Below are 57,247 nucleotides of genomic sequence, written 5' to 3'. Positions count from 1 at the left end.
CCTGCGTCACGTCCTCTGACAGTTCGAAATAAGCGCCATCGCCATAGTTTGTGAGCAGCAGGGCGGACCATAGAACCAGAGGTAGAGTGCAGAAATAGATCATCAGAGGGCGGTTTTCCCACCATGACATCACCACAAAGGGCAGCCCGATAAAGGTCAGCAGGAACATCGAGAGGTTGCTGTTGGGTGGTAGGAAGAAACTGCCGACAAAGATCGCCAAATTGAGCGTAGTCAGCATCACAAAGCGCGCCGGGATATAGCGTTTTGCACGGTGCAGCAGGAGCGCCAGCATCAGGCCTGCAAAGGCCAGCAGCGCCGTGATCACCATTTTTGTGGCGTTGTAAAACAGGTTCGCAGTGATCGAGTAGACGGTAAGCCCCAGCAGCAGCAACAGAATACTGTCCGTGGTGCGCGCTACCTGACGACGATACTGACCCGAAGTGCCAGCTGGTTGCGCAGCCGGTGTTGCAGCCAGTCCGTCCCCGTTTGTTTTCGGGTGCTCCTTCACGGCGTATCTAGTCCACTTGTACGTCCGGCATGGCGTTATGCTGGTGCCGGGTTTAACCACTTTACCAATGACAGAACCTTAGCACAGGGCCGGCGGCATGGGGTCGGCTTACCCACCAAATAACAAAAAACAGGCCCGGAGGGTAGGTCCGGGCCTGTCAAAGGGATAGGTCTGTTCGCTGGATGCGATCAGTGCACATCCTTATAGTTGATTTCCTTTGTATCCCCACCCGGCGCAACCTTCTCTCGGCGCACAATCAGGCGGTTCAAGGCGCTGATGTAGGCCTTCACACTGGCGACCACGGTGTCTGTATCGGCTGATGAGCCGGTGGCGATACGCCCGTCTTCTTCCAGACGGACCGAAACGGTGGCCTGCGCATCGGTGCCTTCGGTCACAGCGTGCACTTGGTACAATTGCAGGCGGCCACTGTGGGGGTAGATCATCTTCACCGCGTTAAAAGCCGCATCAACGGGGCCGTCTCCGGTGGCATCAATGCTCTTTTCCTCACCATCAATGGTCAGCGTCAACTCCGCCTCCTGCGGGCCGTCTGTGCCACAGATCACGCGCAGACGCTTCAGCTGAAGGGTGTCAGCATCGGCCTGACCAGCCTCGACCTGCACCAGCGCGATGATGTCGTCGTCAAACACTTCTTTCTTGCGGTCCGCCAGCTCTTTGAAGCGCACGAAAAGATCGTTCAACTGGTTGTCCGCCAGATCAAAGCCCAGCTCGGTCATTTTCGACCGCAGCGCTGCACGGCCCGAGTGTTTGCCAAGCGGCAGCGAGGTGCCCGCGATGCCCACGTCCTCTGGGCGCATGATCTCAAAGGTTTCGGCGTTTTTCAGCATGCCGTCCTGATGGATGCCGCTTTCATGCGCAAAGGCGTTTTTACCGACGATTGCCTTGTTGAACTGCACGTTAAAGCCAGACACAGCCGCCACGCGGCGCGACAGGCCCATGATCTTCGTCGTGTCGATACCAGTGCGGTAGGGCATGGTGTCGTTGCGCACCTTCAACGCCATAACCACCTCTTCCAGTGCGGTGTTGCCTGCGCGTTCGCCCAGACCGTTGATGGTGCATTCGATTTGGCGCGCACCTGCCTCCACGGCGGCCAGCGAGTTGGCAGTCGCCATGCCCAGATCGTTGTGGCAATGGGTGGCAAAGATCACCTCATCTGCGCCGGGCACGTTTTCGCGGATCTTGGCAATCAGATCAGCGCTTTCGCGGGGGATGGTGTAGCCCACGGTATCGGGGATGTTGATTGTGGTGGCGCCAGCCTTGATCGCGATCTCGATCACCCGGAACAGGTAGTCATGTTCGGTGCGCAGCGCATCCATCGGCGACCATTGCACGTTGTCGCAGAGGTTGCGCGCGTGGGTCACCGTTTCATGGATCTTCTCGGCCATCTCATCCTTGGACAGGTTGGGGATGGCGCGGTGCAGCGGCGAGGTGCCGATAAAGGTATGAATGCGCGGCTGGGCGGCGTGTTTCACGGCCTCATAGCAGCGGTCAATGTCTTTGAAGTTCGCGCGCGACAGACCACAAATGACCGAGTTCTTCGAACGTTCAGCGATTTCTTTCACCGCGTTGAAGTCACCTTCAGAAGCGATGGGGAAGCCTGCTTCGATAATGTCGACGCCCATATCGTCGAGCATTTCAGCGATTTCCAGCTTCTCATCATGGGTCATGGTGGCGCCGGGGCTTTGTTCCCCGTCACGAAGCGTGGTGTCGAAAATCAAAACGTGGTCTTGCGCGGGGGCGGTAGTGGCTGAATCGGTCATGTCAGGTCTCTTGGTAAATTACGTGCGTAAGCCGGAGGGGTGTCCGTTTGGGATATCTTGGCGCGAAAAAGGCACATCCTCTGAGCGGTCGCGCCAAAACGGCACGCTCAGAGGCGGCTTAGCAGTAGGATGAGGCCAGCCGAAGCCGCCGCGCTGGGCGCACGGGCTTGGGTCGAAAGGATATGGGCCATCATCATCATGAGACGAAGTTATAAACCTCTTGTTCGAAATGAAAAGCGTGAATTTCGCCTTGGCACTGTCGAAAATGCCGCTAGGTCGTCTGAAATGAAACAGGCATTGGTTATCGGATCCTCGGGCGGCATTGGCGCTGCGATTGTTGAAAATTTGCGTGGGCAGGGTGTTCGGGTCACTGGCCTGTCACGGCGCCAGCACGGATTGGACATCACGGATGAAGCATCGGTTGCGATGCATCTGGGCGCGTTGTCCGGGCCATTCGATCTGATCTTTGTGGCCACTGGCGCGTTGCACGGTGCTGGTCAGCCGCCGGAAAAGTCGATCAAGGCGCTGACTGCAACGGCAATGGCGGATCAGTTTGCGGTCAATTGCATTGGTCCGGCGCTGGTGATGAAACATGCGCTGCCGCTATTGCCGCGTCAGGGGCGGGCGGTGTTTGTGGCGCTGTCCGCGCGGGTGGGGTCCATCGGTGACAACGCTTTGGGTGGCTGGATCAGCTACCGCAGCGCCAAGGCGGCGCTGAACCAAGTGATCCACACCGGTGCGATAGAAATGGGCCGCAGCCACAAGGGCGTGATCTGCGCGGCACTGCATCCGGGCACGGTGGCGACGTCCTTTACCGAGAACTACGCCGCACGGCACAAGACGGTTCCGGCCGCCGAGGCGGCACAGAACCTGTTGCGGGTGGTCGAGGGGTTAAGTCGCGAGGACAGCGGCGGGTTCTTTGACTGGCAGGGGAAACGCGTGGTTTGGTGACGCGCGCGAACCTTTATCGGACCGCGAAGCGGTTCGGTTCGCGCCCGACCCCGCCCTCGGGATCGGGCGCAAACCTTTTGTTTCTCTCCTCCAGAACCGACAGGCCCCGGCGCGGGGCCGGGGCGGCGGGGGGTTATTCTGTCGGCGTCTCTGTTGCAGATTCAGCTGACGTTTCAGCCTCAGTTTCCGTCGCCTCAGTCTCAGTCTCAGTCTCAGCCTCCGCGGCCGCAGGCTGCACACCCGGCACGTTTGTCAGCGCACCGTTTTCCCAATCGCCACTGGCCTCTTGGCCCGTTGTGTAGCGCAGAGTGCCCTGACCGGACCGTTTGCCTTTGACAAATTCACCCTCATAGACGTCACCATTGGCATAGGTCGCGATACCTTTGCCGGTCAGGTCACCAGCATTCCACTGACCGATATAGCGAAAGCCGTCAGGCATGATCAGTTCGCCTACGCCATCGCGCAGACCGGCGGTGAAATCGCCCTTGTAGATGGTGCCATCAGCATAGGTGGCCTGCCCCTTGCCCTGCCGCTGGCCCTTTTGCCATTCGCCTTCATAGCGGTAGCCATCGGGGTAGGTCATGATGCCAAACCCGTGGTTTTGCGCATTGGCAAAACCGCCTTCATAGATCAGGCCATTGGGATAGGTGGCCTTGCCTTGCCCATCTATCACGCCTGACTTCCAGTCGCCTGCATAGGTGGCGCCATCAGGGTAGGTAATTTCGCCCACGCCATCGGCCAGGCCGGTGCGGAATTGGCCTTTGTAGATTGACCCATCAGGGTAGGTGACGCTGCCCTCACCTTCGATCACGCCCGCGACCCAGTTGCCGACGTAGCGATAGCCATCCGCGCCGCTGAATGTGCCCTGACCGCTGCGCTGATCCTCGGCAAAGTTGCCTTCATAGCTGTCGCCATTGGCATAAACGACTTTACCTGCGCCCTCGCGGCGACCGCCAACCAGCATGCCCTCATAGACGTCGCCGTTGGGTTGGGTCAGTTTGCCCTTGCCGTTGATCTGGCCGTCTTTCCACAGACCCGTGTAGACCAGACCGTCGGGCATGGTAAGCGTGCCCTGACCTTCGCGGGTGCCGCGCAGCACCGCGCCCTCATAGACCGCGCCATCAGGGTAGGTGATTTTGCCAAAACCCTCTTTGACGCCCTGTACCCAGTCACCGGCGTAGATGTAGCCACCCGGGCTTTGCAGGCGGCCGCGGCCGTGGTGTTTGGTGTTTTCAAACCCGCCTTCATAGCGGATGCCGTTGGCATAAACCGCAACGCCCTGACCAGTGATCGCACCTTCGACCCAGTCGCCTTCATAGGTGCCGCCATCGCTGAACACTATCTTGCCCAGCCCATGCGGCTTGCCCTTATCAAAGGCGCCTTCATAGACAGATCCGTTGGGGAAGCGCGCGACACCCTGACCTTTGATCTCACCATCGACCCAGTCGCCAGTGTATTCATAGCCATTGGGCAACCGGTAGGTGCCGGTGCCATGCTGCACCCCCCCGCGGAAGCTGCCCTCATAGACGCCGCCATCATCATACTGCTTGGTCAGAACGTCACCGTCCTGTGCCTGGCCTGCACTTGCCGCAAAGCTGACGCTCAGCGCCAGTCCCGAGAGTATTGCAGCCTGTTTCATGTGCTTATTCGCCATTTTTTGTCCTGTCCTTCAGAGTGCCTTTGCGAAGGCGCCCGTGTTTCGCCCTGAAACAGGCAAAAACTAAGCGAGGGGCGCAGATCAGGCAACGGCTTTCGTTCAAATCGGCTTTCCCTTGCCGGATGATCTGCTACACCATCCCCAAGCCGCCTAAGAGGAGCGCAGGATATGGCCGACATTTTCCGACTGACCATGGCACAGTTGAACCCCGTGATGGGTGATCTGGACGGCAACGCCGCCAAGGCCAAAGAGGCTTGGCGTGCGGCCAAAGAGGCAGGTAGTGATCTGGTTGCGCTGCCGGAAATGTTCCTATTGGGTTATAACGCGCAGGATCTGGTGATGAAACCGGCGCTGCAGGTCCGCGCCTATCAGGTGATGGAGGCGCTGGCCGCGGATTGCGCGGATGGACCTGCGCTGGCGATCGGCGGACCGCTGGGCGAAAATGGCCAGTTGTTCAACGCGTACTACATTTTGGATGGTGGTAAGATTGCCCACATCCGCCGTAAGCATCACCTGCCCAATTATACCGTCTTTGATGAAGAGCGCCTGTTTGATCACGGCCCGTTGACGGGGCCCTATGACGTCGCTGGCGTGCGCATCGGATCCCCCATCTGCGAAGATGCTTGGTTTGAGGATGTATCGGAGACGCTGGAGGAAACAGGAGCGGAGTTTCTACTGGTTCCCAACGGGTCCCCTTACTATCGCGGCAAGTTTGAGCGCCGGATGAACCACATGGTCGCGCGCGTGGTCGAAACCGGCCTGCCGCTGATTTATCTCAATATGGTGGGTGGTCAGGACGATCAGGTCTTTGATGGCGGCTCTTTCATCCTAAATCCCGGAGGATCGCTGGCGCTGCAGCTGCCGCTGTTTGATGAGGCGCTGGCTCATGTCACCCTGCGTCGCGTTGATGACGGCTGGCGCGCCGAAGAGGGCGACAAGGCCACGCTGCCGGATGAGATGGAGCAGGACTACCGCTGTATGGTGCAATCCCTGCGCGACTATTGCGGAAAATCTGGCTTCGGCAAGGTTCTGCTTGGCCTCTCTGGCGGGATCGACAGCGCGATTGTTGCAACGATTGCAGCAGATGCGCTGGGCGCAGAAAACGTGCGCTGTGTGATGCTGCCGTCTGAATACACCTCGCAAGGTTCGCTGGACGATGCCGAAGCCTTGGCAAATAACCTCGGCTGTCCCTACGACTATGTGCCCATCGTCGAAAGCCGCGCTGCGGTGACCCATACCCTGGCGCCTTTGTTTCAGGGCCGGGATGAGGATCTGACAGAGGAAAATATTCAGTCCCGTCTGCGGGGTCTGTTGTTGATGGCGATGTCCAACAAGTTCGGGGAAATGCTGCTGACCACCGGTAACAAATCAGAGGTTGCAGTGGGCTACGCCACCATCTACGGCGACATGAACGGTGGCTATAATCCGATCAAAGACATGTATAAAACCCGCGTCTTTGACGTCTGTCGCTGGCGCAATGCCAACCACCGTGCGTGGATGAACGGCCCTGAGGGGACGGTTATTCCCGTGACGATCATCGACAAACCGCCAAGCGCAGAGCTGCGTCCTGACCAAAAAGACGACGATAGCCTGCCGCCCTATGACATCCTTGATGGTATCCTGACTATGTTGGTGGATGAAGAGGCCTCCGTCGCCGATTGCGTCGCTGCGGGATATGAGCGGGACACGGTGAAGCAAGTAGAGCACCTGGTGTTCATCAGCGAATACAAACGCTTCCAATCCGCACCCGGCACCCGTCTATCGCGCAAGGCTTTCTGGCTGGATCGCCGCTATCCGATTGTGAACCGCTGGCGCGATCCCAGTGGTGCCTAAATGAGCGGCGCGTAAGTAAAATGCGCGCCCCGATCGGGGCGCGCCTTATGTCTCGGGCTCAAAGGCCCTCGGGGTGCCTGCAGAGCGGATATTCGCAGGCCGGGAAACCCTTCTCAACGGTCTTCGAACACTCAAACCCCGCCGCTCAGGCTCAGAGCGACAGCTGATAGCTGGCCGCATGATAGTGGAAGCCATCGCCCTGTTTTTCCACATAACCGAGGCCCGGGAAGGGCATGTGGTAGCCGATAAACGGCACGCGGTCGGCGGCCAGCATCGACAGGATCTTGCGTCGGGTGGCAGCAGCAGCTGATTTATCCATATCAAAGCGCACCTCCCAGTCGGGATGGGCCAGGGACCAGACATAGTGGTTGGCAAAATCGGCTGCGATCAACAGCTGTTGTCCACCACTGTCCAGCATATAGGTCATATGGCCCGGCGTGTGGCCAAAGGCCGCCATGGCGGTCACGCCGGACACCGGACTGTCGCCATCATTTAACATGGTCATCTGTTCAGCCAGCGGACGCGCCTTCGTGGCGAAACGTTCGTTGTCGGTCGTTGCCCAGTAGTCAAACTCTTTCGCGCCAGCGACATAGCGGGCATTCGGGAAGGTCGCCGTGCCATTGCCGATCAACCCGCCGATGTGGTCGCCGTGCATATGGGTGATCACCACCACATCCACCTGTTCGGGCGTGTAACCTGCCGCCGTCACGGCGGCGGTGATGCCTTCGGCGTTGAGGCCTGTGTCAAACAGCACCAGCTCTGAGCCAGTGTTCACGATTGTGGGGGTAAAGAAGAACTGCGCCTTGTCGACGGGAATATTGGCCTCTGCGGAAGCGGCAGCAAATTCCTCAGCGCTGACGTTCATGCCGAAGATGGTCTGCGGGTCGCCCACGGTGCGTGTGCCAGCCAGCAGGGTTGTCACCTCTATTTCTCCCAGCTTGAAGCGGTGAAATTCGGGCGTTGCGGGGCCCAGCATCGGCGCAGCGGCGCGGGCGATACCGGACCCAAGCGCGGCCGTCAGCGGTACGGCGGCGCCAGCGGTCAGCATGTGGCGGCGGGTGATCATCGGGGCGGTCAGCAGGGACTTGCGGGGCATAGGGCTTCCTCCTCTGTGCATTCGGTGTCCAATTAGTTGCACGTACGACCCTGTCCTGTCTTCTCACGCAGTCGTGAAAATTGTGTTATACCCCGCCAGATCGCCTGCGCGTTCGGGGCGAAACTGGACAAAGGGATCAAGCTGTGACATCAGCCCCTGCAACAGGAGATCGAGATGACCACCACCCGTTTTGCCCCTTCGCCGACAGGCTATATTCACGTTGGCAACCTGCGCACTGCGCTGATGAACTACCTGATCGCCAAAAAGGCGGGCGGTACGTTTATTCTGCGGATCGACGACACCGATCCTGAGCGGTCGAAAGAGGAATACGTTGACCAGATCCAGCGCGATCTGGAATGGCTGGGCCTGGAATGGGATGTGATGGAACGTCAGTCGCTGCGGCTGGACCGCTATGCCGAGGCTGCCGATAAATTGCGCGACATGGGCCGGTTCTATGAGGCGTTTGAAACCCCGACAGAGCTGGACCTGAAGCGGAAGAAACAGCTGAACATGGGCAAGCCTCCGGTCTATGACCGTGCCGCGCTGGCGCTGTCTGATGCTGAGAAGGACGCACTGCGTGCAGAACGCGGTGATGGTGTCTGGCGTTTCAAACTGGATCACGCCCGGATCGAATGGGCTGATGGCGTCTTGGGCGATATCTCGATCGATGCGGCCTCGGTATCGGATCCGGTGCTGATCCGTGCCGATGGTCAGGTTCTTTACACCATTGCGTCGGTTGTGGATGACACCGACATGGGCGTGACGAACGTCGTGCGCGGATCTGACCACGTGACCAACACCGCCACCCAGATCCAGATGATCAACGCGCTGGGCCATGAAGCGCCGGCCTTTGCCCACCACTCATTGCTGACCGGCCCGCAGGGGGAAGCGCTGTCCAAACGTCTGGGCACTTTGGCGATCAAGGATCTGCGCGAACAGGGTGTGGAGCCGCTGGCGCTGCTCAGCCAGATGGCGCGCCTTGGCTCGTCCGATCCGGTGGAGCTGCGCGCCTCGATGGAGGAGCTGGCAGAAGGGTTCGACATCAACCGTTTCGGCTCGGCCCCGACTAAGTTTGACGTGCAGGATCTGTTCCCGCTGACAGGCCATTATCTGCAAACCCTGCCGTTTGACGCGGTAAAGGATGAGATTGCAGCGCTGGGCGTGCCTGCTGATCTGGCCGAACAGTTCTGGACCGTGACCCGCGACAACATCACAGTGCGCGGCGATCTTGCTGGCTGGTGGACCCTGTTTAGCGAAGGCGCAGAGCCTGAAATCGCGGATGAAGATGCGGAGTTCATCAAAGAGGCGATGGCGATGTTGCCAGAAGGTCCGTTTGATAACACCACCTGGAAAACCTGGACCGCTGCGGTGAAAGAGGCCACTGGCCGCAAGGGCAAAGGCCTGTTCATGCCGCTGCGCAAGGCGCTGACCGGTCAGGGTCATGGTCCCGACATGGGCGATGTGATGCCGCTGTTGCAGGTGGTCAAGGCGCGCGGCTAATACCCGCCTGATCCTAGAAACGCCAAACCCCCGCGATGGTGACATCGCGGGGGTTTTCTATGCCTGCTCGGGAAGAGCGATAGGGCGGCCTCAGGGGCGGGAAGGGGGACAGGTTAACGCCGCCCCGGGGGTCGCTGTCAGGCGCGGTGGGCGGCTGCGTTAGATGGTCACGCGTTCAGCAAAGCGCAGTTCGGTTTCTGACGTCAGGCCAGCCATGCCGAAGTTCTTTACCGCCATGGTAGACAGTTCGGTGATTACTTCGCGGATGCAGATCATGCCAGTGACGACGCCGTTTTCGACGATCGGCAGGTGGCGGATGTTGTTTTGCATCATCACGGCGATGGCGACGACGATGGTGTCATCGGATTTGGCCACGATGGGGTCCGGGGTCATTACCTCGCGGATCGGGGTGCGCACAGTGTTGCGTTTGCCGCCGATGCAGCGGCGTACGATGTCACGTTCAGAAATCACGCCGACCAATGTGCCATTGTCATCGATCACCGGCAGAGCGCCGACCTTACGGTTGGTCATTACCTTACAGGCCTGACGTGCCATGTCATCAGGCGACACGCAAAACAGGCGACGTTTACGGATAATCTGCGAAACGGTTTTCAGTTTGGTATTCATAGTTCCCCCTTCAAGAGCTCTCTCAATGTGTCCGATCTGAGTCATGGTTCAAAAGCCCTCGTGAAACGTTACAAACTAAACAATCCTGAGCGGCAGCGTTGGATCGTTTTACTCAGTATGTAGAACGGCGGGGGAGCGCGCTGTTTAACCCCGTTAAAAGGGATGGTTGGCACTCTCTTTAGGAGGGGTCTGGTGCGAAAATCGCCGATAATCTGGGTGAAATCGCCGGATTGTTTACGGTTTTGGTGACAAAAATCGGATCTCGCGCCTAAGATGAGCGAAAAATTTAGGTTATTTTAATAAATTCATCAGAGACTGCAGGGCGTGCAGTAACCAGTTTCACCCGCGCGGGTATTGGTTTCTCTATAGAATGAGCCCAGTTGGGTGATCGGCCGCATGGTCCTGTGGTTCGCGCGCTTAGGGGCGTTTGGCGGGCTGCTTCATCTGCGCCTCGAAGCTGGCCTTCTCGGCGGCACTGTGCTGTGTGCGTTCTGCGCCTGCGTCGTCCAGCAGGCGGTCCACCAGTGCACGCTCCTGCTGGCTGAGGATCCGGTGGCGTGGATAATAGGGCGCAGCGCGGTCATCCAGAATGGGAGCGTCCCAACCATCAGTGCTGGCAAAAAATGCCTGCGCGCCTTCTTCGCCGAATTCATTCAGATAGCCCTGTATGACAACATCCAGATAACTCAGCAGTACCGGATGTAAACGATCAGGCGTGCCGTGCTTATCGGCGGGGATGGTGTAGATTGCGGTGTCCGGCGTTGTCGTCAGTGCGTGATCCAGCTGATCGTTCAGCGCTACGCGGTCATAGGCGTATTCGCGCGCGTCCAGTGCGTCCCAGTCATTGCCGGGGACACCTGCGATCAGGCCGTCAATTACGCTTTGCGAATCCGGCACCACAGTCAGAAAGGCAATCGGACGCAGTGCCGTGTGCCGCCATAACCGCCGCCAACCACGGACGCGGGCGTGGTGGGCATTGTCGTAAATATGGGTCGCGCGGTTCACCAAAGAGCCGTAGCCAAAGAAAAATGCATCTTTCATGCAGGAAATCCCTCGTTAAGACCCAAGTCTTGATCCACATCAATCCCTCATCCCGCCGTGACAGGCAAGGTATAGCCCACAATATTGTGAGGACAGGACCCATGCGCGTTACCAAACGAACCAACATCGCGATCCGCATTCTGATGTTTTGCGCGGCCAATGATGACCGTCTGGTGACCAAATCGGAAATCGCCGAAAGGTGCAATGCCTCGGAAAACCATTTGGCGCAGGTGATCAATAAATTGGGCCAATTGGGGTATCTGCGCACCCAGCGTGGGCGCAATGGTGGCATTGAACTGGGCCGTCCTGCACCGGATATCCGTATCGGCGATGTATTCCGTTCGTTGGAGGCGTCGGTGCCGCTGGCGGAATGCTTTGCCGACATCGATAACACCTGTCCCCTGACAGAGGCCTGCCGTCTGCGACTAGCGCTGGCGGATGCGGCTGAGGCGTTTTTTGCCCACCTTGATGAGGTGACGCTGGATGCGCTTGTCTGCGGCAATGATCGCTTGCTGGAGATCCTAAGTCCGGCAATGTGTCGCTCTTAAATCTAAAATAGTCGCATTAAGTGGCTTGTTCTGCGGTATGCGGTCGGATACTGGTTTAGTCAACTGATCGGGAGAACTGGTTTAACCAGTGCCGAAGGAGCAACCGCCCCGGAAACTCTCAGGCCAAAAGGACCGATCAGGGCTGACAACTCTGGAGAGTGGCGCCAAATGCGCCCGCCGAAGGGATAACGATCTCAGGCACCGTGACAGAGGGGGCATCAAGGCGCAGCGACCTGCGCCATTATGGTGCCGGCCGGGGATTTTCAAAACACCTGCCGGATTTGAACAGAACCGGAGGGCGGAATGTCTGAACTGAAATCCCTGACGCTGGACGCACTGCATCGCGAACTGGGCGGCAAGATGGTGCCATTTGCTGGCTATGACATGCCGGTGCAATATCCCGCCGGCGTGATGAAGGAACACCAGCACACCCGTACGGCTGCTGGCCTGTTTGATGTATCGCACATGGGACAAGTGATCCTGCGCGGTGACAGCTATGAGGCGGCAGCCCTCGCGCTGGAAGCGCTGATGCCCGTGAACGTCGCAGACCTGACGGAGGGACGACAGCGCTACGGATTTTTCACCAACGAACAGGGCGGCATTCTGGATGACCTGATGTTCGCCAATCGCGGCGACCACATCTTTGTGGTGGTCAACGCTGCCTGCAAGGATCAGGACATCGCGCTGTTGCAAAACGGGCTGCCTGATGGCGTCGCGGTTGAGGTGATTGAGGATCGCGCTTTGCTGGCGTTGCAGGGACCTGAGGCAGAGGCGGTGCTTGCCACGCTCAACCCCGTGGTGGCGGATATGAAATTCATGGATGTGGCGATCCTTGACCTGAACGGTGCGGAATGCTGGATTTCACGGTCGGGCTATACGGGTGAGGACGGCTATGAAATTTCCGTTCCCGATTATGCTGCGGATGCTTTGGCGCGGGCGCTGCTCGCAGATGAGCGCGTGTTGCCCATCGGCCTTGGTGCCCGTGACAGTCTGCGGCTGGAGGCGGGGCTGTGCCTTTATGGCAATGACATTGATGCAGGCACCAGCCCGGTAGAGGCCGCGCTGACCTGGGGTATTCAAAAGGTGCGCCGCACAGGCGGCGCCCGCGCCGGTGGTTTTCCTGGTGCAGACCGTATCTTGGCTGAGCTGGAAGGCGGCGCGGACCGTGTGCGCGTTGGCCTCAAACCCCAGACACGCGCGCCGATGCGTGATGGCGTGGCGCTTTATGCCAGTGACGATGCCAGTGACGATGGCGGCGATCAGATCGGCCATGTCACCTCCGGCGGGTTTGGTCCCACGGTGGGTGGACCCGTTGCGATGGGCTATGTGCCGACGGCGCATGCCGCCAATGGGACAGTTCTTTACGGCGATGTGCGCGGCAAGCGACTGGCCGTCGAAGTTGTCGCGCTGCCCTTCGTGGCCGCGACTTTCAAACGTTAATCAACACAATCCAGATCGACGCAGGGAAGGATCCAGAGATGAAATTTACCGAAGACCACGAATGGCTGACCGCAGATGGCAACATCATCACCGTTGGCATCACCGAACACGCCTCCACCTCGCTGGGGGATGTTGTGTTTGTGGAACTGCCCGAAGTGGGTACCGAAGTTGAAAAAGGCGATGAAGTCGTGGTGATCGAATCCGTCAAAGCGGCGTCCGACATCGAGGCGCCGGTGGACGGCGAGATTGTCGAAGTGAACAGCGCCCTTGAGGATGAGCCGGGCAAGGTGAACGAGGATCCGCTGGGTGCGGCGTGGTTCTTCAAGGTGAAAGTCGCTGATCCATCGGTGATCGACGGTTACATGGACGAAGCCGCCTATAAGGCACTGGTTGAGTAAGGCCAGAATGACCTGAGAAGCGGCGCATTGTTTTGAAGTTCCGCCCAACAGGTACTGTTGGGCCGCGCCGTTCCGCCCCGTCAAACCGCAGGTTTGCCTACGGCAAAATGGGGCGGCGCGTATGCGCCTCCCCTCGGAACGGCGCTTAAATGCCGACGGCGAGCCATTTCAGGTCACACCATACGCTCCACCCACGCGGTTTGCCCGCCGCAGAAGACAGATAAACTCAAGAGAGGTTGATATGCCCTTCCAGCCAACCGACTATTTACCCTACGATTTTGCCAACCGTCGCCACATCGGCCCGTCGCCGGATGAAATGGCGGACATGCTGCAAACCGTTGGTGCCGACAGCCTAGAGGCGCTGATTGATGACACCATGCCTGCCCTGATCCGTCAGGCGGAACCTCTTGGCTTCGGCAAGGCGCTGTCTGAGCGTCAGATGCTGGCGCGGATGAAAGAGGTGGCGGGCAAGAACAAGGTTCTGACCAGCCTCATCGGCATGGGCTATCATGGCACCGTGACTCCGCCCGCGATACAGCGCAACATTCTGGAAAATCCCGCGTGGTACACTGCCTACACTCCCTATCAGCCAGAGATTTCGCAGGGCCGTCTTGAGGCGCTGTTGAACTACCAGACGATGATTTCGGACCTGACAGGCCTGGAGATTGCCAACGCCTCCCTCCTTGATGAGGCGACCGCGGCGGCAGAGGCGATGACCATGGCCGAACGGGTGTCGAAAGCAAAATCCAAGGCTTTCTTCGTTGATGAAAACTGCCATCCGCAAAACATTGCGGTGATGAAAACCCGTGCCGCGCCTCTTGGGATTGAGGTGATCGTTGGTGCGCCCGAGGATCTGGATGCCACCGCTGTCTTTGGCGCGATTTTTCAATATCCGGGCACCTATGGCCATGTGCGTGACTTCACCGCCGAAATGACCGCGCTGCATGAAAACAGGGGCGTGGGCATTGTGATTGCCGACCCGATGGCGCTGGTTTTGTTGAAGGAACCGGGCGCGATGGGCGCGGATATCGCCGTCGGCTCGACTCAGCGCTTTGGTGTGCCGCTGGGCTACGGCGGTCCGCATGCTGCCTATATGGCCTGTCGTGATAATTTCAAACGTTCCATGCCCGGTCGTCTGGTGGGTGTGTCGATTGATGCGCGTGGCAACCGTGCCTACCGCCTGTCCCTACAGACCCGTGAACAGCATATCCGCCGTGAAAAAGCGACGTCGAACGTCTGCACCGCACAGGCGCTCTTGGCGGTGATGGCGTCAATGTATGCGGTGTTTCATGGACCCAACGGTCTGAAAGCCATCGCGCAAAAAATTCACCGCAAGACCGTGCGTCTGGTCAAAGGTCTGGAAGAGGCAGGGTTCATGGTCGAACCCGAAGATTTCTTCGACACCGTGACGGTAGAGGTTGGCCCGCTGCAACAGGCGGTGCTGAAATCGGCGGTGGATGAGGGCATCAACCTGCGTCCCGTCGGGGCCACCAAGGTTGGCATCACTATTGATGAAGCTGTGGTCCCCGAAACGATCGAAGCGGTCTGGCGTGCCTTTGGCATTGCGCGCAAGGATGACCAACCCGGCGAATGGCGTCTGCCCGATCATGCGCTGCGTGGATCGGATATTCTGACCCATCCGATCTTCCACATGAACCGGGCCGAAACGGAGATGATGCGCTATATGCGGCGTCTGGCGGATCGCGATTTGGCATTGGACCGTGCGATGATCCCGCTGGGATCCTGCACGATGAAGCTGAACGCCGCGGCAGAAATGATGCCGATCAGTTGGCCGGAACTCTCGGATCTGCACCCTTTTGTGCCGCTCAATCAGGCGGCAGGCTATGCAGAGATGATGCAGGACCTAACCGATAAACTGTGCGAAATCTGCGGCTATGACGACTTCTCCATGCAGCCGAACTCTGGCGCGCAGGGCGAATATGCGGGCCTGTTGACCATCGCGGCCTATCACCGCGCCAAGGGGCAGGGGCATCGCAATGTCTGCCTGATCCCGATGTCGGCACATGGTACCAACCCCGCATCTGCGCAGATGGTGGGCTGGAAGGTGGTTCCTGTCACCTCGCTGGAAAACGGTGACATTGATCTGGAAGATTTCCGCGCCAAAGCGGAAAAACACAGCGAAAACCTTGCCGGCTGCATGATCACCTATCCCTCAACCCATGGCGTGTTTGAGGAAACGGTGAAAGAGGTCTGCCAGATCACCCATGATCACGGTGGTCAGGTCTATATCGACGGCGCGAACATGAACGCGATGGTCGGCCTCTCTCGTCCCGGCGATCTGGGCGGCGATGTCAGCCACCTCAACCTGCACAAAACCTTTGCCATCCCGCACGGTGGTGGTGGCCCCGGCATGGGACCCATCGGGGTGAAATCGCACCTGATCCCGCATCTGCCCGGCCACCCGGAAGTGGGCGGCGAAGAGGGTCCGGTTTCCGCAGCACCTTATGGGTCAGCGTCGATTTTGGCGATTTCTTGGGCCTATTGTCTGATGATGGGCGACACGGGCCTGACACAGGCGACCCGTGTGGCGATCCTATCGGCGAACTATATTGCCAAGCGGTTGGAGGGCGCCTTTGACGTCCTTTACAAAGGGCCGACAGGGCGTGTGGCACATGAGTGCATCGTAGATACCCGCCCCTTTGCCGAGAGTGCCGGTATTTCGGTAGATGACATTGCCAAACGTCTGATCGACAACGGATTTCACGCGCCAACCATGAGTTGGCCAGTGGCCGGGACCTTGATGGTAGAGCCGACAGAATCCGAAACCAAGGCAGAGCTGGACCGTTTCTGTGACGCGATGCTGTCGATTCGGGCAGAGATTGCAGCGGTGGAACAGGGCGAAATAGATGCGGAGAATAATCCGCTGAAACGTGCGCCCCACACGGTGGAGGATCTGGTGGGCGACTGGAATCGTCCCTACAGCCGCGAACAAGGCTGCTATCCGGCGGGGGCCTTCCGCGTTGATAAATACTGGCCGCCGGTCAATCGCGTGGACAATGCTCACGGTGACCGTAATCTGGTCTGCACCTGCCCACCGATGGAAGATTATGCAGAGGCTGCGGAATAATAGCCGTAGTAAGCGATTGATAGAAAAATAGAAAAACAGCGCCTCTGTTTCGGGGGCGCTGTTTTTTCTGCGCGGTTCATGTTGTGTGTGATTGTTTCCAATTTGGAGTTAAATCCCTCGTTTGGGATGCAACCCGTTCCAATTTGTGCCCCAATTGAACCTTATTGATGCCCATACGAAAGTAGATATTAACCCGGCGAACATATGCCTTTCGGGGCGAATCTCTGGGATGATATACCATGGCAATTGGACAGGCAGGATCGATTACGACGAATTCTCCGGTTGAGAATGCGCCAATTACCGTGACCCTTGACCAGCCGTTGACCGATCCCGTTTTCGCCTTCACCGCCACCAACAACGGCGGCGACCAGTTTGTCCTGCGTCTGGTTGATCAGACCATTGATGCGGATGGCAATACCACTGCGTTTTCCTTTATCATTGAGGAATGGGAATACCACGACGGCCCGCATCCGGCGGTGGAAACCATCAATTGGCTGGCGATTGAAGCGGGCGTCCATACGCTGCCGGATGGCCGGGTGATTGAGGCAGGCACGACCTCGACCAGTAATAATGTCAGCAATCCCAGTTTCAACGGTGCCTTCACCGATCCGCCGGTTGTCCTCACCTCGGTCATGTCGAACAACGATCCGACTGCGGTGGACAGTGATCCGCTGGCCGTCACCGCCAATGGCTTTCAGATCCAGCTTCAGGAAGAAGAGGCGCAGGCCAACGACCACGGCACTGAAACTGTTGGCTGGATCGCGATCCAGGCAGGGGGGGACGCGGACTCGGGAACCGCCTCGCTTAACGGCGGCGTTAACTCCTCACTCAGCACGCTGGGTCTGGGCGATACCTTTACCAATGCGGTGGTTCTGGGCGAAACTCAGACCAAGAATGGCCCTGATACTGCAACCGTTGTGATCGACTCGCAGACCAATTCCAATGTCACGCTGTTCGTCGAGGAAGAGCAGTCGAATGATCAGGAATTAGGTCATACACGCGAAACCATCGGCGTTGTCGCGTTTGAGGATGGGCTGATCCCTTGTTTCACCGATGGCACCCTGATCCTGACCGAAACCGGCGAAGAGCGGGTGGAACAGCTGCAAAAAGGCCAGCGCCTGCCGCTTTGGACCGGTGACAGCGCACGGGTGCGTCTGGTGCTGAAACGCCAACTGACCCGCGCGGAGCTGGAGCGTCACCCGAACCTACGGCCCGTTCGCATCACCGCCGGTGCGCTGGGGCAGGGGTTGCCCAAACGTGATCTTCTCGTATCTCCGCAGCACCGGATGCTGGTGGCCTCGCCAGTGGCGAAGCGGATGTTTGGCGATGCTGAGGTGCTGATCGCCGCGATCCGTTTGACCGAACTGCCGGGCATCTATGTGGACGACAGCGTCGACAGCGTCACCTATGTGCATATCGTGATGGATCGCCATCAGGTGATCTTTGCCGAAGGTTGCCCCAGTGAAACGTTGTACACTGGCCCGCAGGCCCTGCGCAGTCTGACAGAGGCTGCGCGCCAGGAACTGTTCACCCTGTTCCCCGATCTGGCCATCCGCGCCACGCCGCCGGAAACCGCCCTGCCGGTGCCGGAGGGTAAACAGCAGAAGCAGCTGATCGCCCGCATGGGCAAGAACGCCAAGCGCGTGCTGGATCCCAAGGTGGTACAGGTGGAGGAACAGCGTCCTTCGATCACGATTGCGGGGCAGTTTTACCGCCAATCCCTGCGTATGGGATACGGCGTGCGTGCGGCTTAATCTGAGCGCGTTTTCTCAGTGCAGGAACGGCAGTTCTGCCGCAACCTTTTGCCAAACCTCTTCGCTCGATGCGGTCAGCAGATAGCCTGTGGTGATGCCGGTGTGGTAAGCGCGCCCGTCAATCAGTCGCGCCACGCCGCCTGCCTGCGCCACCGCATGAACGCCCGCCGCGTGATCCCACGGATTAAGCATGCCGGACAGGCAGAAATCCACCGCGCCTTGGGCCAGCAGGCGGTATTCATGGCACGAACAGCGCAGCATGAAGGTGCGGTTGAACCGCGGTAGCGTCGCTGCCATCTGCTCCTGCACGGATTTTTCCATCAGGTCGAGATGGATGAAACCGGTAAGCTGGTCGAGTGGTTTCACCGACGCGGTACTCAACGCTCTGGCAGATTGATCCGGCGCGGCCATTACCGCACCGTTCCCTGCCGCCAAAACCCAGTCGTCCATCACCACGTCATAAAGCAGCCCGAACACGGGTATGCCGTATCTTGTGGCCGCCAGGATAACGCCGAAAGTCGCCAGCCCGTTGGCGAAATTCCATGTTCCGTCAACGGGATCAATGATCAGCGCCAGGTCCGCTTCGGCTGCTTGCGTGCGCAAGGTAGGGTCAAGGCTGGCGGCTTCTTCGCCCAGAACCATCGCGTCGGGGAAGGCGTCGTGCACGGCGGCGGTGATCCGCGCCTCTGCCGCCAGATCGGCCTCTGTCACCAGATCATCGGGTTTGGTTTTTGCGCGGATGTCACTGGCCGCAAGGTTACGAAATCGCGGTAGAATCTCGGCCTTTGCAGCGGCACGAACGGTGTCGATTAACAGATCCTGCTGAGCTTGGGTCAGTGTCATCATGGTTCCCTTATCTTTGGCTGCGAGGCCTGCCACGGTTGTATGTCAGGCGCAAGACATGTCGCGCTATTCCTTCGCTCGCAGCACATGCACCGGTTTGGTCGCCAGTGCCCGCCATGCAAATCCGATTCCAGCCAGCAACGTGGCCAGTACCCCGCCTGTCACAATGGCAAGGGCAGAGGGCCAGATCACCACAAAGTCACTCTCCATTACAAAGACCATAACGGCCCAGCCACCGGATACACCCGCGCCCAAGGCAACCAGCGCCGCACCGCCGCCCAAGAGGGCAGAGCGTAGGGCGAAACTAGCTAAAATCCGCACCCGGGTTGCGCCCAGCGTTTTCAGTACCGCGGCCTCGTAGGCGCGTGCCGGTGCGCCCGCCGCCGCCGCGCCGATCAGCACAAGAAAACCGGTCAGCAAGGTCGCCGCTGCGCCCCAGCGGGTGGCGTTGGCGATGCCCTCCATCAGTGCCGTCACACGGTCGATGGCGTCGCGCACGCGAATCGCGGTGATGTTGGGATAGCTGGTGGTCTGGTCACGCAGGATCGCGGCCTCTGCTGCCTCATCTGCATAGACGGTGGCGATGAAACTATGCGGTGCGCCCTTTAGCGCCGCCTCGTTCATCGCCAGTACAAAGCCCATGCCAGCGGTGGAAAAATCCACCTCGCGGAAGGACGTGACAGTGCCGGTGATGTCGCGGCCCAGAATGTTGACAGTCATCTCATCGCCCAGCTGCAGCCCCATTTCTTCCGCCTCTTCATCGGCGAAGCTGATCTGCGGCGTACCGGTGTATTCTGCGCCCCACCATTCGCCTGCGGTGATCGTTGTGGTCTCGGGCAAGGCACCTGCGTAGGTGACACCGCGATCACCGCTCAGGACCCAGTGATCGCCTGCGGTTTCTGCTGCCGGACGGCCGTTGATCTGGGTGATGACCCCGCGCAGCATCGGCGCGTGTTCATGGCGGCTGACCTGGTCGTCGGAGTTCAGACGATCAAGGAAACCGTCGATCTGATCGCGCTGAATATCAACGAAGAAGAAGGACGGCGCTTTTTCCGGCAGATCCTGTTGGATTGCGTTGCGCAGGTTGCCGTCGATCTGCCCAACCGCCGCCAGCACCGTCAGGCCAAGCCCGAGGGAGAGGACAACAGGCGTTGCCTCATCGCGTACGCTGCCGATGGCAGACAGTGCCCAGCGTAAGGCAGGACGCCCCCGGCTGAACGGGGCTGCGCGACGTGCCAGCCAGCGCAGGATCAGCGCAGCGATTGCAAGGATAGCCAAGGATATGATTACCCCCCCGGCGGTCCACAGAGTCAGCGTGACTGTGCCGGAAAACGCCACCGCGACACCCACCAGCGCCGCTGCCAGCGTTAATGTGATCGCCACAAAGGGCAACGGCGGCAACAGCTTTGCCCCCGCCATTGCATCGCGAAAGAGGGTTGCGGCGCGCACCTCACCCGTGCGGGCCAGCGGCCAGAGGGTAAAGATCAGCGCTGTCAGCAGGCCGTAAATCGCGGCCTCAAGCAGTGGTTCCGGATAGATCGAAAACTGCGCTGGAACAGGCAGCTGCGCGGCAATCACCGGGCCGAGGAGGACGGGAAGTCCCCCCCCAAGCATGAGTCCCAGCGTGATGCCGATGATGGACAGCACACCGATCTGGATGAAATAGACCTGAAACACCGTGCGCCGATCCGCGCCCAGACTGCGGAGCGTAGCGATCACGCTGGTCTTGCCCGCCAGATAGGCGCGCACCGCGGCAGAAACCCCAACGCCGCCCACCGCCAGCCCCGATAGGCCGACAAGGATCAGAAATGCGCCCAGCCGTTCGACAAAACTGGCAACCCCCGGCGCGCCGTTGCGCGCGTCACGCCAACGCAGGCCGCTGTTTTCAAACCGCTCTTTTGCCTCTGCCTCCAGTGGGGCCAATACGGTGCCTTCTGGCAGGGTCAGTCGGTATTTCGATGAAAACAGCGTTCCTGCGGCGAGGAGGCCGGAGGTTTCCAGCGCGTCGCGCAACACCAAGGTGCGCGGTCCAAGGGCGAAGCTGTCGCCAGCGCTGTCAGGCTCGTTTTCAAGCGCCGCCATGAGCACAAAATCCTGCGTGCCAAGGCGGAATGTGTCGCCTGTGTCCAGCTGCATCTGCGCGATCAGGATCGGGGCCATCACTGCGCCGGGCAGACCGTCGCGCCCCGCCAGCGCTTCGGTCAGCGGCATATCGGGGGCGAGGAGAACGCTGCCCACCAACGGATAGGCGTCATCGACGGCCTTCACTTGCGTTAACGCGCGGGTGTCACCCTGTACGGCCATAGACCGGAAATCGGCGATCGCCGACACGGCCAGTGCGGTGTCCTCCATCCATGCCCGTTCCTCTGGTTCAGCGAAGCGATAGGTAAACTCCATTTCCGCATCGCCGCCTAGGATAGCAGCACCTTCGGCGGCCAACCCTGCCTCGATCCCTGATCTTATGGATCCAACGCCTGCGATGGCCGCAACACCCAGCGCCAGACAGGCCAGAAAGATGCGGAACCCACGCAGGCCCCCGCGCAATTCGCGCCGCGCGATGCGGCCAGATAGGGCGAGGGTCATGCAACCGCTCCAGCGCCGGTGGTGCTGGCCGGCCCACGTTCATTGGCGATGCGGCCGTCACGCAGACCGATCACCCGATCACAACGTGCGGCCAGATCTTCGGCGTGGGTCACAAGGATCAGGGTCGATCCATGCCGATCCCTCAGCCCGAACAACATATCAATGATCGCGGCACCGTTGGCACCATCCAGATTGCCGGTGGGTTCATCCGCCAGCAGGATCTTGGGGCGTGGTGCTGCGGCGCGGGCGAGGGCGACGCGCTGCTGTTCACCGCCTGACATCTGCGCGGGGTAGTGGTCGGCGCGGGCGGATAGCCCCACGGCCTTTAATTCTTCCCGTGCACGATCAAAGGCGTCGCGGTGCCCAGCCAGTTCCAGCGGTGTGGCGACGTTTTCCAGCGCGGTCATCGTCGGGATCAGGTGAAAGGACTGAAAGACAATGCCCATGCTGTCGCGGCGAAAATGGGCCAGTTGATCTTCATCCATCGCGGTCAGATCCTGACCCAATGCCTGCACCCGACCGGTGGTGGCTTGTTCCAGCCCGCCCATCAGCATCAGCAGCGAAGATTTGCCGGATCCCGAGGGCCCGATCAGACCAACGCTTTGTCCGCTCTGGACATCCAGAGAGATGCCGTGGAGGATTTCAACACGGCCGGCATTGCCATCCAGCGTCAAGGTCACATCTGTTATGGAAAGAACCGGAGAAGTCATGTTTGTCAGCCCGACGTCAATTTATCTGAAAATACACTCTGCCCTGTCATATGGGGTGCACAGGTTGCGGGGCAAGGTGTTGGCGCTTCTGCTGCTGCTCTTGGCCGCGCCAGCAGGCGCGGAGCCGCTGAAACTATTGGCATTCGGTGACAGTCTGACCCACGGCTATGGCCTGCCACAGGGCGACGGGTTCGTGCCGCAGATGGAGGCATGGCTGCGCGCGCAGGGACTGGATGTGGCCGTGACCAACGCAGGGGTTTCCGGTGACACTACGGCGGGTGGATTGTCGCGGATTGACTGGACCTTGGCCGAACCCTTTGATGCGATGATCCTGACGTTGGGGGGCAACGACCTTTTGCGTGGTACCGCGCCAGAGGTGACGCGCGCTAATATAGACGGGATTTTGCAGGCAGTGCAGGGGGCGGGGGTGAAGGTGCTCCTTGTGGGCATGCCTGCGCCGGGGAATTATGGACCGGATTATGCGGCTGCGTTCAACGCGATCTGGCCAGAGCTGTCGGCGCTATATGGTACGGCCTATGTGCCGTCGTTCTTCATCGGGCTGCCCGATGAGGATCCTGCGGCCTTGCGCGGGTTGTTTCAGCCGGATGGGATCCATCCAAATGCGGAAGGTGTGACGCTGATCGTCGAGGGGTTAGGGCCAGAGGTGGCAAAACTGTTGGCGGAGTGACACAGATCTAACTTAGCGCAGGCGTCAGGCCGCGCCGCGCCTGTCTCTCCTCTATGGGAGGCATTTGCAGCGTTGTGACCCAAAGATGCGGCACATCTAAGTTTGAGCGTGATGTCTATTGGCAGCCGTTGCGAAGCGCACACTCAGGGTTGGGCACCGCGCTTTGCTCTGCGGCATGCCGAATGAAAAACGGGCCTCGAAAGGCCCGCCTCATCGTCTTCCTGCAAAAGGTCTTAGACCAGTGCCAGGTTGATCGCCGACTCGCGACCGTCACGACCTTCTTGCAGGTCGTAGGTCACTTTCTGGTTGTCGGCCAGACCGGTCAGGCCCGAACGCTCAACTGCGGAAATGTGAACAAAGATGTCCTTGCCGCCATCTTCGGGTGCGATAAAGCCGTAGCCTTTGGTGGTGTTGAACCATTTTACGGTGCCGTTAGCCATCCGTTTTCTCCTAAATTTAGTCACTGCCCGCGTCGGTGCGGCAGCTTGGCGCGTCAGTCGCAAGATCGAAAAACTGAGCCGTTAGATAGGAGCAGAGGTCGAAAGCAATAACGTTGCAAGGACAGATATGGGGCGATTTGTGGATTCTGGCAAGAGCTGGCGGAGGAAAGTACGGGAAAGTCGCCTTGTTATTGCGTTCACCACACATATATCTGGGCCCAAATGTGAACGGAGGCCGCCAATGGCTGGTAAAAAACTGACCTGTCTCAGCTGTGGGCAAGTGAATCGTGTTCCAGATGAACGCCTGACATCCGGTCCCAAATGCGGCACCTGTGGCACCAAGCTGTTCGCGCAAAAACCGGTCGAGGTGGATCTGGCCATCCTGCAAAAGGCCGCGCGCAACGATGAGGTGCCACTGGTGGTGGATTTCTGGGCCCCTTGGTGTGGACCCTGTCGCCAGATGGCCCCGCAATTCGCTGCCGCCGTTGCACCGTTGTCGGGTCGTGCGCGTCTGGTCAAACTGAACACAGAGGCGCATCCGCAAGCCAGCCGCCGTTATGGCATTCGCGGCATCCCGATGTTGGCCGCCTTCAAAGGTGGCAAGGAACGTGGTCGTAATGCAGGTGCGATGCCGACTGCGGGTATTCTGCAATGGGTGCAGGGGACGCTCTGATCCCCTGCGGCTCTTGTCATGGGTCGTAGGTTCTGGCCACGTCGTACATCACCGGCTCGAACCCTTTGCACAGTTCGGCGATCCGGCGGTTGCGTGCACGCATTTCATCGCTGCGCAACATGGCCTGAAAATCCTCGCGCCGCCGCCACTGCGAATAATTGGCGATCCGTGTCTGCGCGTCGTTCACATGCAGGCCTGCCGCGATAAATCCGGGCTGTTTGGAAATGAAACTGTCATAGGCATCCTGTAATGCGTCCATCAGATCCTGACAGGTGCCGGGGGTCATTTCAAAAGTGGTGATAACGGTTTGAAAGTCCTTGTTGGTGGTGATTTTTGGCACTGGCTCCTCCTTTTGGGTGGCTTGTACGCCAGATCAGCCTAGCACCGGCGCGGGCGCATCCCCAAGTGTTTTGGCATAGGGGGGCTACATAATTCAGACTGATTTAGTAGGTTATACTTGCCTGCTCTGAACGGCCACGCTACACCCCGGCCTATGCCAGAGTTGACCCAACCCACCGATGATGAGGCCCGCGCACTGGCGCGGCAGTTGATTGATGATGCCCGTTTCGCCGCCCTTGCGGTCAACGAGGCGGGCACCGGCCTGCCGCTGGTTAGCCGCGTGGCGATGGGCACCACGCCTGAAGGGCGTCCGGTGACGCTGATTTCAGGACTTGCTCATCATACCAAAGCACTGATCGACGATCCGCGCTGTTCGCTGCTGCTCGGTGAGCCGGGGGAGAAGGGCGATCCGCTGACCCACCCGCGATTGACGCTAATGGGGCATATGACCTTCCTGCGTCATGGCGATACGGGGCGTGATGATCTGGCCGCGCATTATCTGCAAAGCCACCCTAAATCGAAACTCTACATCGATTTCCCCGATTTCCGGTTCGCGCTGTTCCAGGTCGGCAAAGCCTACCTGAACGGCGGCTTTGCCCGTGCCTATACGCTGACGGCGGAGGATCTGGGGCTCTAACCTTCCTTAGGCATCCATGCGCACCAGCAGGCTGACGCTGCCGATTGTGTTTTCCGAAAATCGCAGGCTGACCTGATCATTGTTCGCCCCCTGCTGGGTCGAGGCATAAGGGAAGTCATAGTTGGCGACATTGGCCGCGTTTGCGATCTTGCCCCGCGCCACAACCGAATCCACATTGCGAGCATAGCCGCCAAAAGGCAGAGGGCCCGCACAGTCCACGGTCCACAGGTTTGACAGGGTGTTCTGGTCATGGCTGATGCGGGCAGGGTTTTCGAACCCCTGATCAATCGCCTGAAAGCTGTTGCCCTGCACCAGCACGTTGCGGATGCGATTGTAGTCCAGGTCAGCGAATGAGGTATCGACCATTTCCACCCGATCCAACGTGCCGTGAATGGCGCGGAACATGTTGCCTGCAATGGTCAGCCCGTTGATAAAATGTCCCGGCCCATGTGGTTTGATCACGATAAACCGCGACCACGGGGCCGAACCGATGGACTGAAAGATATTGTCCGTGATGTTGAGTGCGGAGAAAGAAAACTCTGATGCGAAATCAGGGGCGCTATCGTGTTCGTTGCTCCACTCAATCGAACAGTTGTCGATATAGTTGCCGTTGATTGTGGCGCGGTTCTGGGTGGCGGTCAGCACGATACCGGCCGTGCGGACCCCTTCAGGTTCATCATCGCCCTGAAACCAGTGATTGCCGGTGATGATCGACGACGTGCCACCCAACACGGCAAAATGGCGGAACTGTGTGATCCGGTTATCACGCAGTTTGACGTCATTGGCGTTGGCGTTCAACGCCACGCTGACGCGATCCTGCACCCGCGCGCCGGTCTCGGCTGACAGGAATTGGCACCGGTCGATCAGCATCCCCTGACAGCCATCTCCGGGCGATGTCAGGCCGCGATCCTTGGGCGCAGTAAAGAAGCAGTCTTTGACATGAAAGATCAGCCCTTCAGAGGCCAATAGAATGCCACTGGCGCGGCCGTTGCACAGGAATTCGATCCCCGACATCGAGAATTTGGACAGCTTCTGAAAGCCGCTGAAATCCAGCACGTATTTGAACCGTGTGAAGGTGTAGGTTTGCCGTCCTACCGCATCATAAAGCGGCGCCGACAGGGTAATCACGCCCGTGGCTTCATTTTTGGCGCGCACATAGACCTCGCGCCCGACACCGCTGCCGGTGATCAGGGCGCCGACAGGAATGTTGGCGATATTGTCCACTGCCGTCAGCTGTTTGTTGTTTGCGGCGCTGTAGCTGGCGGGAGAGGTGAAGGTTTCGGTATCCCAATCGCCGGAATTTTCGATATAGAACATCCCATTACGGATATGGCGGCGCTGGGCGTATTCCGTGCGGTTCGGCACCGCTGCCGCCATGTCGATGGGGGCAGAGATGTTGATGCGTCGCCCGCCCAGGTCCAGCCCTTCGTGATCTGCGTTATTCAGCAGCGACTGAAACGCCTTTTTGAAGGCCAGAACTTCATCCCCGAACGCCTCGATATAGGTCGGCAGGTCAAACGTCTTGGTCAGCGACAGGATGGCTGCATCCGGCATGGTCAATGTGCCCTGAAACCGCACCGGATTGTGCAGGGTAACGGAACTGGCCAGATAATAGGTGCCGCTGGGCACCAACACCTCGCGTCCCTGCGCGGCCGTATCTGCGGCGGTAAAGGCGGCGCTGTCGTCTGTGCTGCCGTCGCCCACGGCACCATAGTCGCGCACATCCACGCGGGCCAGCATGTCACGGTGAAAGGCGGCGGTGATATCCTCAATCTGCAGATCATCCACGCGTACTAACCCGCCATTGGCGCCGGTAAGGTCTAGGCCGAAATGGCCATAAGCGGCCTGCGTGCCCCAGACCATATCGACGCCTGCACGGCTGCCAGATCCGACAATGGCGCTGACAGTGACGATCTGTCCGTATTGCGTCAGCGTCGTTGTTGGACCGATGGTGGTCACACCGCTGAGGGCCGCGCCGCTGCTGTCGCCCGCCCATGCGGCGATGCGCACATCGGGCAGGTTGCCGCTGATTGCCTTCAGCCGTGCGGTGATGCGCAGATAGCACCCCGGTTCCAGCGGCGTCTGCCCCATGTAGCGCAGGCGCTGGGTGCCTTCCGTTTTCAGCAATTCCAGACAGCCGCCAAAATCTGCGTCTGCGGGCACAAAGGCCGCATTGGCCGCGCCGTCATAGGTTGGGGTGCCGGGCGTGCCGTCGCCGCTGGACCATTGATCCAGCCCAAACTCAAACGCGCGGGGGGTGAAGGTGATGCCGTCGGTGATTGCCTTGTTCATCGGATGTCCCTTTTCAGCGAAGTGGGGAACAGATCTAGAGGACAAGGGTTAAGGGCACTTTGGCCCACCGTGACGGTGGGTGTTGCGCGGTCGGTGTATTAGGCGCCCACGTCTGAGGGCGGGCGTAAGAAGACGCCATCAATGCGCCAGCCCGCATCCGTTTCCAGCACCAGATAATCCAGCACATAGCGTCGGCCTTTGCGGTCCTGCACCTCGATGCTTTGCACCACCCCGCCGGGGTGAGCTTTGGCGGATAGAAAGGTCAGTGCTGTGGGGCGCCAGACCATCGGATAGCCGCGTTGTACCATCTGGCCGAAGTTCTGCGGCGTGCGAAACAGCCCTTGGACTTTGGCACTGGCAAAGCTGAAAGCGGTGGCGAAATCATCCACTTGAAAGGCTGCGATCTGATCGCGGATCACCTGTTTCGCCGTCTCTGGCTCCGCCCACAGCGGGCGTGGCAGGGCGAGGGTCAGGGTGAACACTAGGGCAGGGATCAAACGCATGGCGGGCCTCCTGATATTCAGGTAGGCCCGCCAAAGTGTTCGTCAAATCTGTAGGCGCGCACGGCATGTGTCGCCAGATTGATCGCCCTCGGGTGCTTAGGACAACTCGCCCTTCAGACCCTGATCGATCAACGCCACGGTCTCTGCTGCACCATAAAGGGCTGCGAAGGAGCCGAAACGCGGACCCTGGGATTGCCCCAGCAGCACCTCGTAAAGTGCTTTGAACCAATCACGCAGGTTTTCAAATCCGTGGTTTTTGCCGACGGCAAAGACCACCGACTGCAGGAAATCACCATCGGTGAAGTCTGCCTCTGGCAGCGCGTCCTCATTTCCCATCATGGCGTTTTTCTTGGCGATCTGCTCCAACGCGACTTCTGCGGAGGCAAAAGCTGCTTGCAGATCTTCCAGTGCGGCGCGTTCCTGATCGGTCGGCGCACGGAACACTTTTTCCGGCTTCACGAAGTCGTTGTAGTAACGCACCGCATAGCCTGCCGCAGCATCCAGTTGCGGGTTTGCTTCGGGCGAGGCGTCAGGCGCATAGCGCTGGATGAAACCCCAAAGCTGCGCCTTGTCGTCCGCACCCGCGACGGAGGCGAGGTTCAAGAGCATCGAGAAGGGAACAACCATATCCGATGCAGGCACGTCACCGGAATGGATGTGCCAGACGGGGTTGTTCAGCTGTGCCTTCACGTCCTGACCGGCATAAGCGCGCAGTTGCTGGTGGTATTCATCCATCGCCTTGGGGATCACGTCAAAATGCATCCGCTTGGCGGTTTTGGGCTTTTGATACATGAAGTAGGCGAGGCTCTCGGTCGGGGCGTAGGTCAGCCATTCGTCGATCGAAATACCGTTGCCGGAGGTTTTAGAGATCTTCTGCCCGTTGGCATCCAGAAACAGCTCATAAGTGAAGTGTTCTGGCGCGCGCTGGCCCAGCACGCGGCAGATGCCGTCATAGATCGGTGTGTTGGTCGAATGGTCCTTGCCATACATTTCAAAATCCACCCCCAGCGCGGCCCAGCGGGCGCCGAAGTCTGGCTTCCACTGCAATTTCACGGTGCCGCCGGTGACGGGGAGGGTCCATTCCTTGCCGTCCTCATCATCAAAGGTGATGGTATACGTCTCTGCACAGACCTTTTTCATCGGCACGTAAAGAACACGGCCGGTTTCAGGATGGATCGGCAGAAAGATGGAATACGTCGCGGCGCGCTCTTCGCGCAGGGATTTCAGCATGATGGCCATCACGTCATCATACTTCTCGACCGCGCGTTTCAGAACCTCATCAAACTGACCGGATTCGTAGAACTCTTTGGCCGAGTAGAATTCGTACTCAAACCCGAAGGTATCCAGAAAGCGGCGCAGCATGGCGTTGTTGTGATGGCCAAAGCTCTCATACTCACCAAAGGGATCGGGCACCGAGGTCAGCGGTTTTTGCAGATGTTCATGCAGGCTGTCGGCGTTCGGCACGTTGCCCGGCACCTTGCGCATGCCGTCCAGATCGTCGGAAAAACAGATCAGTTTGGTGGGGATATCGCTGATCACCTCAAAGGCGCGTTTGATCATCGTGGTGCGCGCCACCTCGCCAAAGGTGCCGATATGCGGCAGGCCCGACGGGCCATAGCCGGTTTCAAACAGCACATAGCCCTTTTCAGGTGCGCCCTTTGCGTAACGCTTGACCAGCTTCCGGGCCTCCTCGAACGGCCAGGCTTTGGATTTCAATGCGGCGTCACGCAACTCAGACATCTGCTGTCTCCATTAGATCAGGGGTCCGCTCGCGCCCCATGCGCGACAGACCGACGCTTCCTATTGCGACAATGGCTGTCAGTCAATATTCTGCAATTGCGAACAGTCCCAAATAAGCCCGGAAAGGCCAGCATTTATGACCCGTGAACAGCCCCCCCATCCGCTCAGCCCGCAGGACTGTCTGGTTGCGATCATGATCGCGATTTCCGCCGCCGACGCAAATATGCGCACCGCTGAGCTGGTCAAGATCCAGAACGCAGTGAACCACCTGCCGGTGTTTGGCACCTATGACATTGACCGCATCGCGGATGTATCCCGCATCGTGTTTGAGCTGTTTTCCGAGGAAGAGGGCCTGGATGCCCTGTTTGGCCTGATCCGCGCCAACCTGCCGGAGCATCTGTTTGAAACCGCCTACGCGCTGGCCTGTGACGTTGCGGCGGCAGATGGCAACATCCCCGAGTCTGAGCTGCGCCTGCTGGAAGAGATGCGCCACGAGCTGAACATCGACCGCCTGCACGCCGCCGCGATTGAGCGCGGATCGCGGGCGCGGCATATTTCTGGGTGAGGGGCGGTAGGTGCCGCTGAAATTGGAAAACCCCGCTTGTTGTGAGCGGGGTTTTGTTTTTGGTGGATGTGATGTTTGGTGAGGTTGGCTGACAGGCCTAAGTTTAAGAGTTACTTTTGTGCACAAGGATTTTAATGAACAATAAGCTACCTGAAGACATGATAAACGCTTTTGCACTGGGCTTAAGGAAACAAAATGCAGGTCCCAAAGAGTGGGCCGGTATTGACTGGTTGCCTTGGATGGCGCTTAGAGCAGTTCTAGAGACCAAAGCTGTTAAAACCGCCTCGGTTTGGTTGGTGCTAGTGCCAGTTATATTAACCTTTACATCAGAATTCCCAGAACGATATAGCGCCGCTCCGCTTGGTGGGCAGGAGCCAATTTCATTCGTCCTGAAAATTCCTTTCAATTGGTATCTGTTTTATTTCGCAGCGGTTTGTTTCTTCATAGCTAGACTCTGCTATGTGATCTTCTGTCCCGATTTCATCAAGAAATATTCTGTAGCGGCAGACGCGACATCAGCAGGCATCACAGCTTCGTCCGTTAGGGATTATGCTTCAGGGTACTTGTCTGCGGTTACACTTAAGAAAAACCCACTCAGTCCAGAAGGATTACGCCTTAACTCTTTTCTTTCGGAAATTACTGGTTCGCCCAATATTGTTGGTGAGCATTGGGATACTGGGAACGGCGACAACCTTATGCAGTCAGCGGTTGCGGGTGTCCATATTCGTGATCTGCCCGGCACTGGCACTTATTTACGGGCGTTCAAGCTGACTGGAAATGAAGATGAAGATAAAAAGTTATTAACCACCACTCTTGTTTGGAAGTTTATTGACTGGCTCAATTACTCAAAGTCGGTTGCACGCGCGCTTTGCACAATTTTTGTTCTCTGTGGTTTGGGCTTGCTTGCAGTGCCGTTCTCGCAGGGTTTTCTCGCAGTTTTTGGGGCGTTTATGCATAATAGTAGCTAATATGCTAATTCGACGTGCCCAATGAGCCTTTATCCTACCTCACCCCCCATACAACCCACCCCAACGCTCCAGCAGCGCTTGCTGCAAGGTCTTCGCGCGTTTGTTCCAGCTGCGGCCGCCTTCGGGGCGTTCGCGTTCGCTCTTTTTCAACTGATCGCGGCGTTTGCTGTCGGCGCTGAAAAAGGCAAAGGCCATCGGTGCGCCGCCCGGGGTGGTGACGTAGCCCGCAAGCGCGGAGGCGAAATTCAGCGTGCCGGTTTTGGCCATCACCCGCAGCGGGTGGTTCTTGTCCGGCTTGCCGCGCCCGTCCCGTAGGGTGATCTGCTTCATCAGCGGCGACAGGTGGCGCTGGGCCACCGGTGTGCTGAGCGCGGCGACCATATCCTGCGCCGAGACCTTGGATCCGTCCCCCAATCCAGAATGATCGACAAACCGCGCTTGCCGCATGTTTAGGGTCTGATTGGCCCATTTGGTCATCTGCTTTGCCGAGGCACGTAGCGATGTTGGTTTGCCCCCCGCCGCCTGTGACGCGGCCAGCCCGACCATTTCTGCGGTCAGGTTGGTGGAATATTTCATCATTGCGCGCAGGATGGTGCTGAGGGGCGCGCTTTCCACACTGGCCAGCGTTGCGCCTGCGGGCAGGCGTTTCACGGTTTTCTCTTTGGGCAGAACAACGCCATGGGCGCGGGCAAGGGTGCGGAACACCTCGGCGGCATAAAAGTCAGGACGGCGCACCGGCAACCAGCGGCTGCCGCCTTTGCCAAGGGCGCCGCTGGCGACGGTCCAGTGGTCCTGCGTGCCTTTCTGTGCATAGGTGTAGAGGGGGGCCTGACGGCGCACCACCTTCATCTTGGCCACGGTGACGGCAGGACGGTAGCTGTTGGATCGCGCATCCATCGTCACGCCCCAGCCAGATTGCGCCCGTTTCCATTCAAAATGTACACGGTTGAAGTTCAGGGACAGGCCGGAAATGGCGGGGTTATAGCCGACGTGATCGGGTTGGCTGTCATCGATATGGGGCAGGTAGGGCAGGGCGCCCGCATAGACCAGAAAGCGTCCGCGCACCTCGCGCAGTCCCTGCGCTTTCAGTGCCTTGGCCAGGCGCGCCAGTGCATCAGTGTCCAGCGTCGGATCGCCGCCGCCGGCGAGGATCAGATCGCCTTGCAGTACGCCGTTTTGCACCGGCGCGGTGGCAATCACCCGTGTGTGGAAACGGTGATTCGCCCCCAGATAGGTCAACGCATAAAGTGCAGTCACCGCCTTGGTCACACTGGCGGGGGGCAGCAGGGCATTGGCATTGCGCCCCTCAAGAATTTTGCCGTCTTTCGGGTTGGCCACGGCGAAACTTACCCCGCCGCTGAGATTTGATTGTTTCAGCAATGCCTCAAGCGAGCGTGCGCGCAGCGCCGCGCCCTCTGGACCAGAGAGATCAGGGCGGGCCACAGGACGCAAGGAGCGGCCAAGAGGAGCGGCGATGCTGGTGCTGGCGGAAAACGCGGCCAGCGACGTGAGAAATGCACGTCGAGAAAACGAATTAATCATGAAGCTAAGTTAGCGCGTCTTGGCCCCAAGTCTCAAGCGCTACAGGAGGGGGGTGAGGTGAAACTATTGCGACATGCGTTGTGCGGTATCGGCGCCGCGCTTAGCGCCAGTCGCCTTTTGCACGCAACCGGGTGGAAGATTGGCTGTTCATCGGCATATTCACAAAACACCAGCGCGGCGCGGCGCCATCGGCCAATGCTTGACTATGACAGCCGGGCAGGCGCGCGGTGCGGTACATCTGCGCCGCCTTGGAGCACCGCGCGGCCATCCGGTCGCCGGGGCGTGCCAGCACGCCAATGGGCACAGAGGCCATGATCGCCTGCCAGTCCTGCCATTGGTGAAACTGCGCCAAATTGTCCGCCCCCATCAGCCAGACAAAGCGCACACCGGGGTAGAGGCGTTGGAGGGCGCACAGTGTCTCGGCTGTAAATCTGGTGCCAGTCTGTGTTTCCAAATCGGTGATGGTCACACGGGGATGATCCATCACCGCCTGCGCCCGCGCCAGCCGCTTGTCAATATCCGCAGGTCCACGTGATTTCAGCGGGTTGCCGGGGCTGACCAGCCACCACACGCGATCCAGACCGAAACGTTTCAGTGCCGCACGGGTGATATGCGCATGCCCTTCATGGGCGGGATCAAAAGATCCCCCCAACAGGCCGATCACCTGACCGGCGCGGGCATATGGCAGTGCGTTGCGCATATGTTTCCTTCTCGGCTGAGGCGGGGACTGTCAACTGGAAAGCGTGTCGTAAGTGTGCAGTTCGCTGCGTCTAACGGTGCCGTGTGGTGTGGGAAATGACGGTTGCAGGGGGTTGTGTTGGAAATATAGTTGATGCAATGCAACCACATTGATGTTCTTGAAAGGCCGTTCAGATGACCACCGATGCCGTCGCTCGCATTCGTCGTTTCAACCGTGCAGTTACCCGCGAAACCGGTGCGCTGGATCAGTCGTTTCTGGGCCGCGGTCGACCGCTGGGTCCTGCACGGGTGCTGCATGCCATCGGACCAGAAGGACGGGAACTGGAAACGATCCGCGGGTACCTAGATCTGGATAAGCCAGTGCTCAGCCGGTTTCTGAAGTCGCTTCAGGATGAGGGTCTACTGCGGCTGGAGCGGGACGCCAGCGATGGCCGTCGCCGCATTGCGGTGCTGACGGATGCCGGGCTGCGCGAACGTGCCGCCTATAACGCGCTCTCTGATGCCCGCGCCGATGATCTGCTGTCGCGCCACCCCAATCCTGACGCATTGCTGGCGGCGATGGATCTGGTGGCCTCTGCCCTTGGGCGGGATCGGATGGAACTGGTGGCATGTGACCCGCGCCACCCCGATGCGGTGAGGTGTCTGACGGCATATTACCAAGAGCTAGGCGCACGGCTGGCCACCGGATTTGACGTGAACCTCAGCGCCGATCCCGAAGCGGCGGACATGATGGCCCCGCGCGGCAGTTTTCTGGTCGCCTATTCCGACGGCATGCCGCTGGGCTGTGTGGGGGTGAAGGGGACAGACAAGGGCTATGCCGAGATCAAGCGCCTGTGGATTTCCCCCGCCGCCCGCGGTCTGGGCCTGTCCCGCACCCTGATGGCCGAGGCAGAGGCGCGCGCTAAGGCGCTGGGCATCACACTCCTGCGGCTGGATACCAATTCGGCCCTGCCTGAGGCGATCGCGCTCTATCAGCGGTCGGGCTGGGTAGAGATTGAGCGGTTCAACGACGATCCGTACCCCGACCGCTTCTTTGAAAAGGCCCTTTGAGGGCGGGCGAAAAATGGCGCCATCTCCGGCTGGGCAATCTTGCGCCAGATTGTCGGTGTGGGGCGGGGGCATTGCGCGGGTTGCCTAGTGGTGTTCATGCTCAATGTTTCTTTTCAGCGGTTAACCTTTCGCAGCTCATACGGCCTCTCGTCAGTGTCTCGCCCAACAGGGACTGTTGGGCCGCGCCGTTCCGCCCCCACGGGGCGGCGCGATTGCGCCTCCCCTCGGAACGGCGCTAGGCCATCACTGGCATGAGGCGAATGATTTTGTGGTGGGTAGAAGCACGTCCACCACCAACCGCATTGCCCCCGTTCGCCCCTTCCGGTATCACCTCTGCCAACCCTATTCCCCTGCAAGAGAGCAACCCATGGCATCTTATCAGTTTGTCTACCACATGTCCGGCGTCTCCAAGACCTATCCGGGCGGCAAGAAGTGCTTTGAAAACATCCACCTGAACTTCCTGCCCGGTGTGAAAATCGGTGTCGTCGGCGTCAACGGTTCGGGTAAATCCACCCTGATGAAGATCATGGCCGGTATGGATAAGGACTTCACCGGCGAAGCTTGGCACGCTGAAGGTGCTAAAGTGGGCTACCTGCCGCAGGAGCCTGAACTGGACCCGAGCCTTGACGTGCGCGGTAACGTGATGTTGGGCGTGGCCGCCAAAAAGGCCATTCTGGATCGCTACAACGAGCTGGCGATGAACTACAGCGATGAAACCGCTGATGAAATGGCGCAGCTGCAGGATGAGATCGACAGCCAGAACCTGTGGGATCTGGACAGTCAGGTCGACATCTCGCTGGAGGCGCTGCGCTGCCCTGCCGATGATGCCGATGTGACCAGCCTGTCGGGGGGTGAAAAACGTCGCGTGGCGCTGTGCAAGCTGCTGCTTGAGGCGCCTGACATGCTGCTGCTGGATGAACCGACCAACCACTTGGACGCGGAAACCATCGCGTGGCTGCAACAGCATCTGATTGATTACAAAGGCACCATCCTGATCGTCACCCACGACCGCTATTTCCTCGATGACATCACCGGCTGGATTCTGGAACTGGACCGTGGGCGCGGCATCCCCTACGAGGGCAACTATTCCGCGTGGCTGGAGCAGAAGGCAAAACGTCTGCAGCATGAGGCCAAGGAAGACAAAACGCGTCAGAAAACGCTGGAACGCGAATTGGAGTGGATGCGTCAGGGCGCTAAGGCGCGGCAGGCGAAATCCAAAGCCCGTATCGCCGCCTATAACGATCTGGCCAACCAGTCAGAGCGTGAGAAAATCACCCGCGCGCAGATCGTGATCCCGAACGGTCAGCGTCTGGGCGGCAAGGTGATCGAAGTGAACGGTCTGAAAAAGGCCATGGGCGACAAGCTGTTGGTTGAGGATCTGACGTTTTCGCTGCCGCCCGGTGGTATCGTTGGTGTGATCGGCCCGAACGGCGCTGGTAAGACCACACTGTTCCGTATGTTGACCGGTCAGGAACAACCGGATGAGGGAACGGTCGAGTATGGTGACACCGTGCAGCTGTCTTATGTGGATCAGTCGCGTGATGACCTGCAGGACAATGAAACCGTGTGGGAAGCGATTTCCGGCGGGGCCGAGTTGATCGAACTGGGCGATGCGCAGGTGAACTCGCGCGCCTATTGTTCGTCCTTCAACTTCAAGGGCGGCGATCAGCAGAAAACGCTGAACCTTCTGTCCGGTGGTGAACGGAACCGTGTGCATATGGCGCGTTTGTTGAAAGAGGGCGGTAACGTGCTGTTGCTCGACGAACCGACCAACGACCTGGACGTGGAAACCCTGCGTGCGCTTGAGGATGCGCTGGTTGATTTTGCCGGCTGCGCGGTTGTCATCTCGCACGACCGTTTCTTCCTTGACCGGATCTGTACCCACATCCTCGCTTTTGAGGGCGACGCGCATGTGGAATGGTTCGAGGGCAACTTCGCCGATTATGAGGAAGACAAGAAACGTCGCCTCGGCCCCGATGCGCTGGAACCCAAGCGCATCAAGCACAAGAAGTTCACCCGCTAAAGAGTGGGAAAGCGGCCCTTCGGGGCCGCTTTTTTGTTATTTGATTATGAGGCAGCAATGAATTGGACATGTCCATATTGCGACAAAGCGCAAACGGTTACGGTGGCGAACCATTTTAAAGGGCAAATGTTGCTGGACATTGGGGTGAGTGCGTCGGGGCCAATTCATTTGCAAAGCGAGGCGATTTCGTGTGCGAATGAAGATTGCCGGAGAGCTACTGTTCTTGTTCGGTTGATTAATTATAAGGGTGGGCGTGGCAAGACTTTTCTTGCTAGGCAGCTTATGCCTGAGAGCGCTGCGAGACCTCAACCCGATTGCATCCCAGCCGCACTGAGAGAAGACTATGCGGAGGCATGTCTGGTCCGTGACCTCAGCCCCAAAGCATCAGCTACTTTGGCGCGCCGATGCCTGCAAGGAATGATTCGTGATTTCTGTGGCATCTCTAAGCCGACGTTGTTCAAGGAAATTGCTGCGCTCAAACAACAAGTAGATGAGGGTAACGCGCCACGAGGGGTGTCTATCGAAAGCGTGGAGGCAATCGACTATATTCGTCAGATTGGGAATATTGGCGCGCATATGGAAAAGGACATCAATATTATTGTTGATGTAGATTCTGATGAGGCGCAGGTTCTTATTGAACTGATCGAGACACTATTCGATGAATGGTACGTCGCGCGTGCAAGGCGAGAAGAACGCTTTGCAAAAGTGAAGCAGATCGCAGACGAGAAAGCACAACAGAAGTTGTTGGCTGCTTCTGCTGTGGGTGATGAAGCCTCCTCAGTGGACTAGCTGACTTTAGCGCGAAGCACTCGTGCCAAATCGAAGATTTGGCAGCGCCCGAACCGCCCCCACGGGGCGGGCGCTTTGCTTCGCCCCTCGGTTCGGGCGCGGCGCGGTTGTTTGAGGTGGTGCAAACACATCCCCTCACACCCGCGCCAGCCGGTTGAAACATCCCTCGCAACGCTGCGCCTGCCTTCCCATGTTGATCGCATAGGAGGACACACCCATGTCACAGACCACACAGCTAAACCGCAACCAACCCGCCAAACCCAGCGCTGAAACTCCCCGCACACCCGCGCCGCAGACGCATCGGTTCACCGATTGGGCCGCCATCTGATCAGGCATAGCTGGCTGAAACGTGATCACTGCGGCTGCGCCCTACATTGATTTTCAACGTAGCTTACGGCATGCTGATCGAACATATTTTACCCAGCACATGAGTATTGCCGATGAAACGCCGCCATTTTCTGACCACGGCCGCTGCCGCCACCGCCACACTTGCGATGCCCTCTATCGCGCGGGCCTTTGAGGTGGAGCAGAAGTATCTGCCGCAGGACGTGGCGATCAAATCGGATGTGGAACCGGGCCAAATTCTGGTGCTGCCGCAGGCGCATTTTCTGTACCTTGTGACCGGTGTGGGCACCGCGCGGCGTTATGGCGTCGGCGTGGGTAAAGCAGGTCTGGAATTCAAAGGCGACGCCATCATCCAGCGCAAGGCCAAGTGGCCCTCTTGGCGTCCGACGCCAGAGATGATCAAGCGGGACCCGTCGGCCTATGGCAAGTTTATCGACAATGAGTTTCGCCAGCCCGGTGGTCCGAAAAACCCGCTAGGTGCGCGGGCGCTTTACCTCTACAAGGATGGGCGCGATACGTATTTCCGCATCCATGGCACCACGCAGCCGCGCACCATTGGGCGGTCGGTGTCTAACGGCTGCATCCGCATGATCAACGATCATGTCACCGACCTTTATGACCGTGTGCCGCGTGGCACCAAGGTCACGGTGATTTAACGCTTCTTGCGCTATACGCCGACGTAGGGTCAGGTATCTGACCTCGATCAAAGTGGATCTTTTGTGGCTGTGGCAGGCTTGCCTCAGCAAACAGGAGATCCCCTATGTACAAGAATGTCCTTGTCCCCGTGTCCTTTGAGGCAAACCGCGATTCCAAAGGTGCCTTGGAAATTGCCAAAGCCATTCGCGAAGAGGGTGGCAAGCTGACCCTTCTGCATGTGATGGAGGCGGTTCCAGGCTATGCGATGACCTATATGCCTGCCGGTTTTCACGAAGATATGCAGAAATCCGTAGTCGAAGAGCTGTCCAAAATGCTGGACGGGCTAGAGAACGCAGAGGTGCAGGTGATTGACGGCCATTCGGGCCGCACAATCGTCGATTTCGCCGCACAGAACGAGGTGGATTGTATCGTCATCGCCTCGCACCGTCCGGGCATGCAGAACCTGTTGCTGGGTTCCACTGCCACCACCGTTGTGCGTCATGCCAAATGCGCCGTGCACGTGCTGCGCTGAGCACTGCCAACAAACTCCCTGCTGCCATTTCTGTCAGAGTGGCGTGTGCTGGCTTGCCCCTGCATTGGGGCAGGCCTTAATTTTGGGGAAATGGGCTGGAAAACCCCATTGCTGGCGGACAAGACTGGTCACAAAGTGCATTTGCGCGGCCCAGAGCCCATGCACCATATTGACCAAAGCCTGATTCCAAAGCATATCCGCCCCATGACCGACCTGAAACATATCCGCAATTTCTCGATCGTGGCGCATATTGACCACGGTAAATCCACGCTGGCTGACCGCCTGATCCAATCGACCAATACTGTGGCCGATCGGGACATGAAGGAGCAGCTCCTGGACTCGATGGATATCGAGCGGGAACGGGGCATCACGATCAAGGCCAACACCGTGCGCATCGACTATCAGGCGCAGGATGGCGAAACGTATGTGCTGAACCTGATCGACACACCCGGCCACGTTGACTTCGCCTATGAAGTTTCGCGGTCCATGCGCGCGGTTGAGGGATCGCTCTTGGTTGTCGATTCGACCCAAGGGGTTGAGGCGCAAACGCTGGCCAACGTCTATCAGGCGATTGAGGCGGACCACGAGATCGTGCCGGTTTTGAACAAGATCGACTTGCCCGCGTCCGACTGTGACCGTGTGGCGGAGCAGATTGAAGATGTGATCGGCATTGATTCCACTGACGCTGTGCAGGTCTCGGCCAAATCTGGCATTGGCATTGAGGACACGCTGGAAGCGATCGTAAAGCGCCTGCCAGCCCCCGCCGGCGACCGTGACGCGCCGCTGAAGGCGATGCTGGTGGACAGTTGGTATGACGCCTATCTGGGCGTTGTGGTTCTGGTGCGGATCATGGATGGCACCCTGCGCAAGGGCCAGCGTATCACCATGATGCAGACCGGGGCCAACTACCCTGTGGATCGTGTGGGCGTGTTCCGCCCTGAGATGACACAAGTTGAAGAGTTGGGGCCGGGCGAGATCGGGTTCATTACTGCGTCGATCAAGCAGGTGCGTGACACCAAAGTGGGCGATACCATCACGACAGAGAAGAAGGGTGCCGAAGAGCCGCTGGAAGGTTTTAAGCCCTCACAGCCGGTGGTGTTTTGTGGCCTGTTCCCCGTCGATTCTGCGGAATTTGAGGATCTGCGCGGCGCGATTGAGAAACTGGCGCTGAATGACGCCTCCTTCTCTTATGAAATGGAAACCTCTGCCGCACTTGGTTTTGGTTTCCGCTGCGGTTTCCTTGGCCTGTTGCACCTTGAGGTGATCCGCGACCGGATTGAACGCGAATACAACATCGAGCTGATCACAACCGCGCCGTCGGTGATTTACCATGTCTACATGAAGGGCAAGGACAATGAACCGGGCGAGATGATTGAACTGCATAACCCTGCGGATATGCCCGACCTGTCCAAGGTGGACCACCTTGAGGAGCCCCGTATCAAGGCGACCATCATGGTGCCCGATGAATATCTGGGTGATGTCCTGAAGTTGTGTCAGGACCGCCGTGGTATCCAAGAGGACCTGACCTACGCGGGCAGCCGTGCGATGGCGGTCTATGACCTGCCGCTCAACGAAGTGGTGTTTGATTTTTACGACCGCCTGAAATCGGTGACCAAGGGGTATGCCTCTTTTGACTATCAGATGACTGGCTACCGCGAGGATACGCTGGTGAAGATGTCGATCCTGGTGAACGACGAGCCGGTGGACGCCCTGTCTGTCATGGTGCACCGTGACCGTGCCGAACTGCGTGGCCGTGCCATGTGTGAGAAGCTGAAGGATCTGATCCCGCGTCACATGTTCAAGATCCCGATTCAAGCTGCCATCGGCGGCAAAGTGATCGCCCGCGAAACTCTGGCGGCCCTGCGCAAGGACGTGACTGCCAAGTGTTACGGTGGCGACATGACCCGGAAGAAGAAACTGCTGGAAAAGCAGAAGGCCGGCAAGAAGAAGATGCGCCAGTTCGGCAAGGTGGACATCCCACAAGAGGCCTTCATCTCAGCCCTGAAAATGGACGATTGATCAGAAAACCCCGCCCCAGAAATTGGAGGCGGGGTTTTTGTTTGTCGGGGGCGCTTATGGCTGTGGTGTCAAAATATGGACGCCGCAATCCAATCGCTTGCATGACTCCGTTTCGAGTTGTTTCCTTAACGTATGTCATAACTTAAAGATACTTCACATGGTTACTATCTGATTTTGTTGATAAATTAAATTCTCGCAATGACTGTAAGTCTTGGCCTGTTGCTCAACTATACAGTGGTGCAAATGCGTGCGCTTTATGAAGCTTACCTTACGTCAATGTCAAAATCTTGTAGATAAGAGTTGATTCAAATCATGCCTCACAGCATTCAAAGGGGGTAATGTGATCACTCAAATCGAAGCTACCGAATTGGGGGACATGACATGTTCAGACTCGCAGCCATCTTACATCTCTTTATTGGGACAACGCTGGCAGGGTCAGCGCTGATCGTAGCGTTGGTGACTGGACACGACACTGTCGGCGGATTGATTGTCGCCGCGTTGGTCGGATTTGTCGTCTCCCTGCCTGTGACATACTTTGTCGCGCGGGCTCTTTTCACTGACTGATCAAGACGTTGTGCGAATCCCGCCTCGGTGGGACGGTGGCGATGATGCGAGTGGGAAGGGGTCCCCCAAGCGTTGTCGTCACCACTTTTTTCGACCATACGGTTGCGTACTGTTCGGAGATCTCTACTTGCGGTTCAGATAGCTGCGCACCGCTGCCTCGAATTCACGTGGTTTTTCTGCATGCAGCCAATGGCCAACATCAGGGATTTTGGCGAAATGGCTATTGGGGAACAGGGATTTGGTCAAATTCCGGTCTTCGCGTTTCACATAATCCGATAGGGCGCCGGATAGGAACAATGTATCGCCTTCGAACTGTCGGTCTACGGCGGGAAAACCAAGGATTTGATCCATATCTTGCGCCAGCACATCCAGGTTAAGCCGCCAGTGTTTGCCGGCCACATCCAGTGATTGGGTGAAAAATGTCGGTAGGATCGGGTCATCTACGATCGCGCGCAGCTGCGCCTCTGCGTCGGACCTCTTTTCCACCTTCGCCAGATCCACTGCGCGCATCGCTTCGACATACTGGATCTGAGAATGGGTGTAGGTCACCGGGGCGATATCTGCGACGATCAGGCGATTCACCAATTCGGGATGTTCTAGCGCCAACATCATCGCTGCCTTGCCCCCCATAGAGTGGCCGAGGACGTCCATAGGGCTGCCGTAGGCGCGGATCACCTCTGCGAGGTCAGCGGCCATGCCAGCGTAGCTGTGATCGTCCGTCCACGGGCTTTGTCCATGATTGCGCTGATCCACCGCGATCACTTGACGCTCATCTGACAGGCGTTTGGCAATAACCCCCCAGTTGCGGCCTGACCCGTAAAGGCCGTGCACAATGAGAAGGGCGGGTTGGTTGGTCGGGTCACCGTGGATGATCTGGTTCAGCATGGAAACTGGATAGAACAGCGCGGGTCAGGGCGCCAGTGGGTTCTTTAGCTGTCGCGGGGATTGCAGGGGTGACGGCACAGGGCGTGGCGCAGCACCAGCGTAACCGTGACAAAACTGACGTAGAGCAGTAGGTACCATGATCCCATTTTGGCAAAGCTGACCCGATCCAGAGGATTTTGACCGGCATAGAGCCATGTGCCCGTCAGCGTGCCGATGTTTTCTGCCAGCCACAGGAAGAAACTGGACAAGAACGCCGCCAGCGGTAGTGGCATCCAGTACCAGTTCGCGCCGATGCGGAACCAGATCCGTGTGCGCAGGAACAGCGCCAGCGTTGCAGCAAACAGCGCTATGCGGCTATCTGGCAGGAAATGGTGGGCGAAGAAGTTTACGTAGATCGCAGTGGCCAGCCCCACAGTTGCCCAGAACGGCGGATAGGGGGCAAAGGTCATATCAAACAGCCGGATCACCCGCGCCATGTAGGATCCGACAGCGGCATACATAAAGCCTGAAAACAGTGGCACCCCCATCAGCTTCAGCACCCCCGGTTCTGGATAGGCCCAGCTGCCGGCCTGCACCTTGAACAGCTCCATCGCGGTGCCGGTGAGGTGAAACAGCGCGATGACTTTGGCCTCTTCCCAGCTTTCCAGTTTTAGTGCCAGAAAGGCCGCTTGCAGCCCCAGAGAGATGCCTACCAGCGCATCATAGCGGTGGAACGCCCATTCCGGTTGCCAGATCGCTTTGGTTGCAAGGATCGCTGCCAGCAGGCAGATCCCGAACAGGCAGGCCCAGCCCTGTTTCAGGATGAACATGACAAATTCAACGACCATATGCGGCAGGCGGGCGCGCATCCGATCGCCAAGGCGACGTTCGATGGTCAGGGGGGGAGGAGAGGTCATGGGCAGAAAATATCGTGGGTTTAATATGTGTTGCTCTCCCATTGCAGGTTTTCTGCCAATCTGTCCAGCTAAGGGCGCGGATGGCCTTCCCTTAGGGCAGAGGCTAAGATATCTATGAACGATGTTCATCCTATTTGATGTAAGGACGCGGCTAAGATGGCAGGTAAGGTAGAAGCGCGGCGGGCGGCATTGCGGGAAAAGTTGATCGAACTGGCAGAGGCGCAGATCGTCGCTGGCGGGCTTTCCTCGCTCAAAGCGCGGCAGTTGGCGCAAGACGCAGGCTGTGCGCTGGGGGCGATCTACACGGTGTTTGATGACATGACGGCGCTGGTTCTGGCCGTCAATGGTCGCACCTTTCAGGCGTTGGGGCCTGCGGTGCGTGCGTCGTTTGAAGGGGCGGAGGGGCTGGCGCCTAATGACCGCCTGATCGTGATGAGCCACGCTTATCTTGCCTTCGCCGCGGAACACACGCATTTGTGGCGGGCGCTCTTTGATGTGGAGATGTCGACTGAACAAGAGGTGCCGGACTGGTACATGTCCGCCTTGGGCGAGTTATTTGCGCTGATTTCGCAGCCGTTGTCGCAGATATTCCCAGAGATGGAGGCGGAAGAGGTGTCATTGATGACACGGGCTTTGTTTTCTTCTGTTCATGGGATTGTGCTGCTGGGATTGGAAAACCGCATTTCCGGCGTGCCGCGCGCGCAGATCGAGGTGATGATCGCGCAGGTTCTGGGGCACATTCGATAAAAATTGAACATTGTTCAAAAAATATCTTGAACGCTGTTCATTTATTTTCTATACCCGATTTGTGAACGGCGTTCATTTTTTGAACACCACAACAACGGAGTTAGAAGATGTTTTCAACGCTGAAGACTTTGATCCAAGGCACCAACGCCCGCGCAGAGGCGCGGTTGCGGGACGAGCATGCCATCGAATTGATTGACCAGAAAATCCGCGAGGCGGAAACCGGCCTGAAGAACGCAAAATTCAGCCTCGCCAGCCTGATCCAGAAACAGCGCGGCGAAGCGGCGCAGCTGACCCGGATTGAGGGGCAGATCATCGATCTGACCGACCGTGCGACCGGGGCGTTGGCGGATGCGCGCGACGATCTGGCTGGGCAGGCAGCAGAGGCGATTGCGACGCTGGAAAATGAGGCCACCTTGCGCCGTCAGACTGTGAACCGGCTGGACGCGCATGTGTTGCAACTGCAAAGCGCGGTAGAGCGTGCCAGCCGCCGTATTCTGGACCTGAAACAGGGCGCGGTTGCGGCCCGTGCGGTGCGTCGCGAACAGGGCGCGCAGAGGGTGCTGCGCCGTCACATCGCGCAGGACAGCGCCTTTGAAGAGGCGGAGGCTCTTATCGCACAGGTTTTGGGCGCGGATGATCCGTTTGAACAGGCTCAGATTCTGGATGATATCGACAGCGGCCTGAAGCCCGACAGCGCGTTGAACACGCTGGCCGATGCCGGTTATGGCGCCGCGCAACAGGTAACAGCTGCCGCCGTGCTGGCCCGCTTGAAAACTGCATAACTGAACAAATTTACTGATATTAAAGGATTAAACTGATGACCGATCGTACCGATAACACTCTGATTATCAACCTGAACATGGCTGGTGTGGCCCTCGCCTATGGTCTGTTGGCGATTTCTTTGTGGCTGTCCACGGATGTGCCGCTGTCGACCAAAGGCTTCTGGGGGATGGGCATCGTGCTGTTGACGCTGAGCCTGATCAATGTGGTGAAATACCGATTTGACCAGCGTTCCAGCGAGGATCGCATTCGCAAAATCGAGGACGCGCGCAACGAAAAGATGCTGGAGGAGGCGCTGCGCGAAGACGCCTGATCCTATCGCAGAGGCAAAGAAAAACCCCGGACCATCGGTCCGGGGTTTCCTGTGTCACGGATGATCGCAAACCTTACAGGTTCGGGTACATCTCGAATTTTTCGCACAGCGCTTCAACTTCGGCTTTCACCTTGGCTTCTACAGCGGCGTTGCCTTCTTCACCGTTGGCAGCCAGACCGTCGACCACTTCGACGATCCAGTCAGCAATCTGACGGAATTCCGCCTCACCGAAACCACGGGTGGTGCCGGCAGGGGTGCCCAGACGGATGCCCGAGGTGACCATCGGCTTTTCCGGGTCAAATGGGATACCGTTTTTGTTGCAGGTGATGTGTGCGCGGCCCAGGGCCTTTTCGGTTGCGTTGCCTTTCACGCCTTTGGGACGCAGGTCAACCAGCATCACGTGGGTGTCGGTGCCACCGGTCACGATGTCCAGACCGCCTTTGATCAGCTGATCTGCCAGTGCAACAGCGTTTGCGCGCACTTGCTTCTGGTAGGCTTTGAACTCGGGGCGCAGCGCTTCCCCGAAGGCGGCTGCCTTACCGGCGATGACGTGCATCAGCGGGCCGCCCTGAATGCCGGGGAAGATGGCCGAGTTGATTTTCTTGGCCAGCGCTTCGTTGTTGGTCAGGATCATGCCGCCACGGGGGCCGCGCAGGGTCTTGTGGGTGGTGGTGGTGGCAACATCCGCATAGGGGAAGGGCGAGGGGTGTTCGCCTGCGGCAACCAGACCGGCAAAGTGGGCCATGTCAACCAGCAGGAAGGCGCCAACTTCATCGGCGATTTCACGGAACTTGGCAAAGTCGATCTGACGCGGGATGGCGGAACCACCGGCGATGATCAGGGCAGGTTTGTGCTCGCGCGCCAGTTCGGCGACTTGATCGTAGTCGATCAGGTTGTTGTCTTCACGCACGCCGTACTGAACTGCGTTGAACCATTTGCCCGACTGGTTGGGGGCTGCGCCGTGGGTCAGGTGACCGCCGGAGGCCAGGTTCATGCCCAGGATGGTGTCGCCGGGTTTGATCATCGCCATGAAGGCGCCTTGGTTGGCCTGCGAACCGGAGTTCGGCTGAACGTTCACGTATTCACAGCCGAACAGTTGCTTGGCGCGGTCGATGGCCAGGTTTTCGGCAACGTCGACGTACTGACAACCGCCATAGTAGCGGCGGCCCGGGTAGCCTTCAGCGTATTTGTTGGTCAGCACGGACCCTTGCGCTTCCATCACGGCAGCGGAAACGATGTTCTCTGATGCGATCAGTTCGATCTCATGACGCTGGCGGCCCAGTTCGTCGGTGATGGAGCCAAACAGCTCGGGATCGCGGGTGGCGAGGCTTTCGGTGAAGAAACCGGTATCGGACATGGGACACTCCGTCAGAATTTAGAGGGCAGAGATTGATTGGGTTTAGGTAACGGAATTATGTCCTTTCAGAAAGCGATGAATGCGACCAAGTGGCGTGTGTAGGCGGCAGGGGTGGTGCTTGGGGCGAAGTTGTGGTTCGATCGGCACCAATGACGCCTATCGGAAACCACAAGATTGCCGAATCCCCATGAAAATCGCTTTTGTTGCCAGTGACAGCCCTTCGGCCCAGACCGGACGTGCCGCGCTTCTTAGCCGTTATGGCTGTGTCGAAGAAGAAGAGGCGGATGTAATTGTTGCCCTTGGGGGGGACGGTTTCATGCTATCGACCCTGCACCGCTGTCGCGAATTGGGCACACCGGTTTACGGGATGAACCGCGGCACCATTGGCTTTTTGATGAATGAATATTCCGAAAGCAACCTGCTGAAACGTCTGGCCGAGGCGGAGGAGGCCGCGATTCACCCGCTGTCGATGACCGCCACCTGCGCCGATGGTAGCACCCACCGCGCGCTGGCGCTCAACGAGGTGTCGGTGCTGCGTTCCGGCTCTCAGGCGGCGAAGCTGCGTATTTCCATCGACGGACGCCTGCGTATGGAAGAGCTGATCTGCGACGGCGCCCTTGTTGCGACGCCTGCGGGATCGACTGCCTATAACTATTCGGCGCACGGCCCCATTCTGCCCGTTGGCACCGATATTCTGGCGCTGACTGCAATCGCCCCTTTCCGCCCACGACGCTGGCGCGGTGCGCTGCTGCCGACCACCGCCACCGTGCGTTTTGACGTGATTGAGGCGGACAAGCGGCCGGTGATGGCAGAGGCCGACAGCAATCTGGTGCCCAATGTCACCTCTGTTGAAATCCGTTCAGAGCCTGAGATTTCCCACCGCCTGCTGTTTGACCCCGGCCACGGACTGGAAGAGCGATTGCTGCGCGAACAGTTCGAGTAGCAGCAAAAGAAGAAGGCACCCGAAGCTCTCAGGCGCCTTTCTATGAACTTATAAATAATATAATTTCAATCTCTTACAGACGGCGGAAGGTCAAGTAATGCGGTGTGCGTTCTTCGCGCAGGGCCTTTTGTTCGTAGCGGGTCGAAATCCAGTCGTCCCACGACTGGCGCCAATCCTCTGGTCCCTCGGCCAGCCATTCAAAACCGGCCTTCGGCACCTCTTGAAGCGTCTGGCGCACGTAATCGGGAATATCGGTGGCCACACGGAAAATCGCACCGGGTTTCAATACACGGGCAAGCGGCTGTAGGTGCTCCTGCGTGACAAAACGGCGGCGGTGGTGGCGTTTTTTGGGCCACGGATCAGGGTAAAGCAGGAAGGCACGGCTGATCGACGCCTCTGGTAGTACGTCGAACATGTCGCGGGCGTCACCGGGGTGCACCTTCACGTTATCGACGTTTGCATCGCGAATCTTGCCCAAGAGCATTGCCACCCCGTTGATATAGGGTTCACAGCCGATGATGCCGACATGGCGGTTGCTGGCCGCCTGATGCACCATGTGCTCGCCGCCGCCAAATCCGACCTCCAGCCAGACGTCTTTGCCGGGAAACAGGGCCTCTAGGTCCAGCGGGGTGCGGTCGGGGTTTTCTTCCCAACCGACAGCTCCGGGGGAAAGCGCGGCCAGATCTTCATCCAGATACTTCTGTTGACTGTCGCGAAGCCCCTTACCTTTGAAACGGCCGTAGAAGTTGCGCCATGGGGCGCCCGAGGGATGGCCCTTTGAGGGATCTACGGGGTGATCTGCACCGGATTTATCGTCAGGAGTATCTGCCATGGTCTCTCACGCATTTGGTTGACCAGAGCCTTTGCCGCAAGGTGTGCGTGGCGTCAAGGGTCGGTTCAATACCGGCTGCAATCCATGTCCCGCCCGACTGATAGGTCGGGCTGCGCCTGCCTGCCCGCCAAAGAGATATTGTGGCAGGCGCATTCGCGCCTACTCAGGCAGACGCTGCCCTAAGCTCTTAAAACGAAAATAGCCGCGGCACCGATTGGTGTCGCGGCTATCAAATATGTAATTCTGCGTCAGCCCTTACGCCGTCGCAAAGGCAGTCTTGCCGACCTCTTTCTTCAGCTGTTCCACCAGATTAACGGCTTCCCAAGAGAAGCCACCGTCTGCATCCGGTGTGCGTCCGAAGTGGCCATAGGCGGCAGTGCGGGCATAGATCGGGCGGTTCAGTCCCAGATGAGTGCGAATGCCGCGCGGGGTCAGATCCATCACATGGGGGATCGCCGCCTCGATCTCGGCCGCGTCCACCTGACCGGTGCCGTGCAGGTCCGCGTAGATCGACAGCGGGTGGGATACACCAATGGCATAGCTCAGCTGGATGGTGCAGCGTTCGGCCAGACCGGCTGCCACAACGTTTTTCGCAAGATAGCGCGCGGCATAAGCCGCCGAACGGTCCACCTTGGTCGGGTCCTTACCAGAGAACGCACCGCCACCATGTGGCGCAGCACCGCCATAGGTGTCCACGATGATCTTGCGCCCTGTCAGACCCGCGTCGCCGTCAGGACCGCCGATCACGAATTTACCAGTCGGGTTCACGTGCCAGATGGTATCGGCGTTGATCCAACCCTCGGGCAGGGTGTCGCGGATATAGGGTTCGACGATGTCGCGAATATCTGCGCTGGTCTGGCTTTCATCCGCATGTTGCGTCGATAGCACGATCGAGGACACGCCAACCGGCTTGCCATCCACATAGTTGACCGAGATCTGCGATTTCGCATCGGGACGCAGGGTCGGCTCGGCACCGGATTTACGGGCCTCTGCCAGACGGCGCAGGATCGCGTGGCTGTATTGGATCGGTGCGGGCATCAGGGCGCTGGTTTCATTGGTGGCATAGCCAAACATGATACCTTGGTCGCCTGCACCTTCTTCCTTGTCCGCTGCCGCATCAACACCCTGCGCAATGTGGGCGGATTGTTCGTGCAGAAGGTTGGTGATCTTCACCGTTTCATGGTGGAACTTGTCCTGCTCGTATCCGATGTCTTTGATGCAGGCGCGGGCGATCTCGTCGATTTTGCCCATATATTCGGTCAGCTTCGTCTGATCCGACAGGCCCACCTCGCCGCCGATCACGACGCGGTTTGTGGTGGCAAAGGTTTCAGCGGCAACGCGCGCTTCGGGTTCTTCTGCCAGAAAGGCATCCAGCACTGCGTCAGAGATGCGGTCACACACCTTGTCGGGGTGGCCCTCTGAAACGGACTCAGAGGTGAAGGTGTAGGTCGATCGTGTCATGGGATATTGCTCCATTAAGGTCTGCCCGCCACGTCAGGAAGCCGTTGTGACGGGGAATTCCAAACTCGTTACGCTCCACGCAATGTGAGGTCAATCAACAAAACGGCGCGCAACAGCGCTCTGATAGGCCCAAATCGCGAAAAACAGCGTAATCAGGGCAGATAGCGCCAATAGATCGCCTGTCACGTTATAAATTGTTCGTGAGGTTGGCGCAGGCAGCGGGTGATCCACATGACCGGCCACACCCAGCGGTAGGGCGGCCAGCACGCGGCCCTTGGAATCAATCACCGCCGACACGCCTGTATTGGCTGCGCGCACCATTGGCAGGCCCTGTTCAATCGCCCGCAATCGCGCCTGCGCCAGATGTTGATAGGGACCAGAGATCTGGCCAAACCACGCATCATTGGTCAGCTGCATCAAAAAATCCGGACGTTCTGGCGCGGCGCCCACGTCGTTGGGGAATACCGCCTCATAACAGATTAGCGGCAGTGCCTGTCCCAACCCGCCCAAATTCATCAACACTGGGCCGGGACCTGCGGAAAACCCATCGCCCTGCGTGGTGGCCATGCCATGAATGCCAAAGCGCGCCATCACATTGCCGAAGGGCACATATTCGCCAAAGGGCACGAGGTGGTATTTGTCATAAATCTGGCTCACACGGCCTTCGCCATCTAGCAGTGCCGCGCTGTTATAGATCTGCCGCCCGTCAAAGCGTTGGATACCAAAGACGAGCGGTACACCCGCTGCCGCATCCGCCATCACCGCCAACGTGCGTTCAGCCCGGTCCAACGCCACAGGGACGGAAGTTTCTGGCCAGATGATCAGATCAGGACGCGGGGCAGCTTCCGTCGCCGCAACCCCGCGGCGGAAAAACGTCGGAATATGCGCCGGATCCCATTTCTGATGCTGCGGCGCATTGGGTTGCACCAGCCGCACCACAGGCCGATCCGCCAAATCCTCAGGCGTGCCTTGCAGCGCAGTACCACCGATCCAAAACAGCGCAAAAGCCAGCCCCACCAGCGCCCCACGCCATCCTCTGCCACGCGGCATGACAAAGGCAGTCCCAAACAACAACGCCAGCAGCGTCAGCCCCTGCGGCCCGACAATCGCCGCCCATTGCGCCAAAGGCGTTTCAATCCAGATGTGCCCAATCAGCGCCCAGGGAAAGCCGGTGAAGAGGTAGCTGCGCAGAAACTCTGCCGCGGCCAGCAGAACTGCTGCGCCCCACAGTCCCATACGTAACCGTATTGTAATGCCGCCCGCTGCGCCCCAGAACAGCGCCATGCCGCCCGCCATCCCTATGAGGGCAAAGGGTGCCATCCAGCCATGCCGCGCCAGATCGACCAGAAAGGGCTCAATGATCCACGACAGCGCCAGCGCAAAATAGCCAAAGCCAAAGGCCCACCCGCGCCAAAACCCCTGCCGCGCAGTTTCGGCCAGCGATACACGCAAAACACCAACGCCAAGCGCACAGAGCGACAGAAACCACAGATCAAACGGCTCCTGCCCCGTGGCGGCGACCACGCCCATGCCAGCGGACACCAAGAGGCCCAATCGCCCCTCAGCCCGTACCCAACGCCAGCTTGCGACCTCTGCCACGCCCGCGCCGCTCAGCCGGATTTCAGCCGCACGCGCAGCCGCTTGATCCGACGCGGATCGGCGTCCACGACCATGATCTCATGCCCAGCGGGATGTTGGACCACCTCGCCGCGCACAGGCACGCGACCACAGAGGACAAAAACCAGACCGCCCAGCGTGTCGATCTCTTCTTCGTCAATCTCGGCACTGTCGGTCAGCGACAGGCCGATCTCTTGCTCAAACTCATCAAGGGGTGTCTTGGACAAGGCCAGATATTCGCCGGGCTTTTCCGCGACCCAGAATTTGTCATCTTCGGCGTCGTGTTCATCTTCGATCTCACCGACGACCTGTTCGATCAGATCCTCGATGGTCAGCAGGCCATCGACGCCACCATATTCGTCAATCACCAGCGCCATATGCCGCCGTTCGGTCTGCATCTTCTGCAACAGCACGCCCAGCGACATCGACGGTGGCACATAAAGCAGCGGTCGCAGCATCGCTTTCAGCGAAAAATCTTCCGCAGCGCCACCGTTGAACCCGTAGCGCAGGGCAAAATCTTTCAGGTGGACCATGCCCAGCGGGGTGTCCAAGGTGCTGCTGTAGACGGGCAGCCGGGTAAAGCCGGTTTCGCGCAGCACCTGTACCAGTTCCTCACGACTGGTCGTCTCCGCCACGGCGATGATGTCGGCCTTGGGAATGGCGACATCGCGCACCCGTACCCGCCCAAGGGCATTCATCAATGTCTGATGTTGGCGTTGCGTGTTGGCCTGCGTTAAAGGCGCGGTTTGATCCGCTGCCAGCTGCGCAGTGCCTTTGGCCCCGAAAAGCCGTTTCAAAATCCCCGGTTTCGGGTGCTCCAGTGTCAGTGGCGCGCTGTGCGCCGCCGTAGAAGAGCCATCAGGTCCGTCGCCCATCTTACCTTTCCAAATTGTTCAGGAACCAATGTGGTTCCTTCAGTCTAACGACACAAGTCGTTCAATCTATATTATATGGGTCAGAGATACCCATTTTGCCAAGTATCTCGACCTCTATCCCTTCCATCAACGTGGCATCCTTGTCACGAATGTGATCAAAGCCCAGCAAATGCAGGGTCGCGTGGATCAAAAGATGGGTGATGTGATCGGCGGCTGGCTTGCCTGCCTCTGCCGCTTCACGCAGGCAGGTGTCATAGGAAATCGCAATGTCGCCCAGTTCGGGATCATACCCTTCGGGCGCCGCGGGCAGCGCGCCATCTTCCTCGGCGCCGCGCTCCTCGGATGGCCATGACAACACATTGGTGGCTTTGCCCTTGTCGCGAAACTCTTCGTTCAGGCCTTCAATGCGCGCTTCGTCGCAGCCCATTACGCAAACCTCCCACGCCTCCGGATCATAGCCGAAATGCGCCAGTGTTGCCGCGACCGCCACTTCGGCGCGCGCCTCCAGATCCTGTGCCTGCCAGCGGGGGTCTTCATATATCACATCAACTGTCATGCCTGCGCCCTTAGACCATCATGCTGCCAATGAAAATGGGGCACGAAAACCGCGCCCCTTTCAATGTTCTCAAAATACCTCAGCCGGAGGCTGTCCATACACTGACGTATGGCACCACGTCGTATAGGCACGCTTACTTCCCGCGCGCCTCTTCTTCCTCATAAGCCTCGATAATTGCGGCCACCAGCGGGTGACGTACCACATCCTTGGAGGTGAAATAGTTGAAGCTGATCTTTGGGATGTGTTTCAGCAGCCGCTCCGCATCATGCAGGCCCGAGGACACGCCGCGTGGCAGGTCAACCTGCGACCGGTCGCCAGTGATCACCATCCGTGACCCTTCGCCCAGACGGGTCAGGAACATCTTCATCTGCATGGAGGTGGCGTTCTGCGCCTCATCCAGCACAACGAAGGCATTGGCCAGCGTCCGCCCGCGCATAAACGCCAGCGGCGCAATTTCGATCCGCTTTTCTTCGATCAGCTTGGCGACTTGCTTGGCGGGCAAGAAATCGTTCAACGCGTCATAGAGCGGCTGCATGTAGGGATCGACTTTGTCCTTCATGTCACCGGGCAGGTAGCCCAGTTTCTCACCCGCCTCGACAGCCGGACGGCTGAGGATGATGCGATCCACGGCGCCGTCAATGAACATTGATACGCCCACAGCGACCGCCAGATAGGTTTTGCCCGTGCCGGCGGGACCGATGCCAAAGGCAAGCTCGTTTTTGAACAGACTTTCAACGTAGGTTTGCTGCGCTTCGGTGCGCGGCTCCACCCGTTTTTTGCGGGTTTTGATTTCGACGCGACCACCGCGGAACATTTCCAGTTGGTTGCCATCGCGTGTGCCTTCGCTGTCCGGCGTTGCATCCGCTGGGCCCATGCGAATCTCGCGGTCGATGTCGCCGCTTTCCACATCGCGGCCTTCTTCCAGACGTTCATAGAGGCCACGCAGAACGGTTTCGCATTCTTCGACTGCTTCGGTGCCGCCGTGAACGGACAGTTGATTGCCGCGGCGCAGGATGTGCACGCCTATTTTTTGTTCAATCGCTGCGAGGTTGCGGTCATATTCTCCGCACAGGTCAATCAGCAGTCGATTGTCCGGAAATTCCAATACCGCTTCGCTGAGGCTGTCAGGATCGATGGGCGGGGTCAGAACGCTGGTAGGCAAGCAGATCTCCTTGTTTTGGCCGAGTGCAAAATTGAGTCGGCCCATATAGCTATGGTGCCAAACACGGCCTTTCTCCGCAAGATATAGTGCTGTTTTGTGACATTTCCTCTGCGGTTCACGCAGACGTGCCACTGAAACAGCCAGCGAAAACACCATGAAAAAGCCGCCGGTGCTGCCACCGACGGCTTTGGAATTCTATCTGTCTGACCTGTATTTACAGCGGGTCAGAGATGAAAGTACCGCGTTTGAACGGACCTACAGCGGTTTCCGGTGGTGCCACGTTGGAACAGACCGGAACGCCGTATTTGTCACGGCGGGCGTCTGCGTAACCTTCGACGCCATCGTCGATAATCCAGTGGTCACAGCCGTTGGGGTCTACCCAGATACCGGCCACCAACTGGCTGAGGTGTTTTTTGTCAGTGCCGCGGTCGCGGGTTTTGTCGCCCTTCACGGGAGCATGGCCGCCGGTGGCGCAGGCTGCCAGCATGCCGACAGTTGCGAGGGCCAGTGTGGCTTTTACCAAAGTCATTTGTTCTCTCCCTCGCTTACTGGAAGCACAAGATTTCAACACGGCGGTTTTTTTGCATGCCCGCTGCGGTGGAGTTGGAGGCAAGTGGCATCCGTTCGCCAAAGCCGCGTACGTCCGAAACCTGAACGCCAGAAGCTGCCGCCACCTTTGCAACCGCGTTGGCACGGTTGAAGCTGAGGCGCATGTTGTAGGCGTCAGAGGCGCGGCTGTCGGTGTGGCCGACAATCACGAAAGCACGTGCCGAAGCAGAGGCAAAGAACTGCTGCAGGCGCTGACGGCCGGCAGCGCTGATGCGGTAGCTGTCGGTTTTGAACAGCTGGTCGGTGTTCACGGTGCCGCAGAGGTTCAGGTCACGGCAGACCGGCAGGCCTTTGCTGGTCAGGTGAGGGGTCATGTAACCCTCGGCGCCGTCGTCCATGACCCAGTGTTCACAGCCATCGGGGTCAATCCAGATGGTGGGAATATAACGTTCGCCTTTGACAGTGGCAGTTTGCTGGGCAGCGGCAGGTTGTACAAACGCCGTCATCCCCAGAGCAGACACCACTGCGCAGGCCATTGCGGTACGAAATGCCTTGATCATCATTTGTGCCAGCCCTGTCCTTAATGGTTCATATGATCGCTGCGCCTGACCCCCGTTTGGCAAGGGCGCGAAACGGGCATCATGGCGAAATAACTATCCATTAACTGTAACAGCTTTGCCCGCCAAAGGAAGGAGAAACCACGCCGTATTGCGCAAGATTTGGAAACAGTGGAGCGATTCGCCACTAATTGATGTGGTAAATACAACAGTTTTGCGATTTTCTGCTGGGCCTGTCCTGACGAACGCCTGACGTGATCAAGGCGTCAAAGCAAAAGCCCGCCATTTCAGGCGGGCTGTTTGGGTGTTTTTGCGGGGCTGCCTGATGGGCAGGACGCTTAGCGGATCAGCTCACCTTTCAGCGAATTGGAACCGCTTTCGACGATACGCACGCGGGCGATATCACCCACCTGTGCACCGGCGTTGGCCACGTGGACGGCGTGCAGGTAGTCGGATTTGCCGACCATCTGACCTTCGAACCGACCGGCTTTTTCAAACAGGACCGACACGTCGCGCCCCACCATGCTGTCCTGAATGCCGCGCTGCTGTTCAGCGATCAGTGCCTGCAGACGGTACAGACGTTCACTGGCCACCGCATCATCCACCAGCGCGCGTTCTGCGGCAGGGGTGCCGGGGCGGGTTGAGTATTTGAAGCTGAACGCCTGACCGTAGTTCACCTCGCGGATCAGCGCCATCGTATCCTCGAAGTCCTGATCATCCTCTTCGGGGAAGCCGACGATGAAGTCGCCGGAAATCAGAATATCAGGCCGTGCCGCGCGGATGCGCTCGATCAGGCGCAGGTAACTTTCTGCGGTGTGACTGCGGTTCATCCGTTTCAGGATTTTGTCGCTGCCGGACTGCACCGGCAGGTGCAGATAGGGCATCAGTTTTTCACACTCGCCATGAGCGGCGATCAGATCGTCGTCCATATCATTTGGGTGCGAGGTGGTGAAACGGATACGCTCCAGCCCGTCCACATCGTTCAGCGCCCAGATCAATTGCGCCAGCGACCAGGTGCCGTTTGGACCCTGACCGTGGTAGGCGTTGACGTTCTGGCCCAGCAGGGTGATTTCGCGCACGCCACGTTCGACCAAATCGCGCGCCTCTGACAGGACACGTTCGACGGGACGGCTCACTTCTGCACCGCGGGTGTAAGGGACCACGCAGAAGGCGCAGAACTTGTCGCAGCCTTCCTGCACAGTCAGAAACGCGGCAGGGGCACGGCGCGCCTTGGGGCGGCTTTTCAGCAGGGCAAATTTGTCTTCTTCGGGGAAGTCGGTGTCCAGCGCCTTTTCGCCGGTGCGGGTCTTGGCCTCCATCTCTGGCAGGCGGTGGTAGGCTTGTGGGCCCACAACCAGATCGACCAGCGGCTGCCGGCGCATGATCTCTTCACCCTCAGCTTGGGCCACACAGCCCGCAACGCCGATTTTTAAATCCGGCTTCTCAGCCTTCAGTCCCTTAAAGCGGCCCAGTTCGGAATAGACCTTTTCGGCCGCTTTTTCGCGAATGTGGCAGGTGTTCAGCAGGATCATGTCCGCATCATCAGGATTGTCGGTTTCGACATAGCCCTTGCCACCCAACGCCTCTGCCATGCGTTCGCTGTCGTAGACATTCATCTGGCAACCGTAGGTCTTGATAAACAGTTTCTTGGGGTCGCTGTTTTGCTGGTCGCCGATCCTAGCTTCGGTTTTGGCTTCGGTCTTCGCTTCGCTCATGAGCTTGTCCTGATTTGATCTTGCGCGCGCTGGGTCATGTTTTAAGGCGCTGTCCTATACCACAACGCGGGTGACTTGCAATGCGAGGCAAATTAGCAGACTTTACCTGAAAAACAGAGGTCATACCCCAACGCGCTGGCCCTAATGAGGCAATTGCCGGATGGTGATCATAGCGGTGGCCCGACAGGGCGCCCAAGTTGCAGGTTAGAGTGATGCAGTACAACAGTCTGGCAGAGTTTCTGAAAACCGGCGCGAGCGCGCTGAAAAAAGGGCCGATTGCCCTGATCTTCGCCGAAGATGAGGCAGAGATTGACACAACCCTGCGCCATCATCTGAACACTGGTTTCGCCACTGTTCTGGTGTTCATGCCAGAGGCGTTTATGTTGGCCGAAGATGTAGCGGCTGTTGCGCATCGCATTACATATGACACCTCGGTGCCGGATGCGGCGCAGGGGGCGGTGAACCAACTGATTGATGCCGCCGCCGGACAGTGGATGTTCTACTGCTACAATGCGGAATATCTGTTCTACCCATTTTGCGAAACGCGTACCGTGGGGGAGATGCTGGCCTATCATACCGAAGAGCGGCGGTTTTCCATGCTGA

General features: G+C 58.6%; 53 protein-coding genes and 3 riboswitches (2 of these 56 cut by a window edge). Of the genes, 25 read left to right on the top strand and 28 right to left on the bottom strand.

The window, feature by feature from the left end:
- On the bottom strand, positions 1-508 hold the start of the coding sequence (locus MHM86_RS17140; protein ID WP_239197549.1) for a HAMP domain-containing sensor histidine kinase. The gene continues 863 nt to the left of window position 1, outside the view; only the first 508 of its 1,371 coding nucleotides appear in the window; the start codon lies at positions 506-508; its stop codon lies off the left edge, out of view.
- Positions 509-696: 188 nt separating this feature from the next.
- Positions 697-2,286 (bottom strand): 2-isopropylmalate synthase, encoded by a 1,590-nt coding sequence (locus MHM86_RS07495; RefSeq protein ID WP_239197548.1) that lies wholly within the window; start codon positions 2,284-2,286, stop codon positions 697-699.
- A 285-nt stretch (positions 2,287-2,571) separates the two neighbouring features.
- Between MHM86_RS07495 and MHM86_RS07490 the strand changes: the two genes are divergently transcribed.
- Positions 2,572-3,237, top strand: coding sequence for an SDR family NAD(P)-dependent oxidoreductase (locus MHM86_RS07490; RefSeq protein ID WP_239197547.1), 666 nt, complete (start codon positions 2,572-2,574; stop codon positions 3,235-3,237).
- A gap of 133 nt (positions 3,238-3,370) precedes the next feature.
- Here MHM86_RS07490 and MHM86_RS07485 read toward each other — a convergent pair whose 3' ends face one another.
- Complete coding sequence (locus tag MHM86_RS07485; protein WP_239197546.1) at positions 3,371-4,891, bottom strand: MORN repeat-containing protein; 1,521 nt, start codon at positions 4,889-4,891, stop codon at positions 3,371-3,373.
- A gap of 171 nt (positions 4,892-5,062) precedes the next feature.
- On the opposite strand from MHM86_RS07485, the gene MHM86_RS07480 reads away from it, so the two are divergent.
- On the top strand, positions 5,063-6,727 hold the full coding sequence (locus MHM86_RS07480) for an NAD+ synthase (protein ID WP_239197545.1): 1,665 nt from the start codon (positions 5,063-5,065) through the stop codon (positions 6,725-6,727).
- Positions 6,728-6,878: 151 nt separating this feature from the next.
- On the opposite strand, the gene MHM86_RS07475 is transcribed toward MHM86_RS07480, so the two are convergent.
- Entirely contained in the window at positions 6,879-7,823 is a 945-nt protein-coding gene (locus MHM86_RS07475) for an MBL fold metallo-hydrolase (protein WP_239197544.1), read from the bottom strand.
- Positions 7,824-7,997: 174 nt separating this feature from the next.
- On the opposite strand from MHM86_RS07475, the gene gltX reads away from it, so the two are divergent.
- Positions 7,998-9,323 (top strand): glutamate--tRNA ligase, encoded by a 1,326-nt coding sequence (gene gltX, locus MHM86_RS07470; protein WP_239197543.1) that lies wholly within the window; start codon positions 7,998-8,000, stop codon positions 9,321-9,323.
- 159 nt (positions 9,324-9,482) lie between these two features.
- Here gltX and MHM86_RS07465 read toward each other — a convergent pair whose 3' ends face one another.
- Together MHM86_RS07465 and MHM86_RS07460 are read right to left on the bottom strand one after the other, a co-directional pair.
- A complete protein-coding gene (locus MHM86_RS07465) occupies positions 9,483-9,950 on the bottom strand; it encodes a cyclic nucleotide-binding/CBS domain-containing protein (RefSeq protein ID WP_239197542.1) in 468 nt (155 codons plus the stop codon).
- A 417-nt stretch (positions 9,951-10,367) separates the two neighbouring features.
- Positions 10,368-10,991: a gamma-glutamylcyclotransferase family protein gene (locus MHM86_RS07460; protein ID WP_239197541.1), complete on the bottom strand. Its 624-nt coding sequence runs from the start codon at positions 10,989-10,991 to the stop codon at positions 10,368-10,370.
- A gap of 101 nt (positions 10,992-11,092) precedes the next feature.
- Between MHM86_RS07460 and MHM86_RS07455 the strand changes: the two genes are divergently transcribed.
- From MHM86_RS07455 to MHM86_RS07435, 5 genes are all read left to right on the top strand, one after another.
- Entirely contained in the window at positions 11,093-11,539 is a 447-nt protein-coding gene (locus tag MHM86_RS07455; protein WP_239197540.1) for an Rrf2 family transcriptional regulator, read from the top strand.
- Between the two features lie 58 nt (positions 11,540-11,597).
- A riboswitch (glycine riboswitch) is annotated at positions 11,598-11,684 on the top strand.
- A riboswitch (glycine riboswitch) is annotated at positions 11,685-11,759 on the top strand. It begins immediately after the preceding riboswitch.
- Positions 11,760-11,842: 83 nt separating this feature from the next.
- Positions 11,843-12,979 carry a glycine cleavage system aminomethyltransferase GcvT gene (gene gcvT, locus MHM86_RS07450; RefSeq protein ID WP_239197539.1) on the top strand — a complete coding sequence of 379 codons (1,137 nt, stop codon included), beginning with the start codon at positions 11,843-11,845 and terminating at the stop codon, positions 12,977-12,979.
- A 38-nt stretch (positions 12,980-13,017) separates the two neighbouring features.
- Positions 13,018-13,377, top strand: coding sequence for a glycine cleavage system protein GcvH (gcvH, locus tag MHM86_RS07445; RefSeq protein WP_239197538.1), 360 nt, complete (start codon positions 13,018-13,020; stop codon positions 13,375-13,377).
- Between the two features lie 241 nt (positions 13,378-13,618).
- The gene (gene gcvP, locus MHM86_RS07440; protein WP_239197537.1) at positions 13,619-16,465 is read left to right on the top strand and encodes an aminomethyl-transferring glycine dehydrogenase; all 2,847 of its coding nucleotides are present in this window, start codon (positions 13,619-13,621) and stop codon (positions 16,463-16,465) included.
- Between the two features lie 239 nt (positions 16,466-16,704).
- On the top strand, positions 16,705-18,219 hold the full coding sequence (locus MHM86_RS07435) for a Hint domain-containing protein (protein ID WP_239197536.1): 1,515 nt from the start codon (positions 16,705-16,707) through the stop codon (positions 18,217-18,219).
- 15 nt (positions 18,220-18,234) lie between these two features.
- On the opposite strand, the gene MHM86_RS07430 is transcribed toward MHM86_RS07435, so the two are convergent.
- The 3 genes from MHM86_RS07430 to MHM86_RS07420 form a co-directional block, all read right to left on the bottom strand.
- Positions 18,235-19,062 carry an inositol monophosphatase gene (locus MHM86_RS07430; protein WP_239197535.1) on the bottom strand — a complete coding sequence of 276 codons (828 nt, stop codon included), beginning with the start codon at positions 19,060-19,062 and terminating at the stop codon, positions 18,235-18,237.
- Positions 19,063-19,128: 66 nt separating this feature from the next.
- Positions 19,129-21,645: an ABC transporter permease gene (locus MHM86_RS07425; protein WP_239197534.1), complete on the bottom strand. Its 2,517-nt coding sequence runs from the start codon at positions 21,643-21,645 to the stop codon at positions 19,129-19,131.
- On the bottom strand, positions 21,642-22,355 hold the full coding sequence (locus MHM86_RS07420; RefSeq protein ID WP_239197533.1) for an ABC transporter ATP-binding protein: 714 nt from the start codon (positions 22,353-22,355) through the stop codon (positions 21,642-21,644). Before MHM86_RS07420 ends, MHM86_RS07425 begins: the two co-directional genes overlap by 4 nt.
- A gap of 64 nt (positions 22,356-22,419) precedes the next feature.
- Here MHM86_RS07420 and MHM86_RS07415 point away from each other — a divergent pair, with 64 nt between their 5' ends.
- The gene (locus tag MHM86_RS07415; RefSeq protein WP_370644099.1) at positions 22,420-23,043 is read left to right on the top strand and encodes an arylesterase; all 624 of its coding nucleotides are present in this window, start codon (positions 22,420-22,422) and stop codon (positions 23,041-23,043) included.
- Positions 23,044-23,276: 233 nt separating this feature from the next.
- Here MHM86_RS07415 and MHM86_RS07410 read toward each other — a convergent pair whose 3' ends face one another.
- A complete protein-coding gene (locus tag MHM86_RS07410) occupies positions 23,277-23,483 on the bottom strand; it encodes a cold-shock protein (RefSeq protein WP_239197531.1) in 207 nt (68 codons plus the stop codon).
- A gap of 241 nt (positions 23,484-23,724) precedes the next feature.
- Between MHM86_RS07410 and trxC the strand changes: the two genes are divergently transcribed.
- Positions 23,725-24,156 carry a thioredoxin TrxC gene (gene trxC, locus MHM86_RS07405; RefSeq protein WP_239197530.1) on the top strand — a complete coding sequence of 144 codons (432 nt, stop codon included), beginning with the start codon at positions 23,725-23,727 and terminating at the stop codon, positions 24,154-24,156.
- A gap of 16 nt (positions 24,157-24,172) precedes the next feature.
- Here the strand turns inward: trxC and MHM86_RS07400 are convergent, their stop codons facing one another.
- Positions 24,173-24,496, bottom strand: coding sequence for an antibiotic biosynthesis monooxygenase family protein (locus tag MHM86_RS07400; protein ID WP_239197529.1), 324 nt, complete (start codon positions 24,494-24,496; stop codon positions 24,173-24,175).
- A gap of 153 nt (positions 24,497-24,649) precedes the next feature.
- On the opposite strand from MHM86_RS07400, the gene MHM86_RS07395 reads away from it, so the two are divergent.
- The gene (locus MHM86_RS07395; RefSeq protein WP_239197528.1) at positions 24,650-25,132 is read left to right on the top strand and encodes a HugZ family protein; all 483 of its coding nucleotides are present in this window, start codon (positions 24,650-24,652) and stop codon (positions 25,130-25,132) included.
- Between the two features lie 6 nt (positions 25,133-25,138).
- Here MHM86_RS07395 and MHM86_RS07390 read toward each other — a convergent pair whose 3' ends face one another.
- The 3 genes from MHM86_RS07390 to MHM86_RS07380 form a co-directional block, all read right to left on the bottom strand.
- Positions 25,139-27,424, bottom strand: a complete 2,286-nt coding sequence (locus MHM86_RS07390) for a glycosyl hydrolase family 28-related protein (protein ID WP_239197527.1) — start codon at positions 27,422-27,424, stop codon at positions 25,139-25,141.
- A gap of 98 nt (positions 27,425-27,522) precedes the next feature.
- On the bottom strand, positions 27,523-27,927 hold the full coding sequence (locus tag MHM86_RS07385) for a DUF4864 domain-containing protein (protein ID WP_239197526.1): 405 nt from the start codon (positions 27,925-27,927) through the stop codon (positions 27,523-27,525).
- A gap of 96 nt (positions 27,928-28,023) precedes the next feature.
- Positions 28,024-29,667 (bottom strand): lysine--tRNA ligase, encoded by a 1,644-nt coding sequence (locus MHM86_RS07380; protein WP_239197525.1) that lies wholly within the window; start codon positions 29,665-29,667, stop codon positions 28,024-28,026.
- Between the two features lie 136 nt (positions 29,668-29,803).
- Between MHM86_RS07380 and MHM86_RS07375 the strand changes: the two genes are divergently transcribed.
- Together MHM86_RS07375 and MHM86_RS07370 are read left to right on the top strand one after the other, a co-directional pair.
- Positions 29,804-30,232, top strand: a complete 429-nt coding sequence (locus MHM86_RS07375) for a tellurite resistance TerB family protein (RefSeq protein WP_239197524.1) — start codon at positions 29,804-29,806, stop codon at positions 30,230-30,232.
- 134 nt (positions 30,233-30,366) lie between these two features.
- Entirely contained in the window at positions 30,367-31,200 is an 834-nt protein-coding gene (locus MHM86_RS07370; RefSeq protein ID WP_239197523.1) for a hypothetical protein, read from the top strand.
- A 39-nt stretch (positions 31,201-31,239) separates the two neighbouring features.
- Here the strand turns inward: MHM86_RS07370 and dacB are convergent, their stop codons facing one another.
- Positions 31,240-32,742: a D-alanyl-D-alanine carboxypeptidase/D-alanyl-D-alanine-endopeptidase gene (gene dacB, locus MHM86_RS07365; RefSeq protein ID WP_239197522.1), complete on the bottom strand. Its 1,503-nt coding sequence runs from the start codon at positions 32,740-32,742 to the stop codon at positions 31,240-31,242.
- Between the two features lie 100 nt (positions 32,743-32,842).
- A complete protein-coding gene (locus MHM86_RS07360) occupies positions 32,843-33,442 on the bottom strand; it encodes a nicotinate-nucleotide adenylyltransferase (RefSeq protein WP_239197521.1) in 600 nt (199 codons plus the stop codon).
- 173 nt (positions 33,443-33,615) lie between these two features.
- Here MHM86_RS07360 and MHM86_RS07355 point away from each other — a divergent pair, with 173 nt between their 5' ends.
- From MHM86_RS07355 to MHM86_RS07325, 7 genes are all read left to right on the top strand, one after another.
- Entirely contained in the window at positions 33,616-34,491 is an 876-nt protein-coding gene (locus MHM86_RS07355) for a helix-turn-helix domain-containing GNAT family N-acetyltransferase (RefSeq protein WP_239197520.1), read from the top strand.
- 367 nt (positions 34,492-34,858) lie between these two features.
- Positions 34,859-36,514: an energy-dependent translational throttle protein EttA gene (ettA, locus tag MHM86_RS07350; protein ID WP_239197518.1), complete on the top strand. Its 1,656-nt coding sequence runs from the start codon at positions 34,859-34,861 to the stop codon at positions 36,512-36,514.
- Between the two features lie 33 nt (positions 36,515-36,547).
- The gene (locus MHM86_RS07345; RefSeq protein WP_239197516.1) at positions 36,548-37,303 is read left to right on the top strand and encodes a DUF4145 domain-containing protein; all 756 of its coding nucleotides are present in this window, start codon (positions 36,548-36,550) and stop codon (positions 37,301-37,303) included.
- Between the two features lie 440 nt (positions 37,304-37,743).
- Complete coding sequence (locus MHM86_RS07340; RefSeq protein ID WP_239197514.1) at positions 37,744-38,304, top strand: L,D-transpeptidase; 561 nt, start codon at positions 37,744-37,746, stop codon at positions 38,302-38,304.
- Positions 38,305-38,408: 104 nt separating this feature from the next.
- Positions 38,409-38,816, top strand: coding sequence for a universal stress protein (locus tag MHM86_RS07335; protein WP_239197512.1), 408 nt, complete (start codon positions 38,409-38,411; stop codon positions 38,814-38,816).
- Between the two features lie 204 nt (positions 38,817-39,020).
- On the top strand, positions 39,021-40,835 hold the full coding sequence (gene lepA / locus MHM86_RS07330) for a translation elongation factor 4 (protein ID WP_239197510.1): 1,815 nt from the start codon (positions 39,021-39,023) through the stop codon (positions 40,833-40,835).
- 381 nt (positions 40,836-41,216) lie between these two features.
- Positions 41,217-41,399 (top strand): CTP synthetase, encoded by a 183-nt coding sequence (locus MHM86_RS07325; RefSeq protein ID WP_239197508.1) that lies wholly within the window; start codon positions 41,217-41,219, stop codon positions 41,397-41,399.
- 123 nt (positions 41,400-41,522) lie between these two features.
- On the opposite strand, the gene MHM86_RS07320 is transcribed toward MHM86_RS07325, so the two are convergent.
- On the bottom strand, positions 41,523-42,284 hold the full coding sequence (locus MHM86_RS07320) for an alpha/beta fold hydrolase (protein ID WP_239197506.1): 762 nt from the start codon (positions 42,282-42,284) through the stop codon (positions 41,523-41,525).
- A gap of 44 nt (positions 42,285-42,328) precedes the next feature.
- Positions 42,329-43,180: a DUF817 domain-containing protein gene (locus MHM86_RS07315; RefSeq protein ID WP_239197504.1), complete on the bottom strand. Its 852-nt coding sequence runs from the start codon at positions 43,178-43,180 to the stop codon at positions 42,329-42,331.
- Positions 43,181-43,336: 156 nt separating this feature from the next.
- Between MHM86_RS07315 and MHM86_RS07310 the strand changes: the two genes are divergently transcribed.
- The 3 genes from MHM86_RS07310 to MHM86_RS07300 all read left to right on the top strand — a co-directional run bounded on the left by MHM86_RS07310 (position 43,337) and on the right by MHM86_RS07300 (position 45,020).
- Entirely contained in the window at positions 43,337-43,927 is a 591-nt protein-coding gene (locus tag MHM86_RS07310; RefSeq protein WP_239197502.1) for a TetR/AcrR family transcriptional regulator, read from the top strand.
- 107 nt (positions 43,928-44,034) lie between these two features.
- A complete protein-coding gene (locus MHM86_RS07305; protein ID WP_239197500.1) occupies positions 44,035-44,709 on the top strand; it encodes a PspA/IM30 family protein in 675 nt (224 codons plus the stop codon).
- Between the two features lie 35 nt (positions 44,710-44,744).
- Positions 44,745-45,020, top strand: a complete 276-nt coding sequence (locus MHM86_RS07300; RefSeq protein ID WP_239197498.1) for a hypothetical protein — start codon at positions 44,745-44,747, stop codon at positions 45,018-45,020.
- 73 nt (positions 45,021-45,093) lie between these two features.
- Here the strand turns inward: MHM86_RS07300 and glyA are convergent, their stop codons facing one another.
- Positions 45,094-46,377: a serine hydroxymethyltransferase gene (gene glyA, locus MHM86_RS07295; protein WP_239197496.1), complete on the bottom strand. Its 1,284-nt coding sequence runs from the start codon at positions 46,375-46,377 to the stop codon at positions 45,094-45,096.
- 181 nt (positions 46,378-46,558) lie between these two features.
- Here glyA and MHM86_RS07290 point away from each other — a divergent pair, with 181 nt between their 5' ends.
- Positions 46,559-47,320: an NAD kinase gene (locus MHM86_RS07290; RefSeq protein WP_239197756.1), complete on the top strand. Its 762-nt coding sequence runs from the start codon at positions 46,559-46,561 to the stop codon at positions 47,318-47,320.
- 73 nt (positions 47,321-47,393) lie between these two features.
- On the opposite strand, the gene MHM86_RS07285 is transcribed toward MHM86_RS07290, so the two are convergent.
- The 9 genes from MHM86_RS07285 to miaB all read right to left on the bottom strand — a co-directional run bounded on the left by MHM86_RS07285 (position 47,394) and on the right by miaB (position 56,644).
- Positions 47,394-48,152: a tRNA (guanosine(46)-N(7))-methyltransferase TrmB gene (locus MHM86_RS07285; RefSeq protein ID WP_239197494.1), complete on the bottom strand. Its 759-nt coding sequence runs from the start codon at positions 48,150-48,152 to the stop codon at positions 47,394-47,396.
- Between the two features lie 255 nt (positions 48,153-48,407).
- A complete protein-coding gene (gene metK / locus MHM86_RS07280) occupies positions 48,408-49,613 on the bottom strand; it encodes a methionine adenosyltransferase (RefSeq protein ID WP_239197492.1) in 1,206 nt (401 codons plus the stop codon).
- A gap of 7 nt (positions 49,614-49,620) precedes the next feature.
- Positions 49,621-49,669, bottom strand: a riboswitch (SAM-SAH riboswitch).
- A gap of 34 nt (positions 49,670-49,703) precedes the next feature.
- Positions 49,704-51,212, bottom strand: coding sequence for an apolipoprotein N-acyltransferase (gene lnt / locus MHM86_RS07275; protein WP_239197490.1), 1,509 nt, complete (start codon positions 51,210-51,212; stop codon positions 49,704-49,706).
- 11 nt (positions 51,213-51,223) lie between these two features.
- Complete coding sequence (locus MHM86_RS07270) at positions 51,224-52,105, bottom strand: hemolysin family protein (RefSeq protein WP_239197488.1); 882 nt, start codon at positions 52,103-52,105, stop codon at positions 51,224-51,226.
- Between the two features lie 61 nt (positions 52,106-52,166).
- Complete coding sequence (ybeY, locus tag MHM86_RS07265) at positions 52,167-52,661, bottom strand: rRNA maturation RNase YbeY (protein WP_239197486.1); 495 nt, start codon at positions 52,659-52,661, stop codon at positions 52,167-52,169.
- A gap of 133 nt (positions 52,662-52,794) precedes the next feature.
- The gene (locus MHM86_RS07260; protein WP_239197484.1) at positions 52,795-53,868 is read right to left on the bottom strand and encodes a PhoH family protein; all 1,074 of its coding nucleotides are present in this window, start codon (positions 53,866-53,868) and stop codon (positions 52,795-52,797) included.
- Positions 53,869-54,037: 169 nt separating this feature from the next.
- A complete protein-coding gene (locus MHM86_RS07255; RefSeq protein WP_370644085.1) occupies positions 54,038-54,352 on the bottom strand; it encodes a hypothetical protein in 315 nt (104 codons plus the stop codon).
- 16 nt (positions 54,353-54,368) lie between these two features.
- On the bottom strand, positions 54,369-54,932 hold the full coding sequence (locus MHM86_RS07250) for an OmpA family protein (protein WP_370644098.1): 564 nt from the start codon (positions 54,930-54,932) through the stop codon (positions 54,369-54,371).
- 335 nt (positions 54,933-55,267) lie between these two features.
- The gene (gene miaB, locus MHM86_RS07245) at positions 55,268-56,644 is read right to left on the bottom strand and encodes a tRNA (N6-isopentenyl adenosine(37)-C2)-methylthiotransferase MiaB (protein WP_255723091.1); all 1,377 of its coding nucleotides are present in this window, start codon (positions 56,642-56,644) and stop codon (positions 55,268-55,270) included.
- 212 nt (positions 56,645-56,856) lie between these two features.
- On the opposite strand from miaB, the gene MHM86_RS07240 reads away from it, so the two are divergent.
- On the top strand, positions 56,857-57,247 hold the 5' end (the start) of the coding sequence (locus MHM86_RS07240) for a glycosyltransferase family 2 protein (protein WP_239197482.1). The gene runs 479 nt beyond the window's last position; the window shows 391 of its 870 coding nt (coding positions 1-391); its start codon is at positions 56,857-56,859; its stop codon lies beyond the right edge, outside the window.

The sequence above is a fragment of the Thalassobius sp. Cn5-15 genome, assembly GCF_022347685.1.
Taxonomy (GTDB): Bacteria; Pseudomonadota; Alphaproteobacteria; order Rhodobacterales; family Rhodobacteraceae; genus Thalassobius.
This window is presented reverse-complemented; position numbering and strand designations above follow the sequence as displayed.

Bases quoted from the DNA above. Each gene is read 5' to 3' on its own strand.
- MHM86_RS07495 (WP_239197548.1), bottom strand. From the start codon at position 2,286: ATGACCGATTCAGCCACTACCGCCCCCGCGCAAGACCACGTTTTGATT.
- MHM86_RS07490 (WP_239197547.1), top strand. From the start codon at position 2,572: ATGAAACAGGCATTGGTTATCGGATCCTCGGGCGGCATTGGCGCTGCG.
- MHM86_RS07485 (WP_239197546.1), bottom strand. From the start codon at position 4,891: ATGGCGAATAAGCACATGAAACAGGCTGCAATACTCTCGGGACTGGCG.
- MHM86_RS07480 (WP_239197545.1), top strand. From the start codon at position 5,063: ATGGCCGACATTTTCCGACTGACCATGGCACAGTTGAACCCCGTGATG.
- MHM86_RS07475 (WP_239197544.1), bottom strand. From the start codon at position 7,823: ATGCCCCGCAAGTCCCTGCTGACCGCCCCGATGATCACCCGCCGCCAC.
- gltX (WP_239197543.1), top strand. From the start codon at position 7,998: ATGACCACCACCCGTTTTGCCCCTTCGCCGACAGGCTATATTCACGTT.
- MHM86_RS07465 (WP_239197542.1), bottom strand. From the start codon at position 9,950: ATGAATACCAAACTGAAAACCGTTTCGCAGATTATCCGTAAACGTCGC.
- MHM86_RS07460 (WP_239197541.1), bottom strand. From the start codon at position 10,991: ATGAAAGATGCATTTTTCTTTGGCTACGGCTCTTTGGTGAACCGCGCG.
- MHM86_RS07455 (WP_239197540.1), top strand. From the start codon at position 11,093: ATGCGCGTTACCAAACGAACCAACATCGCGATCCGCATTCTGATGTTT.
- gcvT (WP_239197539.1), top strand. From the start codon at position 11,843: ATGTCTGAACTGAAATCCCTGACGCTGGACGCACTGCATCGCGAACTG.
- gcvH (WP_239197538.1), top strand. From the start codon at position 13,018: ATGAAATTTACCGAAGACCACGAATGGCTGACCGCAGATGGCAACATC.
- gcvP (WP_239197537.1), top strand. From the start codon at position 13,619: ATGCCCTTCCAGCCAACCGACTATTTACCCTACGATTTTGCCAACCGT.
- MHM86_RS07435 (WP_239197536.1), top strand. From the start codon at position 16,705: ATGGCAATTGGACAGGCAGGATCGATTACGACGAATTCTCCGGTTGAG.
- MHM86_RS07430 (WP_239197535.1), bottom strand. From the start codon at position 19,062: ATGACACTGACCCAAGCTCAGCAGGATCTGTTAATCGACACCGTTCGT.
- MHM86_RS07425 (WP_239197534.1), bottom strand. From the start codon at position 21,645: ATGACCCTCGCCCTATCTGGCCGCATCGCGCGGCGCGAATTGCGCGGG.
- MHM86_RS07420 (WP_239197533.1), bottom strand. From the start codon at position 22,355: ATGACTTCTCCGGTTCTTTCCATAACAGATGTGACCTTGACGCTGGAT.
- MHM86_RS07410 (WP_239197531.1), bottom strand. From the start codon at position 23,483: ATGGCTAACGGCACCGTAAAATGGTTCAACACCACCAAAGGCTACGGC.
- trxC (WP_239197530.1), top strand. From the start codon at position 23,725: ATGGCTGGTAAAAAACTGACCTGTCTCAGCTGTGGGCAAGTGAATCGT.
- MHM86_RS07395 (WP_239197528.1), top strand. From the start codon at position 24,650: ATGCCAGAGTTGACCCAACCCACCGATGATGAGGCCCGCGCACTGGCG.
- MHM86_RS07390 (WP_239197527.1), bottom strand. From the start codon at position 27,424: ATGAACAAGGCAATCACCGACGGCATCACCTTCACCCCCCGCGCGTTT.
- MHM86_RS07385 (WP_239197526.1), bottom strand. From the start codon at position 27,927: ATGCGTTTGATCCCTGCCCTAGTGTTCACCCTGACCCTCGCCCTGCCA.
- MHM86_RS07380 (WP_239197525.1), bottom strand. From the start codon at position 29,667: ATGTCTGAGTTGCGTGACGCCGCATTGAAATCCAAAGCCTGGCCGTTC.
- MHM86_RS07375 (WP_239197524.1), top strand. From the start codon at position 29,804: ATGACCCGTGAACAGCCCCCCCATCCGCTCAGCCCGCAGGACTGTCTG.
- MHM86_RS07370 (WP_239197523.1), top strand. From the start codon at position 30,367: ATGAACAATAAGCTACCTGAAGACATGATAAACGCTTTTGCACTGGGC.
- dacB (WP_239197522.1), bottom strand. From the start codon at position 32,742: ATGATTAATTCGTTTTCTCGACGTGCATTTCTCACGTCGCTGGCCGCG.
- MHM86_RS07360 (WP_239197521.1), bottom strand. From the start codon at position 33,442: ATGCGCAACGCACTGCCATATGCCCGCGCCGGTCAGGTGATCGGCCTG.
- MHM86_RS07355 (WP_239197520.1), top strand. From the start codon at position 33,616: ATGACCACCGATGCCGTCGCTCGCATTCGTCGTTTCAACCGTGCAGTT.
- ettA (WP_239197518.1), top strand. From the start codon at position 34,859: ATGGCATCTTATCAGTTTGTCTACCACATGTCCGGCGTCTCCAAGACC.
- MHM86_RS07340 (WP_239197514.1), top strand. From the start codon at position 37,744: ATGAAACGCCGCCATTTTCTGACCACGGCCGCTGCCGCCACCGCCACA.
- MHM86_RS07335 (WP_239197512.1), top strand. From the start codon at position 38,409: ATGTACAAGAATGTCCTTGTCCCCGTGTCCTTTGAGGCAAACCGCGAT.
- lepA (WP_239197510.1), top strand. From the start codon at position 39,021: ATGACCGACCTGAAACATATCCGCAATTTCTCGATCGTGGCGCATATT.
- MHM86_RS07325 (WP_239197508.1), top strand. From the start codon at position 41,217: ATGTTCAGACTCGCAGCCATCTTACATCTCTTTATTGGGACAACGCTG.
- MHM86_RS07320 (WP_239197506.1), bottom strand. From the start codon at position 42,284: ATGCTGAACCAGATCATCCACGGTGACCCGACCAACCAACCCGCCCTT.
- MHM86_RS07315 (WP_239197504.1), bottom strand. From the start codon at position 43,180: ATGACCTCTCCTCCCCCCCTGACCATCGAACGTCGCCTTGGCGATCGG.
- MHM86_RS07310 (WP_239197502.1), top strand. From the start codon at position 43,337: ATGGCAGGTAAGGTAGAAGCGCGGCGGGCGGCATTGCGGGAAAAGTTG.
- MHM86_RS07305 (WP_239197500.1), top strand. From the start codon at position 44,035: ATGTTTTCAACGCTGAAGACTTTGATCCAAGGCACCAACGCCCGCGCA.
- MHM86_RS07300 (WP_239197498.1), top strand. From the start codon at position 44,745: ATGACCGATCGTACCGATAACACTCTGATTATCAACCTGAACATGGCT.
- glyA (WP_239197496.1), bottom strand. From the start codon at position 46,377: ATGTCCGATACCGGTTTCTTCACCGAAAGCCTCGCCACCCGCGATCCC.
- MHM86_RS07285 (WP_239197494.1), bottom strand. From the start codon at position 48,152: ATGGCAGATACTCCTGACGATAAATCCGGTGCAGATCACCCCGTAGAT.
- metK (WP_239197492.1), bottom strand. From the start codon at position 49,613: ATGACACGATCGACCTACACCTTCACCTCTGAGTCCGTTTCAGAGGGC.
- MHM86_RS07270 (WP_239197488.1), bottom strand. From the start codon at position 52,105: ATGGGCGACGGACCTGATGGCTCTTCTACGGCGGCGCACAGCGCGCCA.
- ybeY (WP_239197486.1), bottom strand. From the start codon at position 52,661: ATGACAGTTGATGTGATATATGAAGACCCCCGCTGGCAGGCACAGGAT.
- MHM86_RS07260 (WP_239197484.1), bottom strand. From the start codon at position 53,868: ATGGGCCGACTCAATTTTGCACTCGGCCAAAACAAGGAGATCTGCTTG.
- MHM86_RS07255 (WP_370644085.1), bottom strand. From the start codon at position 54,352: ATGACTTTGGTAAAAGCCACACTGGCCCTCGCAACTGTCGGCATGCTG.
- MHM86_RS07250 (WP_370644098.1), bottom strand. From the start codon at position 54,932: ATGATCAAGGCATTTCGTACCGCAATGGCCTGCGCAGTGGTGTCTGCT.
- miaB (WP_255723091.1), bottom strand. From the start codon at position 56,644: ATGAGCGAAGCGAAGACCGAAGCCAAAACCGAAGCTAGGATCGGCGAC.